Origin of the sequence: Moritella sp. (assembly GCF_013215705.1) — a bacterium.
Classification (GTDB): Bacteria; Pseudomonadota; Gammaproteobacteria; order Enterobacterales; family Moritellaceae; genus Moritella.
Genome location: NZ_JABSQR010000030.1, coordinates 1 through 57,671, shown reverse-complemented (window position 1 = coordinate 57,671; position 57,671 = coordinate 1). Strand labels below are relative to the sequence as shown.

Here is a 57,671-nt window from a genome sequence, read left to right as displayed (position 1 = left end):
TCAAGTACGAAATCAACGTCAATGCCGTTTTCTTTCATAGCGTCAGCTTGTGGGATAGTACGTGGGAAACCGTCTAGTAGGAAACCTTTTGCACAATCTTCTTTCTTAACGCGATCTTTAACTAATTCAATAATTAGTTCGTCAGATACTAGTTGGCCACTATCCATAACAGCTTTAACTTTTTGACCTAACTCAGAACCTTCTTTAATAGCAGCTCGTAGCATATCACCAGTAGAGATTTGCGGAACACCATAATTTTCCATGATGAACTGTGCTTGAGTTCCCTTTCCTGCACCTGGTGCACCTAATAAAATAATACGCATAAATTGCCCTTAAATTGATTTTAACTTGTTTAAATTACTTAAACTGCTTAAATTTTAGAAGCGCTAGACTACACGTGAAATACGATGTGTTCAAGTCTAGCCCAACTTTGTTGCTTTTTCGTATACAGCTTTGTGACTAATACGTTAAAAACGTATCCACACTGCTAAACGCTGTAAAGTGTACTTAACCGATAAGGCGATTCATACGTGCAATAAATGCCGCAGGATCATCTAAGCTACCACGTTCAGTCAATTGTGCTTGTTCTAACAGTAGCTGAACCCAGTCTGCAAATACGGTTTCATCTGTTTCATCAGCAACACGTTTAATCATTTCGTGATCAGGATTTAGCTCAAAAATGTACTTCTGTGGTGGTACAGCTTGGCCAGCAGATTCCATTAACTTGATCATTTGACTGCTCATGCCATCTTCATTTGTAACAATACAAGACGGTGTTTCTGTTAGACGATGAGTTAAACGAACATCGGCTACTTTGTCACCTAGTGTTGACTTCGCACGCTCAAGGAAACTTGCAAATTCTTCTGTCGCTTCTTCTTTTTCTTTTTTCGCATCTTCATCATCTAGCGCGCCAAGGTCAAGATCACCTTTAGTTACAGATACCAGTTGTTTACCATCAAAATCTGTTAGATGTGATAATAACCACTCATCAATACGGTCAGTTAATAGTAAAACTTCAATGCCTTTTTTCTTGAAGATCTCAAGATAAGCACTCTTCACAGCAGTTGTGTAGTTATCAGCGGTGATGTAATAAATCTTGTCTTGGCCTTCTTGCATGTTTTCGATGTATTTACCGAAACCAACTTCTTGTGCAGCGCCGTCAACAGACGTTGAAGAGAAACGTAATAAAGAAGCAATCTTCTCTTTATTCGCCATGTCTTCAGCTGGACCTTCTTTAAGCACTTGACCGAATTCATTCCAGAATTTCAAGTATTTCTCGTCATCATTTTTCGCCATGCGTTCTAGCATAGTTAGTACACGCTTAGTACAAGCAGTACGTAATGACGTTGTGATCTTATTATCTTGTAATATTTCACGAGATACGTTTAGTGGTAAATCGTTTGAATCTAACACACCCTTCACGAAACGCAGGTAAGTTGGCATAAACTGCTCTGCGTCATCCATAATGAATACACGTTGCACATACAGTTTTAGACCGTGTTCTTTTTCACGGTTCCACATATCAAATGGTGCGCGCGCCGGGATATAAAGTAGGCTAGTGTATTCTTGCTTACCTTCTACACGGTTATGGCTCCATGTTAGTGGATCTTCAAAGTCGTGGGCAATGTGCTTATAGAACTCATTATATTCTTCATCTTTCAGCTCATTTTTCGATAATGTCCACAATGCGCTGGCACGTGTTACCGATTCCCATTCGCCTGGTACTGCAGGTGTTTTTTCACCGTCAGGACCATCAAATTCAGGTTGTTCTTCTTTCCACATTTCAACTGGGATACTGATGTGATCAGAGTATTTGTTTACGATTTGACGCAGTTTCCATGCATCCAATAAATCATCTTCGCCTTCACGCAAGTGTAAGATAATTTCAGTACCGCGGCTTTCTTTGGTGATATTAGTTAGACGGTAGTCGCCTTCACCTTCTGATTCCCACTGTACCGCTTGGTCCGCTGCTGCGCCCGCTGCACGGGTATTCACTGTTATCATGTCTGCAACAATGAAACCAGAATAGAAACCAACACCAAACTGACCGATTAATTGCGAATCTTTCGCTTGATCGCCAGATAGGTTGCCAAAGAATTCAGAGGTACCAGAACGTGCTATCGTACCTAGGTGTGAGATAACGTCTTCACGTGACATGCCGATACCGTTATCATCAATCGTGATTGTACGGGCCGTTTTGTCTAACGAAATGCGTACGCGTAACTCACCATCATCGCCATATAAACTATTATCAGATAATGCTTTAAAACGAAGTTTATCGGCTGCATCTGCCGCATTAGAGACGAGTTCACGTAAAAAGATTTCTTTATTTGAGTATAAAGAATGGATCATTAATTTAAGCAGTTGCTTAACTTCAGCTTGAAAGCCGTGAGTCTCAGTATTAACTGTATCAGTCATTACTTGTTCCTTTGTTCTAATGGGGTGATTCATATTCAGATAACAAACTACCTGAATATATTTGTTAATAGATAGATGGGTTTGTTATCAGTGTTTTCAAGGGCAGTTTATAATTTTTATCTGTGACCGCTAACGCAACAACTATAAAATACACTACAAAATAACATTTAACATATGAAAACCCTTGCATATTAGTATACTAACAATCAATATATTGCGCACAACTTAAATTAAGTATCACACATTAGCACTCGTGCTTATTCTATTATTAAGGAACTTAAAATGACTAAGCTTTATGATTTCGAAGTAACGACGATCACAGGTGAACAAAAAAAACTCAGTGATTATAAAGGTCAAGCAGTGTTGATTGTAAATACAGCGAGTAAATGTGGATTTACTAATCAATATGCAGAATTAGAAGAGTTACAGCAAACCTATGCCAGTAAAGGATTGGCTATTTTAGGCTTCCCTTGCAACCAATTTAAGCAACAAGAAAAAGGTTCAGATGCTGATATCAACTCATTCTGTCAGCTTAATTTTGGTGTCACTTTTGATATGTTTAGCAAAATAGATGTGAATGGCGATAATGCAGCCCCACTTTATAAATGGCTTAAGTCAGAAGCCACTGGCCTATTAGGTAGTAAAGGCATCAAGTGGAACTTCACTAAATTTTTGGTTAACCGTGACGGCAATGTTGTCGATCGCTTTGCTCCGACACTCTCGCCAAAAGGCATGGTAAAAGATATTGAGAAACTGCTGTAAGCCCTCCGCAGGGCTAGCACTTAGCCCTGCTCTGTCGTATAGTATGCGCAATTCATTATAGGAAGGCTTTACATGTTTCGCGACAATCCACTACTATCTCAATTAAAACAAAATATGCGCCAAAACACGCCGAGTGTAGAAGGCACAGTTAAAGGCACTGAACGTGGTTTTGGCTTCCTTGAAGCGGATGATGGCGAAAGCTATTTCATTGCCCCGCCTCACATGAAAAAAATCATGCATGGCGATAGAATTAAGGCATATATCGAAACTAACGGCGATAAAACATCTGCAGAACCAGATACCTTAGTTGAAGCTAAACTAACGCGTTTTATTGCCCGTATTAGTATGACTAAAAATAAGCTAACTGTGCTTGCAGACAGTCCCGTAATCAACATGCCAATTAGAGCTAAATTAGTTGGTCTGGGTAAGCAAAAAGTTAACGACGGTGATTGGGTTGTAGCACAACTAAAATCTCACGCATTAAAAGATGGTAGCTTTGCAGCTGAAGTAACGGGTTTTGTTGCAACAGCAACCGATCCAAATGCACCATGGTGGGTAACACTAGCACGTCAAGATCTAGCTAAAGATGTACCTGCGATGCCTGACTCTGTTGAATTTAAAGATGATACAACCCGTATTGATCTAACAGATAAGCCATTCTTTACTATCGATTCAGCGTCAACACAAGATATGGATGATGCACTGCTTGTTGAGAACACAGCAGAAGGCAATCTTAAAGTAACGGTAGCAATCGCCGATCCAACGTCATATATCCCTGCCGATTCAGAATTAAACAAAATTGCAGCAGAACGCGCATTTACCGTATATCTACCGGGTCGTAACATCCCGATGATGCCACGTGAACTCAGTGATAGCGTTTGTTCATTAGTTGCTGGCGAAAAACGCCCGACGTTATGCTGTACTTATACCATCAATGAAGATGGTGCATTAGCAGAAGAATTTGAATTCTTCACTGCATGGATCACGTCACAGCACAAACTGTCTTACACCCAAGTATCTAATTGGATTGAAGAAGTATCAACTGAATGGCAACCTGAAGCACAACTGGCAGAACAGCTACAGTCATTGGCTACGTTTGCTCGTCATCGTCAACAATGGCGTAAAAACAATGCCATCGTATTCCCTGACCAACCAGATTACAGCTTTGAGCTAGACGACAGCGGTAATGTACTGGCTATTCACGTCGAGCACCGCCGTATTGCCAATCAAATGATCGAAGAAACGATGGTTGCAGCGAACATTACAGCGGCACGTTTATTCCGTCAAAATGGTGATGTTGGTGTATTTAATACCCACGCAGGTTTCGATCCAGAGAAAATTGATTTGGTTGTCGAATTATTAACTGAGCATGGTATTGAATGTACCAAAGAGCACATCCAGTCACTACCTGGTTATGTTGAATTACAACGTACGTTAGCTGAAAAAGCCAATCCAGCTTTAGACAGTCGTTTACGTCGTATGCAAAGCTACAGCATAATCAGTGCCAGTGCAGAACGCCACTTCGCGATGGGCTTAGACGGTTATGCAACATGGACGTCACCTATTCGTAAATATGGAGACATCATTAACCACCGTCTAATCAAAGCAACATTGACCAATGGTTCTGCACCTTCTGCAACTGAAGATGAAGTGATCTTAATGTCAGAACGTCGTCGTCAACACAGAATGGCTGAACGTGATATCTCATCGTGGTTATACGTGGATTACCTAACACCTGCAGTAGAGAGCAAACAAGCATTCGAAGCAAGTATTATGGATGTTAACCGTGGTGGTTTACGCGTGCGTTTACTTGAAAATGGCGCGGTTGCATTTGTCCCTGCTAGCTTATTACATGATAATAAGAAAGAAGTTAAATGCTTAGTTGAAACTGGCCAAATCAGTATTAAAGATCAAGTTGAATACAGCCTAGGTGACGTGATTTACGTTAACATTGCTGAAATAAACAAAGAAAAACGTAACATTGTTGCTAAACCAGTTGAAAAAATAGCCAGTTAATCGCTACAACGCTGTTAACGAGGGCAAGGTCATTTGCCCTCGTTAAATAATAAACCCCATCTCACCCCAATGTCGTTGTCGTTCGGTGTTCAATTGCACAATTAATTTAAGCGCATTATTTGGATCTATCTGCCAGCTGGCACTAATATCCGGATTTAACGCCGTAAACTCCGCCAGCATGTTTTTTAAATGCGTCAACATTACCGTCGTGACTTGCTCACGCTTCGGCAGTTCAATCACAAACTTAAAGGCTTGTAACTCCATCATTTGGTATTGCTGTAATACAAACTCTAAATCTGCTAATTTTTCTTCAAATTTAAGCTGTTCGTACTTTACCTGCTCCTTCACCAGCGAAAGATCCACACTCGCTTGCTGGTCAAGACTTATCGCATCCGCATAAATACCATCAACATTCACCAAGCCTTGCGTTGCGCTATCATCATACATTGACAGAATAGCCATTTCTTTCGCATAAGAACTATTGGCATTGGTAAAGATCAAACTGATTGTTGCCGTCAAACAAACAACAAAGCATAAAAATAATAGCTGCTGGGCTAATACCTGTTGGTCGTAGCGACATTTCCATAATGTGTTTAGTTTTAATATCAAGTTCATTTCCGCTGCTCATTAATCATCAATGAAGCTATTAAAACAAACAAGTGTGGCGATTAAATTTCACTAAAATGGCAAGAAAAGATGAATTATGACGAAATGTGGCAATCACATTATCAAAAGGCTTAGGAAGTGATCTAACGATAAAAACAAGGCGATTAAAACAAAGAGTGGCACATCAAATAAGGCGTGGTAATTTAGTATTATGAAAAGTACCCAAACTACAGAGTGGCCGCACTCGAAAATGCTAGTTCAGGTTAACTTAATAAGTTGCTCAACAGCGAATCGTCAACTAGCGACAATGCAAAAATTCAGCTCTTGTTTCTGGACGTGATTTAAAAATACCACCCAGAGATGTGGTTGTTGTTTCGCTGGTTGCATCCATTACACCTCGTGCTTTCACACAATAATGCGTCGCGGTAATGCTCACGGCAACATCTTGCGAATCAAGCAAGGTTTGCAACGCAACTAAGATTTGTTGCGTTAAACGTTCTTGCACTTGTGGACGGCGTGAGAAAAACTGCACGATACGGTTAATCTTTGATAAGCCAATTATTTTACTGCGAGGAATATACGCAATTGTCGCTTTACCATCGATAGTAATAAAGTGATGTTCACAAGTACTTGTTAAAGTAATATTACTTACCTTAACCATTTCATCCACTTGCATTTTATTATCGATTAAAGTGATTTTAGGAAATGACGCATAATCCAAACCTGAGAATATTTCATTCACGTACATTTTTGCAATACGATGCGGCGTTTCAGCCAAACTATCATCACTTAAATCGAGCTCTAATAGTTTCAGGATCTCGGTAAAATGCGATTCAATGCGTTCTTTCTTCTCTGTGCTTGATAGCCCAGTTCCGATCATCGGAGTTTCTAACCCTCGCTCTTCCAAAACTGAACGAACTAATAAAGCTTCTTTACTTAGGCAGGTCATTAATTACTCCACAAACGGATCGACTTAAGAAATATGGGCGCATAATAACACCTAACAATTAATAAGATAAACAAATTAGCTGAAATAGCGTTAATTAAGCTTTTATTGTTATAGATCCTATCGCCAACCTGCCGAGTTTGTCATAATTAACGATATAACAAAAAATAACCAACAAGGGTATGTAATGGGATGTTGTGATGTACAAGGGCTAAAACCACTGGATTTAGCGATGCAAGAGATGTTAGCCAATATTGATGCAGTAACAGAAACACTGACATTAGATTTAGCGGATGCTCTCGATTATATTCTCGCTGAAGACATTTCCTCTCCAATGAATGTCCCGCCTTTTGATAATTCAGCAATGGATGGTTATGCAGTTCGGATCTCAGACCTTACTCAATCAATGACCCTACCACTTGTAGGTAAAGCATTTGCTGGTCAACCATTTGATGGTGATTGGCCACTCGGTACTTGTATCCGCATTATGACAGGAGCTCCGGTGCCGAAAGGTTGCGAAGCCGTTATTATGCAAGAAAGAACACAAGTGGACGGTGAGCAAATCACCTTCGAAAGTATACCGCCAATGCATGACAATATTCGTAATGCCGCTGAAGATATCGCTATCGGCCAAGCCGTACTAACCAAAGGTCGTCGCCTTACCCCACGTGACATTCCCATGCTAGCAACTATCGGCATTGATAAAGTGACCGTATATCGCCGTTTAAAAGTCGCTATATTCTCAACGGGTGATGAGCTAAAAAGCTTAGGCCAACCGCTTGCAGCTGGTGAGATTTACGACAGTAACCGTTATAGCATCAACGCCATGTTATCTCGTTTAAATTTAGACATTATCGATTATGGCATCATTCCTGATAACGAAGACCTACTACGCGAAACTTTTATCAAAGCCGATGCGGCAGCAGATGCCGTGATCACATCCGGTGGTGTCTCTGTTGGTGAAGCTGACTACACTAAAATTTTACTCGAAGAATTGGGTGAAATTGGTTTTTGGAAACTCGCAATTAAACCTGGTAAACCGTTCGCATTTGGTACGCTGCCAAACAGCAAATTCTTTGGTTTACCCGGCAATCCAGTATCTGCCACGGTGACGTTTCATCAACTTGTGGTGCCCGCGTTAGCTAAGATGACCAACCAAGTTTATACGCCGACACCACGTTTTAATGCGATTGCGGCAACAAAACTGAAAAAAACACCGGGTCGTATGGACTTCCAGCGCGCGATTTATAGTGTCAATGCACAAGGTCAACTTGAAGTCGTATCAACAGGTAGCCAAGGGTCTGGTGTTTTCAGTAGCTTGAGCCATTCAAACTGCTATGCCATCATCGAGCAAGAGCGCGGTAATGTTGAAATTGGTGAAATTGTCACTATCGAACCCTTTAACGAGATCCTAAATTAATGACCAACCCAGCTATTGGTGGCAGCTTACCTTCCGATGACATTTTATCTTCGGAAGAAGAGTTACGCTATAACCGTCAGATTGTCTTACGCCACTTTGATTTTGATGGTCAAGAAGCCTTAAAACAAGCCAAAGTCTTGATTATTGGCGCTGGCGGTCTTGGTTGTGCGAGTAGTCAATACTTAGCATCTGCTGGTATGGGCCAGATGACATTAGTCGACTTTGATCATATTGAATTATCCAATTTACAGCGTCAATTACTGCATCGTGATAGTCGGATTGGTGAATTTAAAGCAATTTCAGCGAAATATGAACTTGAGCAAATAAACCCGCATTGTAAAGTCCAGGCTATCACCAAAAAACTGTCTGAAGATGAATTAGCTCATTTAATCAGACAGCATGATATCGTGCTTGATTGTACTGATAATGTTGAAACTCGCGAACAAATTAACCGCGCTTGTTTTGCATTAAAAACCCCTTTAGTGTCCGGTGCTGCGATCCGTATGGAAGGGCAAATAAGCGTCTTTACCTATGCCGATGATGAACCTTGCTATCAATGTTTAAGTCAATTATTTGGAAGTGGTACGCTAAGTTGTGTTGAATCTGGCATCATGGCACCTATGGTGGGTATTATTGGTGCCATACAAGCGATGGAAGCCATTAAGGTCGTCGCTAATTTTGGGTCGCCAATGATAGGAAAAATCTTACTTGTCGATGGTCTTACACTGTCATTTCAACAGATGAAATTACCAAAACTACCAACTTGTTCTGTATGTCATGTCCCACGCACAAAATAAATGTGATCAGTTAGCGCGATTATTTAGCTTAATCGCGCTACACACCGATTAAAAATTACCTACTAAAAAGTGCTATAAGAAAATATGGGCAAGATAAGAAACTAATAAGCAATACACAAGGTTGGCAATTAAGCTCGCTTCCAATCCTACAAACCAATATAACAAGCCTAAAGTTGAAGACGTTATAATGGTTATGATAACGATAAAGATGAACAGGTTTATCGATAAAGTAGCCGTGATCACGGCCACCAATAAAGCCATAAACAATGCCAGGATAATTGATGAAATAACAATGCTACCTATGGTTAATTTAACCTGTGACGGTGTTGTTTCAAAGACCATTAACCTTGAAAGTACTATTGATAGCGGTAACATTAATACTGACAAATATAATGTACTAGAAAATATAGCCGTCAGTACAATTAACACAACATCTAACGAGCCAAATATTTGATGATACTCAAGGAACGCCTGCGGTAAATAGGGCTCTGCGATCACAAAAATCAAACTACATAAAATAGCTGTCAACAAACCAAAACAAGCACCAAATACAAGAGTCATTCGTAATTCAGATAAGAATCTATTGCCGTTTGCCTGTTGTGACGACGGAGAAGCGTTAGACACGCAAATAATGCCAAAATATGCAGAACAAGAGAGCGTTAAAAATCCTACAGCCACTAACGGCGCAATAAAATTACTTGTTAACCCAATGCCCATTGGTAAACCAGAAAACAAAAATGATGCTATGTTCGCTCTTTCAGCAAACACAAACCCACTAACCACTAAAAAAGCGCAAGTAAACATCAAGCAGCGTTGTAATGTAGAGTAGTTATTCAATACGGCCTCGAATAATGTTATCTGTCTCTTCGATTGTTGTTCGATCATATCTTACTTACAAAAAATGAATTTAATGTTACCTATCCCCGGCGTTAATTTTACTAACACCCCAAAGGTCGTAACTACAAATGGGTAATGATATATACAATTCCATATATTACAAGTCCAATGGCAGATTTTATCTGGCAAACCTCTGCATTCATGTTCCACATCAATACAACATAGTGTAACGTTTGGATATGATCAAAATATCTATATACATATATCCAAGTTACTTCCAGATGCTATATCAACGATGAGCTTAGGGATAAAACGTCGTTATCGCCGCTATACTGAATGTTGGAATTAGAAATATCAACCTTATTAGTTTGAATCGTAAGGTTTTTTTGTTATTTAATTTCATACCTAAAATCAAAATAAAATGATGTATTATTTCAAAAATAAAGGTAATATTCGAGTTATGACTAAACTACTCATTAGTAGGTGCATTACAAAGTTTCAAGTTGTAATAATATTTAAGTACTTATAGATTCAATCATTAGATAAAGGAATATAACATGACGGACCTACACGCTAAATTTGACGCTACAGTAGACCAAGTTCAAAACGGCACGGCCAAAAAAAAGCCTTCACAAGAAGTGAAATTAGAATTTTACTCATTATTCAAACAAGCAACGGAAGGTGATGTTGCAACTAAGAAGCCATCTATCTTTGATATGGTTGCTTTTGCTAAATGGACTGCATGGAATAAGTTACGTGGTTTATCTTCTGATCAAGCAATGGAAAAATATATTGCACTAGTAGAAGAAGAAAACCCGGCTTAACTATTTACAAGGTATTTAGCTAATTACAAGATATAGCTAAATAACACCTTGTCTGTGACCTGGTGTCAGTAAATCGTACTATTTACTGACACTTTTTAGAATAGAGTATCTACTCATGATTAAATACACTTTAAACCTCACTCACACTATTTCTTAATACTCACTCACGCTATTCCTTAAATAGAAGCGCTTTACTACTTTTTGGTGAAAAAACCACTGTCGACGAACACGCTTACTCATCACCACTCCTTAATCTTATCGTTAACACATGCCTCAGCACTGCCATCCCGTACTAGCCTATATTTATAAATTACCTCTTATACCTTTTATATCAAATTCTTACATATATTACATGGTGGTCTGCACACGACTAAACTAGTAATAAAGAATAACGGCTCAACCATGACGGTCGACCTTAATTCAAAAATTAGATCGTGATAGAGATTGACTGTTATATGAACTGATATTGAATAAAATAACAGTTACAGCGGCTTAAAATACATCAAACAGCCTCTAAAAATAATAATTTTGTTAATAAAAACAACAATTTCATAAAAATAACGAACGAGTGTATTGCTATGAGACTTTAACCATGTATAATTCGTCTTAAGAAATTAGGCTAGTTTATATCGGTAGAATGAGCTTTAGTTGATACTTGTATCTATTATTGTTTTGTATTGTTTATATAAGTTACACCCTGGTTTTTTAACAAATTTTTTAATAACGTATATACAGGGTTTTTTAATATGTCTAATACAGTAATCGGTAAAGTAAAATTCTTCAACGAAGCTAAAGGTTTCGGTTTCATCGAGCAAGAAAATGGCCCAGATGTATTCGTACATTTCAGCTCTATCTTAGTTGATGGCTTTAAAGTACTTACTGACGGTCAAAAAGTTGAGTTCACTGTAGGCCAAGGCCAAAAAGGTCCTCAAGCTGAGAACGTTAAACCTCTTTAATAGTTTACTATTAATCGGTTAAACAGATATCAAAAAAGGTGAACTTAGTTCACCTTTTTTATTACCTAAAATTTATGACATGTAATGTGGCATTAGGTTTAGGTAATAAAAAGCCAATGAGACATCTCATTGGCTTTTTTTTTACTTATGACTCGTGCTTAAATACTTGGACTACTTAACAATTACTTCTAGCTGCTTCTCTCTCGAATTAATACTTTCAGTTAAGCTTTTCAATACCCCATTACTAATATTAAAAATCCAACCGTGAATAGTTAAATCTCCACCCTTACGCCAAGCTCGCTTCACAATAGTGGTATTACAGACATTTCTAACCTGCTCTACAACATTTAATTCACACATGCGGTCAATTTTATCTTCTTCGCTAACCTCTTTTAACTCGTCCATGTGGAAGCGTTCTACATCTTTTATGTGACGTAGCCAATTATCAATTAAACCATGCTGATCATCGCCCATCGCCGCCTTAACGCCACCACAACCATAATGCCCACAGACAATAATATGCTTAACTTTAAGCACCTCGACGGCGTACTGGATCACTGATAAACAATTTAAGTCAGTGTGCACAACAACATTAGCAATGTTACGGTGAACAAAAACTTCCCCCGGAGGCAGGGCCATGATCTGGTTTGCAGGTACGCGACTATCGGAACAACCGATCCATAGATAATCAGGTGATTGTTGTTTAGAAAGTTGCTCAAAAAAGTCAGGGAACTGTTCATTAATCTGTTCTGACCATGCGCGATTACGTTCAAATATCGATTTAATAGTACTCAAGACTACGCTCTCTGATTATGATAACTACATTTTGAATCTTTAAATTAGCTTGTTTAATCAATATATTCAACTGATAAATAAGTAATCATCGTATATAAGCAGATATAAAAAAGCACCCAATCAAGGATGCTTCAAGTTAAATAATAAGGTAAGCGCTAAGTTATTTAGCGACGTCCGCTTGCTTGGGTAGACATGATTTCAGCATGAAGAAACCAATGATACCGGACAGTAATGAACCTAAGATAATACCAAGACGCTCATCAAATAATAAGTTTGTACCCGTCTCTTCAAAGGCTAATGAACCAATAAATAAGCTCATGGTGAAACCAACACCACATAAGATGGCGGTACTATATAAAGAACACCAGCCCATACCTTTTGGCATTTGTGCAATCTTACATTTAATTGCTAACCAACATAGGCCAAAGATACCAACTTGCTTACCAATAAATAAGCCTAACGCAATACCCATAGGCACAGGGTGTAAAATTTGATCTAGACCAACACCCGATAAATTAATCCCGGCATTCGCAAATGCAAAAACAGGTAAGATAACAAAGGCAACGACGAAGTGTAAACCATGTTCCATCGACTTCAGTGGTGAATGTGATTTATCTTTTGACTGCATCGGAATAAACAGAGCAAGGATAACACCTGACAATGTAGCATGAACGCCAGATTTCAACATTGCCACCCACATCACAATACCGACGATAATATACAATGCTTTCGAATCAACATTACGCTTATTGAAATAGGCCAACACTGGAATACAGCAGGCTGTGACAATAAGTGCAGGAATAGACAGGTTCGCTGTATAGAAGAATGCAATAATCAGGATCGCACCAATATCATCAAAAATAGCTAACGATGTTAAGAATATTTTCAAACTAACAGGCACACGAGAACCTAATAGACTCAAGATACCTAACGCAAATGCAATATCTGTTGCCGCAGGAATAGCCCAACCACTTAATGCAGCGGGATCATCCATATTAAAGTAAACATAAATAAGCGCTGGGAATAACATACCACCTATAGCACCAATGCCCGGTAGGATAATATTACGAGGATCAGATAACTCCCCTTCGACTAATTCTCTTTTTAACTCAAGTCCAACTAAAAAGAAGAATACAGCCATTAAACCATCATTAATCCAAAGTAATAATGGTTTCGCGATCTCTAAACCACCAAGCTTGATCTCTACTGGAATTTCCAGAAATAATGCATATAAATCTTGTGCAGGGCTATTAGCTAAAACCATAGCTAATACAGCTGAGAACATTAAGATAATGCCACCCGCTGATTCTAGTTTAAAGAAACTAGTTAAAAATGAATCTTGTGTGTTGTTCATGCTTGTCCTTATACTTACATATTCATCTATAAATGGTCGCTAAATACAATACAACGCTAACCCATTGCACCAGTATAGAATGAAGATATTTCAGTATTATCAAATACTATTAATTAAAGAGTAATTATACTTAATGCTATTAAGGTGCTTTGTCACCATTTCGTTTAACTCGACATAATATGACACATAAAATATCTAAATTACACATAAAAATATCAGATACAGTGCTTTAAAATAGCCATAAATAGCTAAATTACATTGCTAAAACAGCTGTAAAAACCTATAAAGACAATAATAAACACAGAATGGAAATAAAATAACAACCATAAGACGTCAAACAGGCAAGCTAAGCAACGATCTTAGTTCAACCCAAACTAATGTCAGCTGAATTTTTGCTAATGCTTTAAAAAGGCTTCTAGGGTAATTTAATGAGGAATTAAATATTTAAGATAAGTATGAAAAACAAACAAACGCACGAAAAAAGACCTGTTAGCATAAACTAACAGGTCTTTGACGCTAAGCTCATTGAGCTATCGTTATTACTTATGCGGATTAACCGTTAATTAACTTAGCTGCATCCGCATCTAAAAACCACTCAGTTTTACCCTGACTTGCTTTTACTTGTGCTGCTGGGTAAGCAAGTGCGGCATCATCATTATCATGAATTTGCTTGATCACTTGTGCTTTACCTTCACCCATCACTAAATAACTAATACGTGTTGCATTCGCTAACAGACGTGCTGTTTTAGAAATACGATATTGTCCTGATTCTGGGTGCTGCGCAATAATTGCAATATTTTTCTCATTATAATCAGTTTGACCTGGGAATAATGAAGCAGTATGCCCATCGCCGCCCATACCAAGCAAGATCCAATCAAAACACGGCAGGCCATTATCAGCCGGAATACAATCTTGCATCTCTTGTGCAAAACGAACAACTTCTTGCTCTGGCACATCTTCACCTAAAATGCGGTGAATATTCTCAGCAGGTAATGCTACTTGTGAAAATAATAACGCTTGCGCTTCACCAAAGTTACTTTCAGCATCATCCGGGGCTACGCAACGTTCGTCACCCCACCAGAAGTGCAAGTTGCCCCATTCAATACTTGTTGAAAATGGTGCCTTCGCTAATACTTTGAACAGAAGTTTCGGTGTACTGCCACCTGATAACGAGATATGCACAGGCTTATCTTGCTTACTGTATTCAACAAGCGAGTTAGCTAATGATTCAACAACTTGTTGAGGTGTTTCAAAAATACGATAATCCATCATGATCCCACGCTACTATATTATTTACTGAGTTACTTAGTTAATGACTTCTTCGCTAGAAAAGCGCCATTCACGGCCGTCTTTTTCTAACATCTCATCTGCTCGGTTCGGACCCCAAGTACCACACTTATAACCAAATAAAGATTTCACTTCTTTTTTGTAATCTAAGATTGGTTGCACGTATTCCCAACACGCTTTGACAGCATCGGAACGCGCAAATAAAGTCGCATCGCCTTTCATACAATCCAGTAGCAATCGCTCATAAGCCGTTAATAAATTATTTTCTTCTAGGCTATTATAATTAAAGCTCATCGATACCTGTTGCGCAGTAAAACCGGCACCCGGTTTTTTCAAACCAAAATCCATCTGAATCGATTCATTTGGTTGAATACGTAAGATCAGCTTATTCTCTGGGGCATTTTGACCGAACACTGGATGTGGGGTTTTCTTAAAGTGAACCACAATTTCTGTTAGACGTTCTGGCATACGTTTACCGGTACGTACATAGAAAGGTACACCGTTCCAACGCCAGTTATCAATCATCATCTTCATGCCTACATACGTAGGTGTACGTGAATCTTCATCAACGTCTTTTTCACTACGGTAACCTGGCAATTCTTCGCCATTTACAACACTCTTGGTATATTGACCAAGAACAAGATTCTCTTTTAAATCTTGTTCTTCAAGTGGACGTAAGCTTTGGATCACTTTAACCACTTCGTTACGCATAGCATCAGCGTTAATAACCGCAGGCGGTTCCATCGCAACTAAAGCAAGTACCTGTAACAGATGGTTCTGCAGCATGTCTCGAACCGCGCCAGAATGATCATAATAACCACCTCGCTCTTCAACACCTAAACTCTCTGCGGCAGTAATTTCCACGTAATCAATAAAACTACGGTTCCAAAGTGGTTCAAAGAAACCATTTGAAAAGCGGAATACTAATAGATTCTGTACTGTTTCTTTACCTAGGTAATGATCGATACGGTAAACCTGACGTTCACGGAAACAAGTATGTAGATGTTCATCTAACTTGTTGGCTGACTCAAGATCATAACCAAACGGCTTCTCAACAATTAATCGTTTCCAACCGTTACGGTCTTTATTCAATTTATGTTTAGCTAAATTAGTTGAGATTGATGCATATAGGCTTGGTGGCGTTGCCATGTAATAAATAGCATTGCCAACCGTATTATGCTTCTCAGATAATATTTCTAAGCGTTCTTTAAAGGCAACATAACTATCAGCATCTGTCATATTCATCGATATATAATACAAATGTTGACAGAATTCTTCAGCTTGTTGCTGAGAGACGCCTTCACTTTTGATTAAATCATTAGTTACTTTCTCACGAAATGAATCATCCGTGAATGCTGTTTTACTCGCACCCAAAATAGAAAAATCTTCAGGTAACAGTTCATTGACATAAAGGTGATAAAGCGCGGGGAGTAACTTTCGTTTTGTTAAATCACCCGAAGCACCAAAAATGACGATACTGTTATTCTCAGGTTTTACCATGGTTTAATTCCCTAAAGATTTTATCGAAAAGATTAGAATATATAGCGATAGTCTGTTTATGTGATGCATAGATAACGGACTAGGCGCGGCATTATCACTCAAAATGACCAAAAACTAAAATGGTTTCAGCGATATATCCATCAAATACCTGTAAATAGGTACCTAATGGAAGGTTTATCTCTAATCAAACGTAAAACAACTTTCGAATGAAATTAAAAAACGAAAGTTTAGAAAGTTTAAAGGGTTAAATTCATGTTAAATGTGTGCGATTTTTCAACGCCAAATAAAGCATGTTATTGCTTTAGGCAATCGCCTACCAGCTTAATATCAACCGCGGTAATGATGCTATTACTATAACTCGCAGCATAAGATAATGCGCAGTCTGTGGACTCAAGCTTATTCATCTTAATCCAACTAGTATTGACGTTTTCGTATTTACAAGTATACATCCCGTCAATCGAGGTTACAGCTACACCTTCGGCAAGTTGTGCTGTGGTAAGCCCTAAAATATGACATATTTCACTCGGATGAAGTAATTTACCAGCAACCAGGTAGTACTGTCGAGCATCGTATTGAACATAGCTCTGACCATCAATCGTCTGTTTTCGCGATTCAATATTTGATGCTGTTTTCAAGGTATCAACGGCGCTAGTCAACTTACCGCGTAAATCATTAAGTACTGCCACTTTAGCTTCGCGATGTGTTTTTGTATATTCCGGAACAGCAAACATAGCTAAAATAGAAAGCACAACAATAACAAATGTTAGTTCCAGTAATGAAAAACCCATTTTTTCATTCATTAAAATCTAATACCTTACAATTTCCAATTCATTCGGACAAATATTAACACAGCCAAAGGATATAAAAGACTAATAATACAATCATTTTAATGTATATATACTGTTGATTTGATACAGTGAAATAATGTTAGATAATTTAACCTCAATACCTTAATGTTGGAGTTTATAAATGCGACCTATACGCCCTGCAATTGTTTATTCGTTTCGACGCTGTCCCTATGCAATGAGAGCACGACTTGCTATTTGTTATAGCCAAGTTGAAGTTGAATTGAGAGAAGTGGTATTAAAAGATAAACCAACAAGCTTATTAGCTTATTCGCCTAAAGGCACTGTGCCCGTGCTGGTTACTCAGGATAAAAAGATCATTGATCAGAGCCGCGATATTATGCAGTGGGCGCTGTCACAACATGATAGTGATGATTGGCTCCGTAAAAATCAGCCACATTTACAAAAACAGATCAGCTCACTGATCGATGAAAACGATAACGAATTTAAAGCCATTTTAGACAAATATAAATACGCCGATCGCCATCCAGAATATACTGAAACGGAATACCGTGAACAAGGTAGCCATTTTCTCAACCAACTAGAACTGTTGCTCACCTTACATAGCAACCTTATTGGTGAAGATGTTAGTCTCGCGGATATTGCAATATTTCCTTTTATCCGTCAATTTGCAAGTGTTGATAAAGCTTGGTTCGAGCAATGCCCCTACCCTAAATTACGGGTTTGGTTAAACCGCCACACAAGCTCAGCATTATTTACTGATATTATGTATAAATACCCGCAATGGTCAGCTGGTGACAAAGCGGTTTATTTTGCATCAACATAAACACAAAAAAGCCAGACCTATACTTTAGTCTGGCTTTTTTTCATCAACTAGAAATTGTAATCAATGTCTCGATTATGCCATTAGCATGCGGCGCGCACTATCAACAACAACCTTGATTGATGACATTTCAACCGCTTTCATTGCTGCTTGATCAGGGATCTCTTTTTGGGTACGGTTAATGATCACACCGGCTACACAACCTGCTTTAAGTCCTTGGCTTGCACACATAGTAAATAATGTAGCGGATTCCATTTCAAAGTTTAATACACCCATGTCTTGCCATTCTTGCATTGAACCTTGGAAACGACGAGTAACACGACCCGAGAATGTATCGTAGCGTTCCTGGCCTGGATAAAAAGTATCGCTCGATGCTGTTACGCCCATGTGTACTTTAATTCCTGCAGCATCAACAGCCGCTTTCATTTCTGTTGCGACAGTAAAATCAGCTACAGCTGGAAATTCCATTGGCGCAAAATGCAAACTGGCACCATCAAGACGCACTGATGCTGTAGTAACAATCATGTCACCAACATTAATGTTTTCTTGGATTGCACCAGTAGTACCAACACGTAAGAAGGTGTTCACGCCAAGCTGCGCAAGCTCTTCAACTGCAATCGACGTTGATGGACCACCAATACCCGTTGAACATACAACAACTTTCTTGCCTTCTAGCTCGGCTAAATAAACTGTGTATTCACGATGACTTGCTAAAAATTGCGGGTTTTCCATTTGCGCTGCGATCTTTTCGACACGAGCAGGATCACCCGGAATAATAGCCAATTCGGCACCTTTTAAATCAGATTTATTAATACCAAGGTGAAAAACATTTGCAGTAGTCATAGCGTATTCCTTAAATTCGGAGAGTTCAGTTATAATTAAGCATTATATAATGATATTAAAATAACTGGCAATATTAAGAAATAATCATAATTCAGCACGTGCCTCTATAAAGTGATAGTAATCACATATCTCATACATGCTACCTTTATATAACGACATCGCTTCATTTATGAACAATACACAAATGCATTTCAAGTGAAACAGGTTTGAAATGCACCACTAAAGCGGTGTTACTGCTTCAAACCGCTTCAGGTATTTAAACTTACTTGCTCCATCCTGCTAAGCTTGTTATAACCATTACAGTTCTTCTCTATTTCTGGTATTTCTTATCCTATGCTAAAAATTGCCACCTTTAATCTTTTCAATTACATTGAACCACCGTTTGCCTGTTATGATTTTGATCGTATCTATGACGAGCAACAATGGCAAAAAAAGCAGAAGTGGATCCGAGATTATCTTGCCGAACATCAGCCTGATGTCATCGGTTTTCAAGAAGTGTTTAGCCCTGACTCTTTAAAAGCATTAGTCGCTGAATGTCATTATCCATATTTTGAAGTCGTTGATAGTGCAGATGTTATCGAAGACTACATTTTCCGCAGTCCGGTGGTGGCGATAGCATCACGCTACCCGATAACCGCTATCGCGGCAGTCATACCAGATAGCGACCTTGCCGAGAGCATGGGTTTATCATCGGAATACCAATTTAGTCGTAAACCCCTGCGCGCCAGTATAGAATTACCACACCTTGGTACAACCGATTGTTATGTGGTGCACTTTAAATCTAAGCGACCAATGTTAGAAAGTGAAGATGAGGAACTAGCCACAACCAAAGCCGTACTTGATGCTTTTAGCAAACAAATGTGCGGTAGTTGGGGCTCATCAATGCAACGGGGCTCAGAAGCGGCATTATTGTTTCAGCAAATGATCCAACGTCGATTAGCGACCAATAATCCAATGATGTTGATGGGTGACTTCAACGATGTATTAGATCATGACCGAGATGGGGTATTATCGCACCTGACTATGAATACATTACGCTTCAATTCAGACCCGCAAGCACAAGACATTGTAAAACAATTCAGTCTGCAAGATAGCTGGCACTTATACCAACATGCCACAAATGGCTCGGTCGCCAGTTGCACGCCAGTCCCCCGTCCCGCTACCCATTACTTTTATAACAAAGGCTCGGTATTAGATTACATCTTATTATCGTGTGAGTTTAATGCAGAATATCAGCGTAGCCTTTTTGAGGTCAGTGATTACCATACTTATGATCGCCACTTGATTAATCCTATCTATGCGCGTGATAGCGAAAGCACCGATCATGCGGTTGTGCAAATCAATTTACAATTGAGAACTTAGCACTTAACACTTAACACTTATATTGAAGTAGCTTGGGTATACTTAATTCATGGTGTAATTAAATTACACAATCTACTTGCGTTAGTTCGGTTCTGTCTTATAATGCGCCAATCTATTCGAGGGAGTAGTCGCTTCACCCACGTGAAGGAATGCATCAACATAACTGACCCACAGGTCATGGTGTATTCAACCTAGTTCGAGGTTAACAACCCGAGACTACGTTTGATGAGACTTGAACAAGTAAACACCTACTTTCGAGGGCGGGGTGTCGCTTGTTTATGTCAAAATGCCCTCGTACGAGAATCCTATGTCTTTATTATTACCCATCATTGCAGTGTTAGTCGGCTTTATCTTACTGACCGTAAGTGCCGACCGTCTTATCTTAGTATCATCAACATTAGCCAAACAGTTTGGTGTTTCAGTGATGTTTATTGGTATGACTGTCATTGCCTTCGGTACTTCGTTCCCAGAATTAGTCGTCAGCGCAATTGCGTCATTTAATGGTGCAGAAGGTCTCGCGGTCGGTAATGCTATCGGCTCTAATATCATCAACTGTGGTTTAGTATTGGCGCTTTGTGCCCTGTTTATGCCGTTAGTAATTAAAGTACGTTTCATTAAACGTGAATTGCCTATTTTGGTACTCGCGCTTATTGCAACTATCGCGTTAATGTCAAACGGTTCAATTACGATGTGGGATAGTCTTATCCTGATCTTATTACTTGCACTTTACTGTGTATACCTCGCTAAATCATCGTCTACTGATGATATTGAAAACGAGCTAGAGTTTTTAGATGTAAGCCAAAATAGAGCATTAGTTGAAACTATCGCCATGCTGATCATGTTATTAATCAGCTCACAAATTATGGTTTGGGGCAGTGTGCAACTTGCGAAAGCGATGGGCGTTAGCGACTTGTTGATTGGTCTAACGATTGTTGCATTTGGTACCAGTTTACCAGAACTAGCCGCTGCTATCGCTGGTGTTCGCCGTGGTATGCCTGAAATTGCATTTGCAACTGTGATTGGTTCTAACACCTTCAACCTATTAGGTGTGTTAGCATTCCCAGGGTTAATTGGTGATGGATTACAACTGCCAGCAGAAGTATTGACGCGTGATTTACCCATGTTATCTATCATGACGGCATTTATGGTTATTTCATTCACAATGACTTATGTTGCTGTGACTAAACGTCGTGCAGCTTTAACACCAGAACAACAAACAGATGAATTAATTGTAGCAGACAGTAAACTAAACTATCGTTTTGGTCGTCTTTCTGGCGCAATACTGTTAGCTATGTTTATTGGTTATAGCTGGGTATTGTTTACATCATAAGTTTTACAGCTTAAAACTATCTAACGCATCAGGTATTGGCTTGATGCGTTACGTACTTTATTAGTTATGGTAATAGTAGCGCCTCATCAATAGCCTTAGCCTTGCCACGATAACGACTACTCACACTGACCATCAAAAATAATAAGTATCCAAACTGTCCCATAATCGCTAACGATAATAACCAGTAATTCGCGGGATTATATAACGTGATAATCAACGTAAACAAACTAAAAACATGGCTATATAATAAGTACTGCATACGCGATTTACTTAATAGTTCGTGCATATTAGGCAACAGTGAGAACGCCTGCATATGAAATCCACATTGACGTTGCAAATGCAGGTATGCCAAAAAAGGAATGATCTTGATAATCATCGCCATGATCACACTGATTATCCAACCATAGATAAATACCGAAGCCAGTGTCAGCGGTGACCAGCCTAAACTTAATAACAAGCTCTCTGATCCGGTCATAGTATTCGTCATTAAGCTCATAACTAAACTAATCACACAGCAAATAAATAAGCAACATAATGCAATAAACCAACAGGTTACACTAACATCGTTAATTTTTCGCTTACGTCGGTTTAAACAATGAATCGCCGTTATTGCATATACCATCAAGCCTAACTTTAATAACGTCGTACAAATGGATTGAATCATTTGCCATGCTGGAATATTAATCAACGCAAGTTGTGTCATCCCCAACGTCACTAATGTATGGGTCAACAAGACGATGAATAGAAAACTGGGCAGAAAACGAGAGCACCACAATGGAAATGCAGGTGCAACATGAAACATAGGTAATACTTGAAAACTAACACCCATAATCACTAAACTGATCCAGCCAATCAATCCCCAACTGGCATGGTTATCAGTCAGTTTTTTAGTGATATTAAATTGGCTCGCGAATAAATAATCCGCCAAGAGTAAACTGGCAATAATGCCAACTACCAACATCGCAATAAAGCCTAAGCGCATGGTATTAATGGATACACTAGCCCGATTTCGTTGCCTAATTAGCCATAATATGGCGCCGATAAAACCGCCTAAGCCAAGGGTAAACGACACGCCTGCAACAGCGAAAAAGAGAGCCTGATTAAGCCCAAACATACTCGCTAAAAATGCCGTAATTAACGACAGCGTGCCTAATGACATCGTCACTAATGTTAACGTTGAAATAAGTTTCACATGAGGCAGTGACTTGCCTGCCAGTACCGGTAATAACTGTAAAATTGCGCCACACATGATCATCGAAATAATACCCAGCACCATAGCATGAGTCAGCGCGAGCGTGGCAGGATGCCAGCGTGTTAACCACATAGACTCCCCTGTAAAAGCAATAATCAATGCGCTGATGAATGCAAATACAGGCGCAGCCAAAAAGAACCGCATCGGCACTGAAAATGCCGGTATATTGTCAAAATCCAATCCAGCAAGATTCATGCTAATTCCATCTCAGAAAATGAGGCTAATGCCGATTCATCAGTTTTAAAAGCAACCTTGATGACAACCGCGAGATCTTCGCAACTGCCGTTACTACGCAACTGTTTATTGCTTTGGTGATCAGATAAAACCGTCGAATCATTTAGGCTATACTCAACATCGACTCTATAGGCAAAACCTAATTCGATTAATTTAGGGTATAACGGCACGGGATTTTTACGATGATAAATAACCAGACACTGACCAGGGGATAGTGCCGCTAACGCCAGCAAAATTTGACGCATCGGTTCCGGAGCGGGTAATTCGCTTACATCAAGATCGATTGCTTGCAAGTAATTGGTCCCCATCAACTAGTATGCTTTAACTTGCTGTAACACGGCAGTGGCATCCGGAAGATGAGCTTGCGTCATTGGATATAACATCTGCTCTTCTTTCATGTTGTGTTGCTGCATTAAGATCATTAACGTTTCAGATAACCCTAAGAATTGATCTTTATTCTGCGCAGACAATGCCTGCGTCATCTCAGCGACCAATTGACGCATCTGCGCATGTTCAGCACGCATAACTTGCGTTGGTCCCATCGTCATACCCGTCGCCTGTTCAAACGCTGGAAACAAAATCGTTTCTTCTTGCTGTAAATGGCTGTCAAGATCGGTTGTAAATACAGACCATTGGCTATCTGCTTGTATCCAATTGCTTGCCGATACAGCCGACTCAGTGGCAATAAAAGAATCATCACAATGGCGATGCTGTGCGGTCATAAAACTGGGAATAGTATCCATAAGTGCCTCAAAAAATAACAAACTGTAATAATATGGTCGTGTGCCCAAGCTACTTGGGTATACCACCATATTACGGAACCACTACTTGCTTGTAATTGATATATGTCTATTCCAAGAATAACTTTATTTTGCAACAAAGCATCACAGCGAGACTTGGCAATGTCATTTTTATCATCTTTGACGTAAAACCCCGTCATTTATGTCGGGAATGTAAGTCGTTATTGCGAAGCAATAGGCGCCCTGGCCTTTATTCTGTTGACATACAAAGTGACAAGGTCTAAATTTAGAACTTGACACTGGAATTACATACAGTTAACTAGGGTGTTATGTTGAAGTTAATCGCGTACAAATACAGATTTTACCCGAATAACGAGCAAGCAGTCATGCTTTCTCAGACATTTGGTTGTGTGCGTGTCGCTTATAATTCAGCATTGGCGTTTTCTAAAGCGCAGTATGAACTAGGCAATAAAACCAATTATAACGATTGGAGTAAGAACCTCACTCAGCTTAAAAAGAACCCCGACCTTTTGTGGCTGAAAGACGTATCAAGCGTGCCTTTACAACAGGCGTTAAAACACCTTAACAACGGTTTTCAGTCCTTTTTTAAGTCAGGTTTTGGTTACCCTAAATTTAAATCAAAGCATAATTATCAATCAGCCAGTTACATGAGTAACGGGTTCAAATGGGATGCAGATAAACAATCATTGTTACTCGCTAAAATGAAGCAACCGCTTAAAATAAAGTGGTCGCGCTACTTCACTGGAAAACCAAGTTCACTTACCGTATCCAAGACTAAATCAGGTAAGTATTTTGTTTCAATACTAGTAAAAGAAGCTATAAAACAGCTGCCGATTGTTAATAAAACGATCGGTGTCGATGTTGGCATTAAAGATTTAGCGATCTGCTCGGATGGCGTTAAATTTAACAACCCGCGCTTAACAAATCGATATGCCAAAAAACTCGCTAAGGCTTCACGAAAATTAGCGAAAAGAAAAAAAGGCTCTCGCAATTTCAAAAAGCAAAAGCTTGTTATTGCTAAGATCCACGAAAAGATAGCGAATTCCCGTAGAGACTTTACGCATAAAATGACGTCGACACTTATAAACGAAAACCAAGTGATAGGGATCGAGTCATTGAAAGTCAAAAACATGGTGAAAAATCGCAAGCTGGCAAAGCATCTCCATGATGCTAATTTCGGTGAAATAGCAAGACAGTTAGAATATAAGGCTGATTGGTACGGGCGTAAATTATCAACTATTAGCCAGTGGTTTCCTTCGTCTAAAATGTGCAGCGAGTGTGGAGCGTTATACGCTGGGCAGTGGTCATTAGCGATCAGGAAGTGGACTTGCGCATGCGGCGCTGTTCACGATAGAGATCATAATGCTGCTATCAATATCCATAAAGAGGGATTAAGACTAGCAGCTTAAACAATTTTGTGGCGGTAGGTAGTACCGACACGTTAAATGCTTGTAAGAGGTTTTAGAAGACTAACGCAATTACGGTTAATGTTAACATAGTTGCAATGCCTAAACCGTAGACGACAAGAATCCCCTTGCTTCAGCTAGGGGTACTTCAACCAGCACAATACGCTTAACAGAAATACAGCAGGTAAAAGAGATGAACGACTGGTTTATCGTTAACAGCAATGCACTGCGACTTGGTGCATTTATTGGTTTGTTTATATTATTAGCCGTATGGGAACACTATCAACCCAAACGACCACTAACCGTTGCAAAAATACAGCGGTGGGGCAATAACATCGCGATGGTGATGCTTAATAATCTTACGTTAAAATTACTAATGCCGTTTGTTGCTATCGATGCTGCCCTGTATGTGCAACAACAATGGGGGTTAGGTGCTGTAATAGCTGAAAATAACATAATGAGTAATACGTTAATCGTAGTCTTGTCTATCATGTTGCTTGATGCGGCGATTTATTTTCAGCACCGAATATTTCATAAAATTCCAGTACTATGGCGTTTACACCGGATGCACCACAGCGATCTTGATATTGATGTGACGACAGCAATCCGTTTTCATCCCATTGAAATTGGGTTATCTATGCTGATCAAAATTGCGGTCATTATCACACTGGGGGTGCCAGTGATTGCCGTAGTGTTATTTGAAATGTTATTGAATCTGACCGCGATGTTTAATCACAGCAACATCCGATTACCAAGTAAAATAGATCATTATCTTCGCTACTTGTTAGTTACACCTGATATGCACCGCGTGCATCACTCGATCAATGGCCGTGAAACCAATCATAATTTCGGCTTCTGCTTACCTTGGTGGGATCGTTTATTTGGTAGTTACCAAGCGCAACCGGCATTAGGTCATCAAAAAATGCAGATTGGTTTGCCTTATTTTCGTGACGCCAAAGAATGTCAGGTGCAGCGAATGCTTACCCAACCATTCAGAGATAAGTAACGAGTCATAAAAATAACGTTAAAACGTCATTGCTTATTTTAAGCCTGTTCTAGCAATTGTTCCTCGGCGATTAAAGCAACCACCCCTTGATATAAATCTTGTACACATTCCACTTCAGTAACCCCTAAACGACGGCGGTTACTGATATCATAAACATGCCCTTCACTTTCAGAGTGTTCACCGTGGATGCCGCGGATCTGCAAATGATGCGCTTCGGTAATAGCTTTAAATTTAGCCATGTTGTTACCTAAGCAAGGCAGTTTAATATGCACACTGGCTCGCATTGCCGTGCCCAGGTTTGTCGGACAACTACTGATGTAACCGAGGTGATCAGTAAACGCAAAATCCAAATGCTGCCCAAGCTCAGCCAGTGCAGTGGTCAGACGTACAAACACCTGCTGGATATTACCGCCCGCTTGCATCGAAATAACACGCAATTGGTCTTCTTCATTCACCCAGACTAAAAAGGTTTTATCAATGTTATGATAAATGCCTCGTCCAGCAGGCCAATCACGGTTTAAACCCGCAGCTTCAAAAAAACGATCGCCCGCTTTAAACAAGAAGTGATCATTAACCAGTTGGGTTTTCACCGTTTCAGGAATGTCAGATAAGGTATAATAATTACCCGATAATTCACCTGACATATTTGTCAATGCGGCTGCTGCCCGGGTTTCAACTTCATTACGTTGTGATCTAGTTATCGCAGGCCCGAGTGGCATATCAGCGAGGTTTCGCCCTACCCGAATCCGGGTAGATACTATGTATTTATTAGTCGGATCTGGATCATTCGCATCTATATCAGCAGGGTTTAAATTAGTTGTGTGTAAAGTATTTTCGTCAAAGCCATGATATTGACTAATAATCGGATTGAACAAGGGCGCGAAACATTGGTATGACTCAGTGTCACCCGCATAGACGCCAATACCGCTATCAGGATTTATTAACCCTGAATTAATCACATCGTGTAATGTAAAACCATTTTTAGTCACTACATCCTGCAATTGAGTGAACAAATCTGGAGTTAGATTTTTTGCCATAAGTGATTCATGTTTATCGGTAAAGTCTGGGTATTTCATAGCGTCCTGCTCGTTAACGGTACAATAAGTAAATATTGGCATAGCTTGGGTATAGTATAGTTTGGAGATGGCTACAAAATACAACTAAATACGACTGAATACCATGAACAATAGTGCATTTCGATAATGAGAGGTAGAAAATAAGAACCTAAAATCGATTATTTTCAGGGTTATGTTATTCTGGTTAATAATAAATATTAAGCACTAACAAGGTATCATTTCAGTGACTCAAGCTAACATTATTTCTACAACACCAATCATGTCTAATGATGAGGCCCGTAAACTCAGCCGTAAAGTCACTGCTGATATTGCCACCAAACAACTCGATGAAATATTTAGCGACAATAACGTGTCTCTAGATATACAGATCGCAGTAACAGAATACCAAGGCATGGCGCCAGGCGCGTACTTGGAAATATTAACAGCCCATCTACGCCCGAGTTATTTACGCGTGATTACTGAATCACTGCAAACACAAAATTTAACGGCGCTCGATGCTAATAGCCATTACTTAAAACTCAGTAAAACCCACAAAAACATGCTTGAAGCCCTTAAACAACAAGACAAATATAAGCAATTAAATGATACCCAACTGATTGAAATGGCATTACTCGCTTTACTAAAAAGTTAAGACATTAACGCATAAATAGAACCATTACTTAAATAATAGTCTTAACGAGGCATAGTTATAGTGGGTACTAACTATGTATTTTACGTACTTGTTGTAAATACTTAAGCCAGCCTTTTGCACTCGCCGAGGGCGAAAGATACTGAGCTAACTTTGCATGGGTGATCGCACGGTCAAATTGCTCAAGTTTATAGTAAGATCGAACTTTGGCTAACTCGATTGCTGCTTGCTCCTTGTTACTTTTACCTTGCTTAATTTGATGATGATTCAACTCCAGCAGAGCCAACTCATAATGTCCCTGCTGTAACAATAGTTGTGCGAGCAGCCAGCGATATTCCGCTGCATCACCTGTAGACAAGGCAATAACATCGCGCCATGTGTCAATCGCCTTATTCCACTCTTTCGCCATCTGCCAATATTGCGCTTGTTCCGCTAATAGTTTCTGACGCTCATCATTGTCCGTAATATTGGCCGCTAATAAGCCTAACTCACGAGCAGCTTGTTCAGGTATACCTTGTTGTGCATATAACTGTGCCAACGTACGATACTCTTGTACACTTAACTCAAGCCCTTGACGTTGCGCTAAAATTAAAGTGGTTAATGCCGCTTGTGGCTGTGAAACTCGTAATTGTAAACCAGCAAGTTGCTGCCACCATAATAGCTTATCGGGCTCTACGGCAATGATGCGGTCTAAGGTATCAATAGCAGCAGGCCAGCGTTGCAGTTGTGATTGTGCCGTCAATTGTAGATTTAGCGCCTGAACTTGGTCACCTTGCGTATTTATCCCTTCATATGAACGCACAGCAATGAGTACCTTGTCCCATTCACGAAGCTGATAATGGGTTTGCGCGATACGTAGCCACAGTTCCGTAAATTCTTTTAACTTAATACTCGATATTTTTTTGTTCACAAGAACATAGTAATGCGGCAAGGCTTGTTGGTACTTTTGCTGACTAAGTAAGATATCCGCCACCATTCGTTGCGTCATCCAAGTCTGTTCTGTCGGTAATAACTGACTTTCAACGGCCAGTGTTAAGTACTTTACCGCTTGGTCGGTATTTTCTTGCTGCCAATGAAATATACCTAACACGCGTTGTACAAAAGCTTGGTCGTACGCTTGTCTCGGGGTGAGTTCAGTTAACAACTCAATCGCATCCCCATAGCGTTCTTGCTGTTGTAAAGCCTGTGCGGCTTGGATCTTACCGGCAATAAACTGCGTTAACTGTGGCGGATTCGCATAGGCTGATGAGGTAAACCAACACAACAAAGCGAACAGCAACGCACTTTTTAGTTTGCTGACATTGGCTTTGTATATGGTTAGCTTGGCTTTATACACAATTAGCTTTGTCTTATAAACAGTTAGCTTGGTATTATAAATAGTTAAATAGTCTAACTTCATCGTTCTAATTTAAACTCCAAGGTAACAGTCTGGTTAACTTGCATGGTCGCTTTCCCCTCAGTCAATTTGGGTTGGTACTTCCATTTTCGTAATGCTTTCACCGCTGCCTTCTCAAATAAACGTCTTGGCTTTGCTGCCAATATTTTGATATCAACCGGACGACCCAGAGTATCAATGGTGAATGACAGTTTAACCCAGCCCTGGGCACCTTGTTTCAATGCGCTTGATGGATAGCGCGGTTCAACACGATACAAGGGCATCGCTTGTTGATTTGCGCTAAACTCACCAATCACTGGCAAGCCGATTTCAACGCCGATGACTGCCATATCGATACCGACTACAGACATATCGGGTAATACCAAGGCTTTTACCTTTGAACTTGCGACAGGTACGCGGTCTGTGGGTGGCGGCGACTTTTTTGGCAGTTCCGGCAAATCCCGCTGACGACGATTAATATCACGCTCTTGCTCGACCATAACAATATCAAACGCTTGCGCAGCCGATGCTTCCGGCTTGCCAGTGTTGCCGTTATCCACCATCCACGCCATTAACGTAAACAAAGCTAATGTCATCGCCAAAGCCAGCGGTACAGCCAGTAAAAAACGTAACATTAAGACTTCTCCACCGCCAATGCGATACCTTTAACACCCGCACCGTTTGCTGCATCCATGACTTTAACCACGGTGCCATTAAACGCATGTTCATCTGCTTGAATAACCAAAGAGGCATCAGGTTGAGACAATAACAAGTGCTCTAATGTTGCTTGAACACGCTCTACATCAACCATGCGTTTATCAATATAAATATCATTGTTAGCGGTAATGCCAATAAAGATACCCGCACCCGCTTGGCTAACCACATTGCTGGCCTGCGGGCGATTAACTTCCACCCCCGATTCACGCACAAATGAACTCGTCACAATAAAAAATATCAGCATGATAAACACGATATCTAACATCGAGGTCATATCAATTTGTGCATCTTCACGCGCGGCTGAACGATGATTAAATCTCATATGTATTCCTTCATAAAAAGTCTTATTAAATAGATGGTCTTAATAATTTTTCTAATCTGCTATAGCGTGTATCACAAGCCTTGGTTAAACGTGCATGCGCAAACATACCTGCAAGTGCTGCAACCATGCCTGCCATTGTAGGCAAGGTTGCTAACGAAATCCCTGCAGCCATTAACTTAGGTTCACTACTGCCGAGTGTTGCCATTACATCAAACACACTGATCATGCCTGTTACTGTGCCTAACAAGCCTAACATAGGGCAAATAGCCACCAGCACTTTCAGAAAACTGAGGTTTTGCTGTAATGCTTGCTGTGCCTGTAACAACCAACCTCCACGAATCGCTTGAGCATGCCATGAGCCTTGCTCTGAACGTGCTTGCCAACGTGCTAACAAGTCACGTTGCAGGGCAGGAAAATAGCAATACAAATACAACAACCGTTCCATCACGCAAAACCAACACAACATAACAACAGCGGCAAGCCAATACAGTATTGGTCCCCCCTGTTGCATAAATTGATTGACGCTGACAAGCCAATCAACTGACGTTATATCAAAATGCATCGCTTAGCCTACTTGCTGTGTAAGAGGAGTCACGTTAGTATCATTAACGGCTGCAATAGCTAGTTTTTCAGCTTCCTGCGCAACTAAGCTAATGCCTTGTTTTTCTAAAATATCGCGAATATTATCGGCTTGCGTACTCAGTATGTTATGCGCAAGTAACAACGGCATTGCAGCAACTAAGCCTAATACCGTGGTGATCAACGCCATTGAAATGCCACCAGCCATTACTTTTGGATCGCCATTACCAAACTGCGTGATCACTTGGAAGGTTTCAATCATGCCGGTTACCGTTCCCAGTAGCCCCAGCATAGGTGCAAGCGCAGCCAGTAATTTCAGCATCGACAAACCTTTCTCTAAACCTTGCTGCTCATCAATAACAACTTCCATCAAGCGCAGCTCTAACGCTTCAGTACTGTTATGCAATGCCGACTTTATATGACTGTCTACGTATACTTGTAAAATGCGACCTAATGGGTTGTCACCAATGTGACTTGGGTTGGCTAGTTGTTGTTTTATTTGACGACGTGTAATGACTAATTTCATGCCTTGTATCAGTGCAATCAATAAACCAACCACCAGCAAGGAAATAATCACATAACCGACAGTGCCGCCATTCTCTAAACGGTCTTTTAGCGTTGGGGTATTTTCCAATTGTGCTAGCATCACACCACGTGATGGGTCGAGTACCACAACATTACCTGCAGCATCAGGGTTAACTAGATTAGCCGCTATTGGTCCATTTTCTGGTTGCTTTCGATATGCTGTCGCCGTTTGCTTTTGTCCATCCCAAACTAAATAACCGTGTTCATCCACAAGACCAATACTGCCTAATCGTACGGCTTGCTTATCTGCTAATTGCCCTGCGCCATCAATCACAGCAACATTCACCGTTTTGACTTCACCACTGGCTTTAATTTGCTCTGCTAATGCTGACCATAACCCGGTTAGTTGCACCATTGACGGTAACGTTCTTGCTGCGACCACATCGCTCACAATCGGTGCAAACGTCGCACTATCAATAGCCGTAACTGAGGTCTTAATTTCACTACTTAACTGTTTCGCCGATTGACGCACAACACCAAACAATTCACCTAAACTACCTGTTTCTAAACGTAGCCGTGTTTCTAACTTCGTTAACGCTTCTTCGTTGCGCGTAAACTGTTGGCTTAACGTTGCAGTTTCATGTTGCAGTTGACGTTGTTTCGTTAATAACGCCCGACGCTGCTGTTTAATTTCTTTTTCTGTTAATTGAAAGCCTGCCTCACGCTGTTTTAACGCTGTTGTCAGCTGTTTATTATCTTGCTTGGTGTCGTAGAGTAATTTTTCACTTACAACTTGTGCGTCATTGTCAGGCGCACCGGCAGCCTGTGCATCATTAGCCGACAGTGGAAATGCACTAAGGGTGAGCGCGCTTAATAGCAATGTTTTTGTTAAAAATGGTTTCATTGAGTATTACCTACACGTTGCGCAGTGGTCACAGGAAGAGATATTAAACTGGGTGCAATTTGTTTATTAGCCATTTTGAAGGCTTTATCGATATCATTTGTTTGTTCAGAAATCGTTACCCATAGCTGACGTTGGTCATGCCACTGCCAATAATTTTGGCTATCTAAACTACGCGCAACAAATGCAATACGGCCAAGGTGTAACAAGTCTACCGTGATAGATTGACCCAATGACGCCAATGCAATCTCGCTTTGGTACACGCCCAACTTAGTGCCGTAATCAATCTCGATTTGATAGGCTTCTAAAATACGGCGGTACTTTTCAGCATCGCTGACATTCGCCAGGCCCATCATGACGTTTAATTTTTCTAGGCGTGCTAGGCGCAGCTGTTTTTTAATCGGTTTACCGGTATTAATAATCTCATCTAACCCAGCCAGCATTTTGTACATGAGTGGTACTATGCCTTGGCGGGTAGTTTGAATACCTTGTAATTGTTCGTCCAAGCTATCTAACTCTTGGTTTTGATTGTTAACTAATTTAGCAAGATGGTCGCGATATACCGCTAAGTTGTCGACTTCTTCCTGCAGGCGTTCTATTTCTGCTTGCATGCTTAAAGTACGATCTGCACTCTTATCAATTTTCTGCTGACTGTTGGCTGCAGTATTATTCATTTTTTGCGTCAGGGCTTGGGCGTTATTCATTGCTTGGGCACTGTTATTAGCTTGTGCACTATCATTAGCTTGCGCAGACACGACATGGCTAAACGTGATACAGCTAAGTGCAGCAACGAGTATCAGAGAGTAAGATTTATTTAAAAGCATAATTAATCAACATTCGAGTTAAATTTAAAAGGAATAAAACCACAAAAAGCAATAACCGACATCTATGGAATAAAGAGTCGATTATTGCTGTTTATGAAGGCTTAGATTATGTTATTAATAACGTAATTGGATTGAAGCCATGTAATTACGACCTTCACCTAATACAGTATTTTTGTCACCACCACCGGCCAAGTAATCCGTATCAAACAAGTTTTCGATGTTGAAACGTAATACTAGGTCCATGTCTTTATCGTAATTAATGGTGTGCGCAATACCGGTATCAAAACGTGTGTAAGCATCTTTCTTATAAGTATTTTCTACATTACCGAAACGTTCGCCAACATAGATAGCACCTAAGTTTACATCGGTGTTGTTAGCAAAAGAGTAACGAGTCCAAACACTTGCAGAGAACTCAGCTACGTCAGCTGGACGATTACCATCACGTTCAGGTTTGAATTCATCATGAATCGTCGCATCTAAGTAAGTCATAGAACCGCTTAGCGAGAATGCTTCAGTTACATAACCCATCGCATTAAATTCAACACCACGGTGAACTTGCTTACCTGCTTGTGTTGTTTCAGTTTCGTCCGGATTACCAGGATTATTATCAGTATCTTGAGAGATAACGATGTTCTCTTGAGTAATATCGAAGATTGCACCCGATACAAACAGCTGGTTATCCATTAGTTCCCATTTCGAACCAATCTCATATAGCTTACCCTTAACAGGGTCTAACTCCGTACCATTGTTAATATCGTCTACATCATTAATAGGATCTTTCGGCTCAAAGCTTTCTGAGTAAGTCGCATAAATCGAACCATTTTCTTTCGGATGATAAATCAGTCCTAATTTTGGAAGTACATTGTTATGTGTATTATCTTTATTTACTTCACGGTCAAAGCGTAATCCAGCAAGCACTTGCCATTGGTCGTTAACAGTCACCATATCTTGAACATAAATACCGTAAGAGTCACGTTCAGTTAAACTAATACGAAGAGCTTTTGAATAATTAATATCCTTTTTAAACGGGTCACCAATAACACCAATCGTTGAATTGCCACTGTAAGTAACTCCCGAATAGTAATAACCTAACCAGTTTGCACCGACCAATGTTTGATGCTGCATACCTAGCGCATCAAATTCACCAACAAGGTCGATGAATGCGGTATTAAATACCCAGTGATCTCGACGATCGAACCCCTTGTAAGTAACAGTGCCATTTGTAGAATTATAACTTCTAGCTGTTGTGCGAGTTTCAACATCATTACGTCTGAAATCTTGGTGGTTATAACCTACCTTAAGAGCCCAGTTGTCAGATAATTGTGCCGCAATATCGAAACCAGCATTTTCAACGTCATTTTCAATCGTTGACCATTGTGCATCCCAGATGTGCTCTTCACCCAAAACTGGCTTACCATCAACAATATACGCACCTGAATCAACACTACCGTTATCATTAGTCTTATCGTAATGTAATGATAAAGTTACTTTGTCATTTAAGTCATAATCAACAAATAGACCACCAACAAAACGTTCAGTCGACGGTGTACTACCATCGCTGTATGTACGCCATGAGTCGTAGCTCTGCTTAGACACAATCGCACGGGCACGTAAAGTTTGGTCATCATTTAATGAACCACTGATATCCGCAGTGGTACGTGAATCATTGTTAGAGCCTAAATCTTGGCTAATATTAATTTGGGTTTCGTAAGTTGGTTTTTTAGCCACCATGTTTACGAGGCCACCAGGCGCTGATTTACCGTAAAGTAGACCTGCAGGGCCTTTAAGTATTTCAACGCGCTCGAGTAGTTCAATTGGTTGACGGTAGTGCGACCAATGCTGCTTACCATCACGTAGGAAACCACTGCTACTTTGTAAATCAAAACCACGTAGCTTGAATGATTCACGGTTACGATCAGTCTTACCAGAAGAAATACTTGAATCATTTTTAAGTACATTACCGAGTGTGCTTGCTCTTTGCTCATCAATTAGCTGTTCGTCAATAACCGTGACTTGTCCCGGTGTTTCAAGCTGTGTTGCTTCAACACGCATTGCAGTACTATTAGTATCAACTTTAAAACCATAATCACGACCTACAACTTCCATGTGCTCATCTGTTTCTACCGTTTCAGTAGAATAAGCACCAGGCGCTGCAAGTACCGTCGCGATCACGACAGCTAATCGAGTTTTACAAAACATATTCCGTTATCTCCGATTCATTTTTTCATTAAATTAAACGTTAGCCTACTGCTGTAGGTCGACTTGATGAACAGAAGATTAATTGATAATCATTACCATTTGCATCAAATTTACATTCTTTGCATTTGTAGCAAATGTAAATTTTAATGAAACACATAGATAGGATGCTTATTAAGCAGTCGCGCACATAAAAACGGCTCATTTCAATATGAAATAAGCCGTATTCATAAAACTTTAGTGATTAATCGCTATTATTGAATAGGGAATCGTAGTTTTACCGTGACGCCATTATTTACATTAAGTTCCGCAACCGCTTCACCACGCATGATCAGCATCGCTTCCTTTACAATGGCAAGCCCCAGTCCGTAACCACCAGACTGTTTATTTCTCGCTTGCTCAATACGTACAAACGGATCAAAGACACGCTCTAACTGCTGTGTAGGAATACCGATGCCATCATCAGCAATAGTTACTTCAACATATTGGTCTTGTTGGCTAACAGTTAATACGATAGCGGCATTCTCCCCCGCATACTTAATGGCATTATCAAACACATTTTTAATCGATCTTAAACATAAGCGATTATCAGCAAGTACCATAGGCGTCGCATTATCCAGCTCGACTCGCAGTGATTGTTGCGGTTTTAAATCTATTTCATTTTGCATCACTTGGATCTGACACAAGGATTCAAGCTGTGTCGGCACTAAGTTAACCGATAAACTTTCATGCTCTAAACGACTAAATTCAAGGATCTCACTCACTAGGTTATTCATTTCGGCTGATTCATTATCAAGTTTATCTAATAAATCACTGACGTCATCAGGACAACGTTTGCGTAATAAATGTAGGATCAAACTATGCCTTGCTAACGGTGTTCTTAGCTCATGCGATACATCCGTGATCAATTTTTCTGCTTCGCAATTAAATCATGAATGCGTTCTGCCATATAATCTAGATCTTGTGCCAGCTGATTAAACTCAGTCACACTATTACCGACTTTATGAGATACCCGAATACTAAAATTACCTTCAGCCAAACCGCGACTCGCAGCTTGTAAACGATGCAAGGGCTGCTGTAAATGCCGCGCAAGCAGTAATGAAAAAATGGCGAGTAATATACTAGTGATCACAAATTGGATCGCAGCAAAATAATAAGGGAAATTATGGGCAGGATGCTGCTTATCAGAAAACTGTACGATTAACTGATAACCAGGCCGTAGCGGTAATGCAATGACGGGCTTATTCACTTTATTCTCTAAAATGGTATTAAGCGGACGAATATAGCGTAATTTAAACTTAAAGTGTGGGTGCATAACACGCGTACTCACTTCTTCAAGGTTATCGTTAAGTACAAATAAATAGCTAGATTGCGTCATCTCCCATTCTGCCAGTTTAGGTCGGTCGACATTCCCTTCACTGTCTTTACTGTCAAGTAACCGATTAGCCTGTTCGGCAAGATCTAACATTTCCGTTTTAACGGTGGCGGGTAGCTGTAACAGTACCCGTACTAACGCCATTTCAGCAATACTTTGTAAGCTAAGGATCAATACCAACGTAATGGCAAAATAACTGAATAAACGAAATGCCAGTCCTTGACGATCACCTAAAAAAAACAACTGCCTTGCCGCTTTTACACAAGCTAGATTCATACAGCCATGCTTCCTACGTGCTCAAAAAAGCTATAACCTTTACCGCGTACCGTTTTGATATGTAATTTAGACAGACCAGATTGCACCATTTTGCGGCGAATATTACTAATATGCATATCTAAATTACGATCAAATGGACATAAATCTTTCTTTAATACTTGTTTCTGCAATTCAGCTTTCGATACCACAATTTCATGGCGTGAAACCAGGTACTCAAGTAATTCAGCTTCGGTTCCAGTCAATGACAAGCGCGATAACTGCATAAGAATAGAACTATCGCCACCCAAGTTTTGTCTTTGCTTTTCTAGACCAACACGACGTAACATCACTTGAATACGGGTTAATAATTCCGGCACGCTGTACGGTTTAGCAATATACTGATCAGCCCCAGCCTGCAAACAATCCAGCATCGCACTTTCATCCGCGAGTGCCGTTAGCATTAAAATCGGCGTCGCAAAACGTTGACAGATACGCCTAGCCACTTGCAAACCATTAATATTGGGCAACATCACATCAAGCAATACCAAATCAACAGGTTTAGCCTGCATATAATCGAGCGCACTTTCACCGCAGTGTACGCTATGCACCTGGTAGCCATCTTCGACTAATACTTCAGTTAATAATTCACATAGTGGTATATCATCATCGACGATGAGAATTTGTGACACAGTTAAAAACACCTTAATAGTAACAATTCGTATTAGTATTAGTATTAGTATTTTAATGAAGAACAGCATTAAGTACAACAAACATTCTGCCTCACTTGATTAAGATCAATGACGAAAACCAGAAAAGCTTATTTTTACAATCTGTTAATTAGGATAATTTATGCGTTTAAGCTATATTGGATAAATCTAGAACACCCAATTTGCGTTTTTGCAAATATATACGGATATAGCATGTTCAGCGTAACCAAAGATCTATCATTCAAGCTAAATCGTGACCACACGCGCTATAATTATTGGGCCCCGTATCCGCTATTATATGTAGATAAACTCGGTTTATTTGATTTTTTCAAAATCCCTGTTCAAGTAATAAATATCTCAAAATCAGGGATGTTAGCGAAAGTTCAAACCGAAAGTCAATTTAGCATTGGTGAACACATCATCATTAAGTTTGACAATTATTTTACCGATGTGATACCGACAACAGTAATGCGTTGGGAAGCTGATACACAATTACTTGCAGTGCAATTTAGTCGTGACATAAAGTTAATCGAGCGCATAGCGCTTAATATAGCCTAGCAATCTTACAGGTAAGGTCCGCTAAGCACTAAATGATCTAGTCCCAGTCCTCAGCGACAAACTGGATCAACAATTCATCATTTTGATACATATTCAAAAATGGCCACTCTACCTGCAAAGCATTCACCATACCAAGTGTTTGATGTAGTTTTTGCTCTACCGCATTGGCCTTTGGATCTGCACAGGCCATTAGCGTTGAACCAATAGGACCTAATTTGAGTAATGAATTATTCAAATCTGTTGCTTCAAACAAATGCTTGATCTGGCCAAACATATTATTACAGCCAGCAAAGCCCGAGAAACCATCTCCAGCAATGGTAATATTGGCCGGTTGTGGGAACGCTTGCGGGTTAATACCTTTCAGACCAGTAAGTTGCTTTAAATTCCACTTGCGGCTCTCGGTTAACATGGTGTTATCTAAATAATGTCGCGGCGCTTTATCTATTTCGTCAATCAGCTTGTACGATATTCTTGAGGCATCCGCCGCCGGATTCTTAACTTCAGCCGTCTCTACCGATAATTTATAAAACGAACCCGGCACATATTCAAAACCGGCAATATTATTATAAAAGAACTGCCATTCACTGGTTTTACCATCCACCACTTTATTCACCACCAAGCACTGCATCGGCGCGATACCCTGACAAGCAACACGTTCAGGCGCAATCCAATATGTTTCCATTTTAACGGCAACAGTGTTAGCACTTTCATCATAATGAGTACTAGTATCATTCGTTTCAGCTGCACTTTGGCTTGTGCTGGTACAGCCGATGAGTAGCCCGCTTAACAACCCAGTTAACAATAAAGATGCTGGTAATTTAAACTTCATATTAATAAACCTTTTTCCGTTTTCCACTAAACTAATAAGCTAATAACAATATATACCCAAGTTACTTCAAGAGGCTATATCAGAGACGAGCAGGGCAAGCCGAACGAAGGCATCTTGAAGTATACATCTGACCTTTGACAGAGTTTAACACTGCGCTTTTGACCAAACATTAAGGATTGTTATGCCGCCACTTTTACGCTCACTCATAAAACTGTGTGTATTTTGTTATTTATACAGTATGGCATCGTATAGCTATAGTAGTTCCCTTGTTAATATAAGCAGTTCAGTTAATAACCTCAGCAGAACCGTCATTAACGTCGGCAGTTATCATTGTCCGCCTTTTGTAATGAGTATACAAGACAATGGCCGACCACAACCCACCAGCACAGGACTGAGTATTTTATTGTGGGAACGCATCGCCGACAGTATCGATCTACAATATGAGATGCAAGATTACACGTTACAGGGCTTATTAGAAGCGGTTGAGAATGGCAGTATAGAAGTGGGTATATCCTGTATTACGATCACACCTGAACGTGAATTACGCATGGATTTTTCACACTCATTTTATGAGACACATCTGGCCATTGCAGTAAAACAAAAAGGTTACCTCGCTGCTTTTATCAATATCATCACCAATACTACATTATTACTTGTTGTTGGCATTATTCTTATCTGTGCTGGGCTTATCGGCTGGATATTTTACCTGCTCGAACATAAGGTTAATCATAAACTGTATTCAATGCCATCCACCGGGGCCCAGTTATTAGAAGCCTTTATTCTTGGTCTGTTATTCATCACCAAAGGTCCCTTCAACTATTTTGAATTTAAAACCTTGAGTGGACGGGTATTGACGGTATTTTTAGCCATTGCATCCACCTTATTTATTGCCAGTATTACCGCGATGTTAGCCAGTACCTTTACCTTGGGATTGCTCAATACGGATATAAAAAGTCCTTATGATCTGATCAAGCTTAATGTCGGCACCAAAGTCTCAACCACATCGTCTATTTATCTGGAGAGTTTAGGTATAATACATCAGACGTTTACCAGCCTTGATGATATGCTCAGCGCGCTTAATGACGGGGAAATTGACGCGATTGTTGATGATGATGCGGTTTTAAAGTACAAGCTGAAACTTGCAAAACAGCAAGGACGTTATCAGCAAATATCAGTATTACCTTATCAATTTGAAAAACAAAATTATGGTTTAGCGATTAAAGATAATAGCCCTTACACCGAGCAGTTAAACCGTGCTCTGCTGAATATTCGTCAAAGTTCAGAATGGCAACAGGCACTCAACCAATATTTTGCCGAAAAGTATTAGCGATAAAGCTAACGTTTTCGGCCAACAAGGTTACGATTTTAATCGGCCAACTGTAACATTTCACTACCCGCTAACATAGATAAATTAGCACCAGAAATAACCTTGACATTTCGGTCTCCGACCATTTCCGCGACGGCTCTATTACACGGCGTACCACCAGGTAAATCAGTGAGTATTCATCCCCCTATTTTAAAAGTACTAATCCGTTAAATTACTCAATAATGCTTCACAACTGGCTTTCATCATCAATAATTCATCTTTTGGCAAACCCGCCTGACAAAACATCGTTATTGGTATATCTTTCGCCTGAATTTTCAATGCCATTCCTGCGTCCGTTAAACATAATATGCGCGCACGCTCGTCCTCTTTACTGCGCTCACGACGAATCAAACCTTTCAATTCCAAGCGTTTTAACAAGGGCGTTAACGTACCGGAATCTAGGTGTAATTGTTCCCCTAATACTTTCACGCTAATTTCATCTTGCTGCCAAAATACCAGCATAGCTAAGTATTGCGGGTAAGTAAGATCAAGCGCTGTTAACATTGGGCGGTATGCTCGTACCATTGCATTCGTTGCACTGTATAAAGCAAAACAGACCTGATTATCTAAGTGTAACATCGTCTCTTCATTAAATTCTGACATCAGGGTAACCTCTCTTAATTGACTTGTGCACAATATACTTAACTTTTTATAAATGTCGATAGCTTTGCACAAATATCCATACGACATCACGGTTAATATTATAACGGCTGAACCACATATCATTAAACACGTAGCACCTTATCTCTAAACAAATAGCGCTAAACAAATAGCGCAGGCTGCCGATAATATCTACAGCAATACTTGTTCCACTCTTTACCGATACTATTTACCTATTCGGTGGTAATCAATGTGACACCCTGATTCGTCATTAAACGGTAACAACAAAAAATAACTGTATAATTAATAACAAAAATATTATATTTTTAATATTACGGTCTAATTATTGCTTAACAGTATTCAGCGGAAGCAAAATTTGCCGCTACAAATTATAAACGACCAGAATAAGGCAGATTTAAGCTATGTTTAACTTTTTCAACTCAAATAAAGTCCCTCTCGGACAAGTTCTCATCTCAGAAACAAACTTAGCAGCACTGCAAAGTAAAGCCAATATGTTAGAACAATTACAGAGCAGTGGCGCACTGTCTATTGCTCAAGAAATCACTAAAAATGCACAACAGGTAAATACCTCATCGGCGAAAAGATTAGGTAACATTGAACAAAGTTTTGATTTAGTTCAGGGCTTTATGGAACAATCAAAAGGCATTGAAAGTCTTTCTAATGACTCTTTCAGCTCTGCGCAAAACACAGCAAGTATCTCTCAGACAGGTATTCAACAACTTCAAGAACTAACAGGCAACATTACCGACTCTGCTAAATTCATTGCTGAGTTCACCATTTTGCTGGCGAACCTAGACGAGAACAATAAGAACATTGGTCAATTAGTTGACTCAATCAAAGGCATTGCCGATCAAACTAACCTATTGGCGTTAAATGCCGCGATTGAAGCGGCACGTGCGGGTGAACATGGCCGTGGTTTTGCCGTGGTTGCCGATGAAGTACGTGCACTTGCCAATACCGCAAACCAATCAGCCGATCAGATCCAAGGTGAAATGAAAAAAATCATGGATATTTCGGCCGCGATCATCAATAAACAAAAACAAGTAACCAGTATTATTGATGACAGTGTGGATATTGCGACGGTGACAATGCAGAGTTTACAAGAGTTAGTATCACAAGCTAATTCAAGCTCAAGTTTAGTTGAACAAACAATCAGTCAGGTTCAACAGCAATTAAGCCATTCACACACGATCCAAAGCGGTATGGAAGCCTTGATTAGTGATACACGTGAAGCATTAACTGGTTCTGCAAATAACGTCCAGTTAGGTGAGCAACTGGTGACTAAACTGCGTTTTTAATGTGAATAATTTTGCTCAGCAAGTTTTTGCTTTGGTGTATCAAGTACCAGCAGGTAAGGTTGCCACCTATGGTGATATCGCTAAGTTAGCGGGAATGCCAAGCCATGCTCGTCAGGTTGGTAAAGTGCTCAGTCGCTTACCAGCCGATACTAAGTTGCCTTGGTATCGTATTGTAAATAGCCAAGGCAAAATATCGCTACAAGATGATCGTGGTGATTATCAAAGGCAGCGGCTCGCCGCAGAAGGTATTCTACTCTCTCCACACGGCACTATTTCGCTAAAAACATACCGAATGTTCACTAAAGACAGTTAGAATGTGATCAACTAACCCTGGGTAAAGCTTGATAGCATTTTATAATCCAGGACGCTAATCTCTAACGCATCAACCTGCGCAGTATCAGGGCCTTCTCTTAACCAGATAATTAACTTATCCAGCTCAGTTTTATCACCAAAAACCTGCACTTCTACATCACCATTTTTCAGATTAATTGCATGCCCTGTTAAGCCAAGTTGCTGTGCTTGCTGCGCTGTCGCATATCGAAAGCCAACCATTTGCACTCGACCATGCACAATAATCTGATTACCTTGTTGTGACATAAACCCATTTCCTTTATCAAATTTGGTCACTATCGATTAAGTATATGTCTGCTTTTGCTATTTCGGCCACATTAATTCATTCAACAAACTGATATGGCTCACAAAAGTTTGTTAATACGAATTTCAGATATGAAAAAACCCGTAAATCCTGTTTTCAAAACAGCACAACTCACGGGCTTTGTGTCATTACTTATTAGCAGCTAAAACGCGCTACCAATTAACGTAGGTCGTCAACCACGGCTAGCATGGCCACTAATGATGCTTCACCAAGTTTAATAGAGCGCTCTGGTGACCAACCCATCATCGGATCTGGTAAGTTATCATTGTCTTTAAATGGCATTTCCATGGTATTAGCTAAACAATCAAATGTTTCAGCAACCCAGTGTGTGGCTACTGTCATGTTCGCTGTACCTGGTGCATCGACGTCATAACCAAATTCAGATTGGAAATCTGCACTTGCTAGTTTGAACACATCAGAGAAACGATCACGTAGTTTCGCTAATCTGTCATTATAACTTGGCGTGCCTTGTGAACCCGCAAGGAATACAAAAGGCAGTGCTTCATCACCGTGTACGTCATAGAATAAATCAACGCCAGTTTCTTTCATCTTATTGATGGTGTGGAATACTTCTGGGCTTTTTTCTAAGCTTGGGTTTAACCATTCACGGTTAAGGTTTACACCTAGTGCGTTGGTACGTAAATGACCACGTGCGCTGCCGTCTGGGTTCATGTTTGGTACGATGTAGAAGTTAGCTTTGTCTAATAATGCTTTACCCGTTGGGTTATCACTATCAAGTAAGCTGTGCATTAGGCCGTCAACTAACCATTCAGCCATTGTTTCGCCCGGATGCTGACGCGCAGTGATCCAGATGTTACGTTTGCCTTCAGCGCCATCGCCGATCTTAACCAAGGTTAAGTCACGTTTATCAATCGTTTCACCTAGGTGCTCTAGGCTAACTAATGGATGCATTTGCACTGCCGCTAGCAGATCTTGATGACGTTCGTAACTGTACGGGGCAAAGTAAGCAATTTGCATTGACTCACAATCCATATCAGCAATGATCGTTAATTTGCCATCTTTATAGAAAGTCGGAATACGGAACCAGTGCTGGCGATCATATGATGCTACTGCTTGGTAGTTATCCCAACCTTCTAGGTAAGCCGCTTCACCAGCATTAAGGATATTCAGTGTGTATTGCTCACCGACTACACCTTCAATCCGGAAGTTAAACCATTGGAAAAACTCTTCACCCACATCCGGGCGGATTGCAAGTTGTACATCATTTTTATCATCTAAATTAATAACTTCAATATTACCAGCATCAAAATTGGCGGTGATCCGCATACGACTTCCTTAATTCATATTTGAAATTGACTTAAGCATAAACGATCCCGTTGTAACTGGGTAGAGGAGATGTTTGTTAAAACTTCAAAATTCCTTATTTAATTTCTAAAGTTTTAACAAACATCAGCACAAAAGTAACAAAAATCACGATTAATTAATCATTCACACCTACCTCGTAGGTTATAATTCAAACTATACGAAGCAAGACACTGGCATTAAAAGAACGGTCGTGCTAAAACATCATTAGTACTCAGAATGAAATAGATTAATTCAAAATAATAACCAATTCACCGCACCAAAACGATAAAAGTGATGCTTATGAGTAAAGGCCGTATAACCCGAGAACATATTTTAAATATCGCCTTCACCATTGCCAGTGAAACAGGATTAGAGAGTTTAACAATTGGTGTACTTGCCAAAGCGTGTGGCATGTCAAAAAGTGGCTTATTTTCGCATTTTAATTCCAAAGAAAACCTGCAAGTAGCGGTGATCGAATATGCCGGAGAATGCTTTATCGAACGTGTAATAGTGCCCGTTAGACGCAAGCAACATACCGACGTAACGACGCGCTTACAATCATTGTTACAGCACTGGTTAGACTGGAACCATTCGTTCCAAGGCAGCTGCATGTTTATGGATGCTTGGAAAGAAAGCAATAGTAACCAAGATGTATTACAGCAAACATTACGTAAGCAACTACATAATTGGATCAGCTATTTAGAAATACAGATTAGCAAAGGCCAACAACACGGTTTATTTCGCCAAGACTTAGTGCCAAGACAAGCCGTATTTCAATTTTATGGCCTGTATTTAAGTAGTCACCTGTTCCATTCACTTGAACTTGAAAACAATGAACGAACGTTATTTTGGCAAGGCGTAACACAACTTTATAAGCAGTGGCAAAACACCGACACAATAAACTAACTTAGATTTAATAAATAAAGGGCGGAGACGCCTTTTAAACACAATGAAAATAGCACGACCGTTCGCTTAGAGGTGCTATTTTAAGGAATTTATCATGAGCAGTAATATTTATTTTAATACCCGCAACCAATTTACTATCCGCCGTAGCATGATCAATATTGGTACTCGATTACACCACAGCATTGCACCCGCTCATGCGTTAAAAACAGCGCAAAATTTACTGCTAACGCCAGTACGCAGCGCCTCTAAGAATGACGATCCTGAGGGGCTATTACGCTCGACACTCCTTACATCAGAAGGTCGTCTAAATACCTATCAAATGGGTAAGGGTCCAGTTTGGATCTTAAGCCATGGTTGGTCTGGTAGTGCAAGTCAATTCTTCCCGTTAATGGAACACATCGCCAACCAAGGTTTTACCGCTCTGGCTTATGATCACCCCGCACACGGGCAAAGCGAAGGTCGCCATGCTCACTTGCCTGCATTTGTGCAAGCCTTTGATGAACTTCTTGATAACGTCGATAATGTCGCGGGTATTATTGCTCACAGTATGGGGTCGGCATCGGTACTCGAAAGCCGTCATCCGAAAGTAGATGCGCTGCCACTGTTATTAATTGCTCCGGTACTGAATTACGTGGATAACTTGTATGACATGGTGGGTAAATCAGGCTATTCAATGAAATTGTTTGGCGCTATGGTTAAGGATATTGAAGATAAATATCAATACAGCTTAGAGACCATTAACCCTTACCAAAAATTAATATCTCGCCAGCATAAAACCATTATTGTGCATGATAAGCGGGATAGATTTGCTGATTTCGCCACCTCAGAATCAGCGGCGGATGATGCCAGCAATATCAATCTAATACCAACTAAAGGACAAGGTCATGGCCGTGTGATCCAATGTGATTCGACGATGGCTGCGTTTGATAGTTTAGTTTAATCTTCAATAATTGCTTGCTAACCCCCTCGCCTAAAAAACAAAAAACGCATCATAATTGATGCGCTAGCTCTGTTTAAACAAAGAGTTATTGACGAGCTTTAAGCGCCAATGGTCACCTTACGTGGTTGTAATGCTGCTGGCACCTGACGTTGGAGATTAATCGTCAGTAATCCTTGCACCATCTCAGCACCCAATACCTGCACATGCTCGGCGAGTGCAAATTTGCGGCTAAAATCAGCTTGATTAATACCTTGATGTAACCATGTTGATGTAACTTCGACTGGCTGTCTCTTACCGGTAATGACAAGTTCATCGGCGGTCACGGTAATATCTATCTCTTCAAGTGAGAAGCCTGCTAGCGCCAGCGTGATCTGATAATCTAACTCTCCCACGTGTGTAATGTTATAACGTGGGTAGTTAGTATCAACCTGTGTGTTCACCACAGGAGCGGTGGCTCTGCAGCTAGCACCTGCATTTTTTACTTTCACACTGTTAATTTTTTCGTTGTTAACCATCGATTTTTTAGCCTTGCACGCAACAGACATACGCTGCGTAACTAGTTGCTGTTCAACTATTTTTTGCGCCATATTAGCAAAACGATCAAAACCAACAGCGTGGCGATATAGGGGAGCGAAATCAAATGTTGTCGTTGTAGTCATCTCTATTTTCCTCAAACAATAGATAGCGATAAGCCTGCTGAGCAGCACTTATACCCAAGCCTTCAGGTACTTGGATGTAACGAGCTTAGCGAGAGTATCCCCACTAAGACGAATATAATTTATAAGGGTTAATGACACCGTTAATCTATAAACAGTGTTTACAGTATTACTCTGCAGACAAGGTTTTAGCGCCGTTAATCACAACTTTACGTGGTTTCATTGCTTCTGGTAGTTGGCGTTCTAAATCGATATACAACAAGCCATTTTTCATGTCTGCCCCGTTGACAAAAACATGATCGGCTAGCTCGAATTTACGTTCAAAGTTACGCTCGGCAATACCACGGTGTAAGAAAGTACGTTGATCGTCTTCTTTAGCCACAGTTGCTTTGGTGCCTTTTATTAATAATTCATTATTTTGGGTTGAGATATCAATTTCCGCTTCATCAAAGCCTGCAACAGCCATGGTAATACGGTAGTTATTGTCATCGATCTGTTCGATGTTATACGGAGGAAAGTTATTGCCAGACTGGCGATTTGATGCAGCCGTTTCAGCAAGTGCTGCTAAACGTTCAAAACCAATTGCACTGCGGTATAGGGGAGTAAAGTCAAAAGTACGCATAAGTATATTCTCCATTGAGCAATATCATCATTGTCACTAAGCCAAATTAGTTTGCACCTAGTCATGATGTATTTCTTTTCTGTGTATTTTATTAAGCACAACTAACTCCGTTAGGCAGTTGCTGTTACTTTAGTTTTTCGGTTAGGCCTCGAAAGCGCCTAAATAATAGATGTGGATGCTGAGGTTAATTTTCAAGTAAATAATCGCGATATTTTTAAATCAACCTTTAACACGTTGAAATATAATCGATTATATTTTACAGGATCACTTACTCTTTCACCAGGATGATCACCACACGTGCGTTTATGCGAATCATTAATCACAATTGTGACGTCTGATGACAAATAAATTTATCATTGTCATTAAACTGTCAACATCCGCCGTTACTTTAGAGACCAACTAAGTCTGTAGTTAAAAATTATAAAGAGTGAATATGACATTGCGGTAACAGCCTGATAATGCCAGCGCAGTGATAAACACGGATAATTTAACGAAAGGTAATCGATATGAGAAGCATGGGTATATTTTTAGATGAAGTGCATTTTCCACTTGGCTTTCAACAACAAAATGCATTTAATCTAGATGAATCACAGTTATTAGAAAATTACGGTTTAACAATGCTACGGCTACAAGAAGGCGAGATCTTACCCGCCACTGCTGACGAACATTTCTTTCTCGCAGAGCTTGATGGTGAATTCAAATTAACCTCTGATTTTGCCCGATGCTGGCGCAAATATAATCATAAGATCACCCACCCCAATACATTACGCAACTCAATCACTAAGCGCAGTGCAAAAAAGCCAAGTCGCGATTACTTTGTTGATGAACTATCCACTCAAGAAGATATTGATAACACTTATGATGAGTTAGATTTAGATTCATAAATTTCTTACCATATATATATTGAAGTAACTTGGGTATAGTTAGTTGACAGTAAACGCACCTTTTCCTTATTACTAAAATAAGGAAAGGTGCGTTTTCGTTTCTATTGAGCACAATCAGTATTGAAGTAGTTTGGCTATATGTATAAAATATAATAATAAACCATAATTAATTGTGCGTTACCGTTTCGTCAACTTGCCGCTATCTGTGTTCAATAAGGAATAACCATGGATTTTATACAAATACCTGTCACCGTATTCTTAGTCTTCGTCGCACCACTGTGGCTAGTTTTATACTACCGCAGTAGACGCCAAAGCAATCAAGGCTTGACCCCGAAAGACAAGGATAAGCTACAAACCTTAATTAGCCGTACCGAGCAATTGCAAGATCGCGTTATCTCACTGGAGCAGATTTTAGACCAAGAATCGCCAAAATGGAGAGACAGATGAGCACAAAACCACTATATCGAGACACTGAAAATGGCAAGTTAGGTGGTGTATGCGCAGGCATAGCGGTGACCTTAGGCGCTGAAGTCTGGCTGGTCCGATTGATCTTTGTTTCCTTGTTTTTCTTCACTGGCTTTTTCCTTGCCATATTAATCTATATCATTGCCTGTTTACTGCTCGAGAAGATGCCAATTAAAAAGCAGCAGCAACAAAGTATTTATGCCAATCACTCGATGAAAACCAAGCCATGGCAACAAGGTCATTCTGCCGAGAAGCTGCTCGAGAACATAGCCACCGAGCTTGATGATATTGATAATGGCCTACAGAAAATGGAAAATTATGTTATTTCTTTTTCCTATAAAATGGATCGTGAATTTAAGCAAAAATAAAAACAGAGGACGCTCATGATTAAACAATTTATGACTTTTATTTTGGTGTTCATTTTAGCTGGCTGCACCACTACTGAATATAACAACAGCAACCGAATAACCAAAGTTGTCACCGGTGATTTGACTCACTACCCCCAGCAAAATAGTACCTTTGCTTGGTATCCGAGTCACAGCAAAACTTTCCTACCTGACAGTGCGAATAAAACATTATTCACACGTTACACCACCAGCGCTATAACCCGTATTATGCAAGATAAAGGTTACACTTTAGTTGACGATATTCAACAAGCTGATTTTCTCGTTGGTTATGGATTAGCGATCGAATCAGAACTGTCTGACGACGAGATCTTTGATAAGGTCGGCACAACCGTTGGATTATCCCTTAATCACCTAGACCCAGAGCAATTTCAAAAAGGCAGTGCATTCATTGCGTTTTATCAACCGTTAACCCTTCAACCAGAGTGGCAAGTATTAGCACAAGGTATTACCGAAAATAATAAATCAGAGCAAGTCCGTAAAAACACTATTTACGCGGTCATGTTATCGATACTTAATCAGGTCCCCTCACGCGTGGCCAAATAACAACTATTAAATCAGTTTAATCTCCTACTCGTTGATAAAAACTCACCCGCAATCAATAAAAATAAGTGATAAAACAAGCGATTATTGACAATTAAGCACCAAGTGCAGTGCATTTATGCTACCTTGGCGTTTTCTGTATCTACTTCTATTTAATTTGGAGAAAATCATGTCGTTATCTATCAAGCCAGTGGCCATCGCAGTACTCGGCGGGCTACTTACCATGGCTGGTCCTGCTTATGCCGAAACCATCAAATTACGAATTCTAGAAACGACGGATATTCATACCAACGTAATGGATTATGACTATTACAAAAACAAGCCAACCGAGAAAACTGGCCTGGTACGCACTGCAACACTGGTAAGAGAAGCCCGTGCAGAAGTAAAGAATAGTGTACTGGTTGATAACGGTGATTTATTACAAGGTAGTCCAATGGGCGACTACATGGCAGATAAAGGCCTGCAACCTGGTGATGTACACCCAGTTTACAAAGCAATGAATCAGCTTGGTTATGACGTCGGTAATTTAGGTAATCACGAATTTAACTACGGGTTAGATTTCTTAAAAGAAGCAACGAATGACGCGAACTTCCCCTATATTAATGCGAACGTTATCGATCTTAAGACCGGTAAAAATATGTTCACTCCCTACATTATCAAAACAAACACGTTTAAAGATACAGACGGCGTAGAGCATCAAGTTAAGATTGGTTACATCGGTTTTGTACCTCCGCAAATCTTAATCTGGGATAAGAAAAACCTAGAGGGTAAAGTTGAAGCGTTAGACATTAAACAAACAGCAGAAAAATTTGTGCCGCAAATGAAAGCAGAAGGCGCAGACATTATTCTGGCGATCCCACATTCAGGCGTATCAGCTGACCCGTATAAAGTCATGGCTGAAAACTCAGTGTACTATCTAACACAAGTACCGGGTATTGATGCCATTGCATTTGGTCATTCACACGCTGTATTCCCAAGTAAAACATTTGCTAAAATACCGGGTGTCGATATCAACAAAGGCACCATCAACGGTATCCCAGCGGTTATGCCTGGTCGCTGGGGCGATCACGTAGGTATCATGGATTTAGTATTAGACAAGCAAGGTGATACTTGGAAAGTAATCGATGCACAAACAGAAGCGCGTCCTATTTTTGACAAGTTAACCAAAAAGCCATTAGTTGCCGCTGATGAAAAAATGCTGGCCGTATTGCAAGATGATCACAAGGCAACGCGTAATTTTGTAAACCAACCTATCGGTAAAGCCAGTGATGTGATGTACAGTTTCCTAGCGCTAGTACAAGACGATCCAACCATTCAGATTGTTAACCTGGCACAACAAGATTATGTAGAACGCTTTATTCAAGGCGACCCAGATCTAGATGGTATTCCAGTGCTGTCTGCCGCGGCACCGTTTAAAGCCGGCGGCCGTGGTAACGATCCAACTAACTTTACTGAAGTTGAATCAGGTCAGTTAACCTTCCGTAACGCTGCCGATCTTTACCTTTACCCGAATACCCTAGTGGCAATGAAAGTAACAGGTAAAGAAGTAAAAGAATGGCTGGAATGCTCTGCCGGACAATTTAATCAAATCGACCTAAACAGCACAGCTCCACAGGGGTTAATTAACTGGGAAGGTTTCCGCACTTATAACTATGATGTGATTGACGGTGTTAATTACGGCATCGATTTATCGCAACCTGCACGTTATGACGGTAACTGTAAACTGATCAACCCAGATTCAAATCGTATTACCGACTTAACCTTTGATGGTAAAGCAGTAGACCCAGCACAGCCGTTCATTGTGGCAACCAATAACTACCGTGCTTACAGTGCTAAATTTGCCGGTACCGGTGAAGCATTTGTCGCCTTTGCTGCACCAGATGAAAACCGCACTGTGCTTGCTAATTACATTAGCCGAGTAAGTAAAGAACAAGGTCAAGTGACACCCAGTGCCGATAATAACTGGTACTTCACGCCATTACAAAGCGATAAGAAACTGACCATCACCTTCGAAACAGCACCAGGTAAAAAAGCCGCGCAGTTCATCAAGGACAAAGGCCAATACCCGATGCAGTTTATTAAAGAAGACAAACTTGGCTTCGCTGTCTACAGCTTAGACCTACAAAACAAAAAGTAACGTTTAATTCAATTTAACTAAACGTAAACGTGTAATACCGCAGCCAGTCTGCGGTATTTTTATAGCTGGCGACAATCACATATATTATTAGCCTCTTCAATCGACATCGTGCTTATTTCTCTATTCTCTAATTCTTTTTGACCGCCCCCTTCTTGTTGTAAAAACATCAATCCACCGATACTTGAAAAAGAAACCATCAACAATACGAATAGTTTTCTCATTATATATTCCCTTATTTAATTTGATGTTTATTACTGTAATCACTTGATTAAGTTAAAACAAACGCATAGTTTTGATAGCACACATTCGATTTATTGATGTATTAAAGGGATTTAATCAATGGACATTGATGCACTACGTAGCTTTATCGCATTTGTTGACACGGGCAGTTTTACACGGGCGGCGAAGCAAATTTGTCGAACCCAGAGTGCGATCAGCATGCAAATGAAAAAGCTGGAACAAGAAGCGAATCAACGCTTATTTATCAAAAAAGGTCGAAACTTATCACTCACAACCGAAGGGCAAGTACTGGTAAGTTACGCTCGGCGAATTTTAGCATTACACGATGATGTGCTTACCGAATTTGCGACAGTTAAGAATAATAGGCCGCTGATAATAGGTTGCCCAGATGATTACGTTGTCAGTGTGTTGCCTACAATTATTCAATTAATACAAGACAAAACGCCCAATCAAAAGTTTCGTATACATTGCGACAACACAGTAAAATTACGCATAATGCTCGATAATGGCGAGATCGACTTAGCGATTATTACACGAGCACCAGAAAGCCAAGAAGGTTACTTATTACAACCGGATAAAGCCGTCTGGGTATATTACGGGCATAAGGAATTACTGACTCGGCCAACATTACCACTCATTCTCTTCGAAGAAGATTGCAAGGTGCATTCTGCAGCGGTCGATGGCCTTGATAAAATTAACCGTAAATACAGTATTGTTTGTATTTCACCCAGTGCCACCGCTATCAAAGCCATCATTAAAAATGGCACAGGGATAGGTGCAATGGTTGCTTCCACCGTGCCGGACGATTTCACCATCATCAATGATCCAAGTTTGCCACCACTCGCTGCTATTGATATTGTCCTAGCGCTAACATCAACTCCTCACCCACACTACACAGCAACTGAAGTGGCGCAATTAAGCGCATTATATAGACGTGGTATTCATGCATCAAACAAGATTAAAATAGATAAGCTTGAAAAGGCTACGCTTAACTGTATTTTTTAATTTTCTCTCTAAATATCTCTTTTTTGAAAGGCTTAGGCAAATAATCATCCATACCAGAATCAAAACAACGCTGAATATCATCTTCTAAAATACTGGCGGTTAACGCGACAATGGGAATGCGAGACAAAGAATAAGCCTCTTCATATTCCCGAATACCGATAGTCGCATCAAAGCCATCCATCACTGGCATCATGCAATCCATCAACACTAAGTTAATGTTTTGATGGTTTTCGGCATAAATATCGATCGCCTCTTGGCCATTCTTTGCGACCAAGACGTCCAACCCTAATTTGTTAATATTAATCGAGGCGACTTTCTGATTAATTAAATTATCTTCCACTAACAACACAGCACGGCTGGTCTTGTGCGTTGTCTCATCGGTTTCAGCTATGACGCTCAGGTCCAGATCATTAATCATATTTATCAACCTGAGGCCTAACAATGGTTGATGAATATAGCCATCAACTAAGTGGGCATAATTAAACTGTTCATGATGATTACTACGCGACACTAAAATCGGTGTTTTACCGACCTTTTGACGCAGTGTTTGCAGCTCTATTTTAGCCAGTTCGACCTCTTGCTGATTATAAATAATAATCGAATTGGCTTTCACACTGGCAGCAACGCAGTTAATGTCGCGACATTCGGTTGTCGATATCCCCAGTTTATTAAGTTCAAATTGTAAAAACTGGGTATTTTTAGCATTAATGATAATGGCTTGATACGGGGATAGCGGTTGTTTCGGCTGAACTTTCTCGACGCCAACAGTAATGGTAAAATGAAAATCACTGCCTTCCCCCTTAGTCGATGTGATCGTAATGTATCCGCCCATCAAACTGACAATCTTAGCACTAATAGAAAGTCCTAAACCGGTACCACCAAAATGGCGCGTGGTGTTATTGTCTTCTTGCTGAAACGCTTCAAATATTTTGTCATGCTTGTCTGGCTCAATACCGATGCCGGTATCTTTGACCGAGAACGACAAAGCAATATTGTCAGCATCCACCACTTTAGATTGCAATGTCAGCGTAATTTTCCCTTTCGCTGTAAACTTAACTGCATTAGAGGCCAGGTTCATCAGCACTTGCCTCAACTTGTGCTCATCTAATTTCACCAATTCAGGTAATTCGGGGTCGATTTGAATATCGAGTTCAATATTTTTCTCTTGTGCCTTAACTGCAATTAATGACGTCGTATCAAACAGCACTTCTTTAACGTTAGATGTATGCGGCGAAATAACCAAGTTACCCGATTCAATTTTTGATAAATCGAGCACATCATTAATCAACATCAGCAGGGTTTGTGATGATGAATCAATCGTCATCAGATAGTCTTTTTGGATGGGAGACAACGGCGAGTCTTTCAAGATCTCAGCCATACCAATAATGCCATTAAGCGGCGTACGGATCTCATGGGACATATTGGCTAAAAAAGTACTCTTGGCACGGTTGGCTTTATTAGCGTTATCTTTCTCTTGAGTGATTGTGGCAATATTTTGCTTTAACTGGCTTTGTAATGCCGCAAGATGCGCAAAAGATTCACTCATTTCATCATCGGTATGATTAATCATGCGATTGTTGTTAATAAAAGTGTCGTAATCGCCAGTAGCAATACAACTTATGTTGCGATTCAAATCATTTAGGCGGGCAATAATACTGTGTTTAATCAGACCATAAATACAAATAATGGATACTAACAAGATCGTAAATACCATCAACAGCCAGGTAAACTCCTTAAATAGATGAAGGTGAAAATCATTGACTGCTTGCTCTGATTTTGCATTAATTTGATCGTATTCTTGGTCAAGGCGCTGTCTTAATACCTGAAACTCTTGACTGATAGCCCAGTGAATGATGGTCTTTTCTTCCTCATCATTACTGTCGATGTAATCTTTGGTTAATTGACGCCACTGTGCCATCAACGACAGTATATTATAACTATCGGTGGTCGCGCCCAACTCAATATACTTGCCGTAACGGGTTTTAATTTGATCTAAATTGTCATTTATCACTGTGAACGCAGTAACGTCACCATCAATAATGTATTGCTGAAAAGCAGAATAAGCCTGATACGCATCTCGGTCTGCGTTAAGAATAAGCGTGCTAGCATGCCGGTAAACATTTGATTGCTGATCAACCGCAGTTTTACCATAATCAATCAGGCGAGAGCCCTCATAAATAGAAAACAGCAAACAAAAAATAAAAATGCCCATCAGCAAATTCAACTTCGCGCGTATAGATGTAAACATCATAGCCCTTATTCTTTTCATTCAACCACCCTGTCAAAATCAAATGCCACAATTTAACCATCGTAAAAAATAGGCATAAGAAGGACTACTACCAATAGCATTAAATAAGTGATCATCTATTTATTGTGATTGGTATAATACTAAAGCATGAAAATTAGTGTATCACCTTCGCCATAAATGAACATGAATAAAGCTTTAATTACCGCGGCTTTGTGACAGGCTGGCCTATTACGTCCTCTCCAGTATCAACCGCCTTGCGGCAAATTGTGATGCGCTAACAAACCGCTATACTGTGTCATATCGCTCAATTTTATAACTCGACAGTCTTGTGTTATTTCCTTTTTGGCATGATTAATAGATAATTATCATCAACCTATCATTCAAGGCCAATAACTATGTCAAATATCCTCTTACTTGCGAACCTCAACTGTGACCGGGTATTACAACTGGATCGCCCGTTATCAACGGGTGGCCGCCATTATTATGCCGATAATGGGCGACGTTTAGGTGGCGGAGGGGCCAATACCGGGTTAGGTTTGATTTATGCGGGTCACAAAGTGGCCTTAGTCAGCCAAGTTGGTAATGATAAGACCGCCGATTGGTTATTGGCAGAAGCCAGTATTCAGGGGCTAGATTGTAGTTTGCTACAGCGCAATGATCTGGATACACCAGAATTATTATTAGTCATGACACCGGATGGTGAGCGCACCATTATTCGTCCACAGCGCCCTATTTTTACTTTAGGTCCAGCCCCCGACTTTAGCCAATGGCAGGTGTTATATATTAACTCTTCAGCAGTCGGCTGCGAACTCTGGGCGCAAGCAGCACTTGCACATACCTTAGTGATAGCTCAGTTAGCCAAAGACAGCCGTCCACGTCCATGCCATGTCTTGATCTCGTCAAAATCTGATATGAAAAACCATGGCGTAGATGTCAATAACAGAGACAAACTATGGCAGTATGGTCAGCAGATCGCCAGTCACAGCTTACGTTATTTTATCATTACCGATGGCGATCAAGGCGCTGTCGCTTACAGTAACAAAGGTGCCGTGAGCGTGCCTTCCATTGCAGCACAAGTTATCGATACCACAGGGGCTGGGGATGCATTTGCGTCGGGATTAATTGATGGCCTACTCGCCGAGCAAGAGATAGCACAGGCCATGAACACAGGCGCAGAATGGGCCGCGATTGCAGTCACAACGGCCAGTTCAATCCCAGGCTCAGAGTTACAACAGCATCTAGCCAAATAACCCCTCTCACCTGAATTACATAATCAAACTACGAGTGTAAATGATAATTATTATTATTTATACTTGCTTCTTTATTGATGATTCATTATCATCCTCCGCCTCACATAACAAACAAACTAAAAAAAATGAAAAAAACAGCATTATCTATCGCTTTCATGGGTGTGTTCATCAGTGCATGTAACGATTCCAATTCAACTCCGGCACAAATAACTACACCACAAATTGCTACGATAACAGCACATATCAAAACCAGTGATATAAAGCCAGTATCAACGTAAGCGGTTGGTTAAGCGGTCAAGCCTGATATCATCAGGCTTCTAGGCCTGCATTCCAGGGTAATAAATCACTTAAATCAGCAAATTCATCCCGTTGTGGCAGTTCTGTGAAGAGTTTTTGGAAATATAAATACGGATTTATATCGTTTGCACGGCAAGTCATCACAATACTGTAAAGTACTGCGCTTGCATCTGCACCATCCACTGATTGGCTGAACATCCAATTTTTCCGACCTGTGGTAAATGGCCTGATGTCTCGTTCGGTGACGTTATTATCAATCCCTAATTCACCCGAATAAAGATAACGCCTCAGTTTTTCCCATTGATTTAAGGTATAGCTAATGGCCACGCCTATTTTACTTTTCGGGGTGACTGTTTTTGCACTTTTGCTTAGCCACTCATGAAGTTGCTGCAAGACTGGTTCTGCTTTTTTCACTCGTAAGTGTTGCCGTTCTTCGGGGGTTAACGATTTGGCTTTTTTCTCAATCGCATAAAGCGATTGAATGTAATTTAATGCCACTGTGGCTTTGCCTGTTTTTTTGGGTTGCGCGGTTAAGGCATCGTGAAACTTACGTCTTGCATGAGCCCAGCAACCAACAGGAATAATATTGTCGATATTTTCATAAACACTGTAACCATCGCA

The 57,671-nt window shown here is 40.2% G+C and carries 60 protein-coding genes and 1 riboswitch (1 of these 61 running past the window's edge); of the genes, 25 read left to right on the top strand and 35 right to left on the bottom strand.

Annotated elements, in window-relative coordinates; all coding sequences use genetic code 11:
• Both adk and htpG read right to left on the bottom strand, forming a co-directional pair.
• On the bottom strand, positions 1–323 hold the 5' portion of the coding sequence (gene adk / locus HRT96_RS17870; protein ID WP_293159425.1) for an adenylate kinase. It extends 322 nt beyond the left edge of the window; the window shows 323 of its 645 coding nt (coding positions 1–323); its start codon is at positions 321–323; its stop codon lies off the left edge, out of view.
• 184 nt (positions 324–507) lie between these two features.
• Positions 508–2,418, bottom strand: coding sequence for a molecular chaperone HtpG (htpG, locus tag HRT96_RS17865; protein ID WP_293159423.1), 1,911 nt, complete (start codon positions 2,416–2,418; stop codon positions 508–510).
• A gap of 282 nt (positions 2,419–2,700) precedes the next feature.
• On the opposite strand from htpG, the gene HRT96_RS17860 reads away from it, so the two are divergent.
• Together HRT96_RS17860 and HRT96_RS17855 are read left to right on the top strand one after the other, a co-directional pair.
• The gene (locus HRT96_RS17860) at positions 2,701–3,180 is read left to right on the top strand and encodes a glutathione peroxidase (RefSeq protein WP_293159421.1); all 480 of its coding nucleotides are present in this window, start codon (positions 2,701–2,703) and stop codon (positions 3,178–3,180) included.
• A 72-nt stretch (positions 3,181–3,252) separates the two neighbouring features.
• Positions 3,253–5,196, top strand: coding sequence for an exoribonuclease II (locus tag HRT96_RS17855; protein ID WP_293159419.1), 1,944 nt, complete (start codon positions 3,253–3,255; stop codon positions 5,194–5,196).
• 42 nt (positions 5,197–5,238) lie between these two features.
• Here the strand turns inward: HRT96_RS17855 and HRT96_RS17850 are convergent, their stop codons facing one another.
• Positions 5,239–5,811 carry a GTP cyclohydrolase gene (locus tag HRT96_RS17850; RefSeq protein WP_293159417.1) on the bottom strand — a complete coding sequence of 191 codons (573 nt, stop codon included), beginning with the start codon at positions 5,809–5,811 and terminating at the stop codon, positions 5,239–5,241.
• A gap of 289 nt (positions 5,812–6,100) precedes the next feature.
• Positions 6,101–6,751 (bottom strand): GTP cyclohydrolase I FolE, encoded by a 651-nt coding sequence (folE, locus tag HRT96_RS17845; protein WP_006030491.1) that lies wholly within the window; start codon positions 6,749–6,751, stop codon positions 6,101–6,103.
• Positions 6,752–6,935: 184 nt separating this feature from the next.
• Here folE and moeA point away from each other — a divergent pair, with 184 nt between their 5' ends.
• Complete coding sequence (moeA, locus tag HRT96_RS17840; RefSeq protein WP_293159415.1) at positions 6,936–8,168, top strand: molybdopterin molybdotransferase MoeA; 1,233 nt, start codon at positions 6,936–6,938, stop codon at positions 8,166–8,168.
• Positions 8,168–8,965, top strand: coding sequence for a molybdopterin-synthase adenylyltransferase MoeB (moeB, locus tag HRT96_RS17835; RefSeq protein WP_293159413.1), 798 nt, complete (start codon positions 8,168–8,170; stop codon positions 8,963–8,965). The genes moeA and moeB overlap by 1 nt, the downstream gene beginning before the upstream one ends.
• Positions 8,966–9,037: 72 nt before the next feature.
• Here the strand turns inward: moeB and HRT96_RS17830 are convergent, their stop codons facing one another.
• The gene (locus tag HRT96_RS17830; protein ID WP_293159411.1) at positions 9,038–9,850 is read right to left on the bottom strand and encodes a hypothetical protein; all 813 of its coding nucleotides are present in this window, start codon (positions 9,848–9,850) and stop codon (positions 9,038–9,040) included.
• 509 nt (positions 9,851–10,359) lie between these two features.
• On the opposite strand from HRT96_RS17830, the gene HRT96_RS17825 reads away from it, so the two are divergent.
• Positions 10,360–10,626: an acyl-CoA-binding protein gene (locus HRT96_RS17825; protein ID WP_293159409.1), complete on the top strand. Its 267-nt coding sequence runs from the start codon at positions 10,360–10,362 to the stop codon at positions 10,624–10,626.
• Between the two features lie 746 nt (positions 10,627–11,372).
• Entirely contained in the window at positions 11,373–11,582 is a 210-nt protein-coding gene (locus HRT96_RS17820; RefSeq protein WP_006030497.1) for a cold-shock protein, read from the top strand.
• A 171-nt stretch (positions 11,583–11,753) separates the two neighbouring features.
• On the opposite strand, the gene can is transcribed toward HRT96_RS17820, so the two are convergent.
• The 5 genes from can to HRT96_RS17795 all read right to left on the bottom strand — a co-directional run bounded on the left by can (position 11,754) and on the right by HRT96_RS17795 (position 17,318).
• Complete coding sequence (gene can / locus HRT96_RS17815) at positions 11,754–12,377, bottom strand: carbonate dehydratase (RefSeq protein WP_293159407.1); 624 nt, start codon at positions 12,375–12,377, stop codon at positions 11,754–11,756.
• Between the two features lie 160 nt (positions 12,378–12,537).
• Entirely contained in the window at positions 12,538–13,731 is a 1,194-nt protein-coding gene (gene nhaA, locus HRT96_RS17810) for a Na+/H+ antiporter NhaA (RefSeq protein WP_293159405.1), read from the bottom strand.
• 552 nt (positions 13,732–14,283) lie between these two features.
• Positions 14,284–15,000: a 6-phosphogluconolactonase gene (gene pgl / locus HRT96_RS17805; RefSeq protein WP_293159403.1), complete on the bottom strand. Its 717-nt coding sequence runs from the start codon at positions 14,998–15,000 to the stop codon at positions 14,284–14,286.
• 36 nt (positions 15,001–15,036) lie between these two features.
• Positions 15,037–16,518 carry a glucose-6-phosphate dehydrogenase gene (gene zwf / locus HRT96_RS17800; protein ID WP_293159401.1) on the bottom strand — a complete coding sequence of 494 codons (1,482 nt, stop codon included), beginning with the start codon at positions 16,516–16,518 and terminating at the stop codon, positions 15,037–15,039.
• A gap of 293 nt (positions 16,519–16,811) precedes the next feature.
• Positions 16,812–17,318, bottom strand: a complete 507-nt coding sequence (locus HRT96_RS17795) for a Tfp pilus assembly protein FimT/FimU (protein WP_293159400.1) — start codon at positions 17,316–17,318, stop codon at positions 16,812–16,814.
• 169 nt (positions 17,319–17,487) lie between these two features.
• Here HRT96_RS17795 and HRT96_RS17790 point away from each other — a divergent pair, with 169 nt between their 5' ends.
• Positions 17,488–18,150 (top strand): glutathione S-transferase, encoded by a 663-nt coding sequence (locus HRT96_RS17790; protein WP_293159398.1) that lies wholly within the window; start codon positions 17,488–17,490, stop codon positions 18,148–18,150.
• Positions 18,151–18,222: 72 nt separating this feature from the next.
• Here HRT96_RS17790 and udp read toward each other — a convergent pair whose 3' ends face one another.
• Positions 18,223–18,990, bottom strand: coding sequence for a uridine phosphorylase (gene udp / locus HRT96_RS17785; protein WP_293137283.1), 768 nt, complete (start codon positions 18,988–18,990; stop codon positions 18,223–18,225).
• A 333-nt stretch (positions 18,991–19,323) separates the two neighbouring features.
• Between udp and HRT96_RS17780 the strand changes: the two genes are divergently transcribed.
• Complete coding sequence (locus HRT96_RS17780) at positions 19,324–20,352, top strand: endonuclease/exonuclease/phosphatase family protein (protein ID WP_293159396.1); 1,029 nt, start codon at positions 19,324–19,326, stop codon at positions 20,350–20,352.
• Positions 20,353–20,472: 120 nt separating this feature from the next.
• Positions 20,473–20,647: riboswitch (yybP-ykoY riboswitch) on the top strand.
• A 12-nt stretch (positions 20,648–20,659) separates the two neighbouring features.
• Positions 20,660–21,682: a calcium/sodium antiporter gene (locus HRT96_RS17775; RefSeq protein WP_293159394.1), complete on the top strand. Its 1,023-nt coding sequence runs from the start codon at positions 20,660–20,662 to the stop codon at positions 21,680–21,682.
• Positions 21,683–21,746: 64 nt separating this feature from the next.
• Here HRT96_RS17775 and HRT96_RS17770 read toward each other — a convergent pair whose 3' ends face one another.
• The 3 genes from HRT96_RS17770 to HRT96_RS17760 are packed head-to-tail and all read right to left on the bottom strand — an operon-like array spanning position 21,747 to position 23,911.
• Positions 21,747–23,129, bottom strand: a complete 1,383-nt coding sequence (locus tag HRT96_RS17770) for a hypothetical protein (RefSeq protein WP_293159392.1) — start codon at positions 23,127–23,129, stop codon at positions 21,747–21,749.
• Positions 23,126–23,476, bottom strand: coding sequence for a DUF2249 domain-containing protein (locus HRT96_RS17765; protein WP_293159390.1), 351 nt, complete (start codon positions 23,474–23,476; stop codon positions 23,126–23,128). The genes HRT96_RS17770 and HRT96_RS17765 overlap by 4 nt, the downstream gene beginning before the upstream one ends.
• A 3-nt stretch (positions 23,477–23,479) precedes the next feature.
• Positions 23,480–23,911, bottom strand: coding sequence for a hemerythrin domain-containing protein (locus HRT96_RS17760; protein ID WP_293159388.1), 432 nt, complete (start codon positions 23,909–23,911; stop codon positions 23,480–23,482).
• Positions 23,912–24,237: 326 nt separating this feature from the next.
• Here HRT96_RS17760 and HRT96_RS17755 point away from each other — a divergent pair, with 326 nt between their 5' ends.
• Complete coding sequence (locus HRT96_RS17755; RefSeq protein WP_293159386.1) at positions 24,238–25,338, top strand: RNA-guided endonuclease TnpB family protein; 1,101 nt, start codon at positions 24,238–24,240, stop codon at positions 25,336–25,338.
• Between the two features lie 190 nt (positions 25,339–25,528).
• Positions 25,529–26,341: a sterol desaturase family protein gene (locus HRT96_RS17750; protein ID WP_293159384.1), complete on the top strand. Its 813-nt coding sequence runs from the start codon at positions 25,529–25,531 to the stop codon at positions 26,339–26,341.
• A 38-nt stretch (positions 26,342–26,379) separates the two neighbouring features.
• Here the strand turns inward: HRT96_RS17750 and HRT96_RS17745 are convergent, their stop codons facing one another.
• A complete protein-coding gene (locus HRT96_RS17745; RefSeq protein ID WP_293159382.1) occupies positions 26,380–27,417 on the bottom strand; it encodes a phosphagen kinase in 1,038 nt (345 codons plus the stop codon).
• A gap of 223 nt (positions 27,418–27,640) precedes the next feature.
• Here HRT96_RS17745 and HRT96_RS17740 point away from each other — a divergent pair, with 223 nt between their 5' ends.
• On the top strand, positions 27,641–28,048 hold the full coding sequence (locus HRT96_RS17740; protein ID WP_293159380.1) for a hypothetical protein: 408 nt from the start codon (positions 27,641–27,643) through the stop codon (positions 28,046–28,048).
• A gap of 67 nt (positions 28,049–28,115) precedes the next feature.
• On the opposite strand, the gene HRT96_RS17735 is transcribed toward HRT96_RS17740, so the two are convergent.
• The 10 genes from HRT96_RS17735 to HRT96_RS17690 form a co-directional block, all read right to left on the bottom strand.
• A complete protein-coding gene (locus HRT96_RS17735) occupies positions 28,116–29,444 on the bottom strand; it encodes a tetratricopeptide repeat protein (RefSeq protein WP_293159378.1) in 1,329 nt (442 codons plus the stop codon).
• Complete coding sequence (locus HRT96_RS17730; RefSeq protein ID WP_293159376.1) at positions 29,441–30,055, bottom strand: energy transducer TonB; 615 nt, start codon at positions 30,053–30,055, stop codon at positions 29,441–29,443. The genes HRT96_RS17735 and HRT96_RS17730 overlap by 4 nt, the downstream gene beginning before the upstream one ends.
• Positions 30,055–30,459, bottom strand: a complete 405-nt coding sequence (locus HRT96_RS17725; RefSeq protein WP_293159374.1) for a biopolymer transporter ExbD — start codon at positions 30,457–30,459, stop codon at positions 30,055–30,057. The genes HRT96_RS17730 and HRT96_RS17725 overlap by 1 nt, the downstream gene beginning before the upstream one ends.
• A 25-nt stretch (positions 30,460–30,484) precedes the next feature.
• The gene (locus HRT96_RS17720; protein WP_293159372.1) at positions 30,485–31,021 is read right to left on the bottom strand and encodes a MotA/TolQ/ExbB proton channel family protein; all 537 of its coding nucleotides are present in this window, start codon (positions 31,019–31,021) and stop codon (positions 30,485–30,487) included.
• 3 nt (positions 31,022–31,024) lie between these two features.
• Positions 31,025–32,467, bottom strand: coding sequence for a MotA/TolQ/ExbB proton channel family protein (locus HRT96_RS17715; RefSeq protein ID WP_293159370.1), 1,443 nt, complete (start codon positions 32,465–32,467; stop codon positions 31,025–31,027).
• The gene (locus HRT96_RS17710) at positions 32,464–33,288 is read right to left on the bottom strand and encodes a DUF3450 domain-containing protein (RefSeq protein ID WP_293159368.1); all 825 of its coding nucleotides are present in this window, start codon (positions 33,286–33,288) and stop codon (positions 32,464–32,466) included. Before HRT96_RS17710 ends, HRT96_RS17715 begins: the two co-directional genes overlap by 4 nt.
• A gap of 114 nt (positions 33,289–33,402) precedes the next feature.
• Entirely contained in the window at positions 33,403–35,487 is a 2,085-nt protein-coding gene (locus HRT96_RS17705; RefSeq protein ID WP_293159366.1) for a TonB-dependent siderophore receptor, read from the bottom strand.
• A 251-nt stretch (positions 35,488–35,738) separates the two neighbouring features.
• Entirely contained in the window at positions 35,739–36,392 is a 654-nt protein-coding gene (locus tag HRT96_RS17700) for a HAMP domain-containing sensor histidine kinase (RefSeq protein ID WP_293159364.1), read from the bottom strand.
• The gene (locus HRT96_RS17695) at positions 36,389–37,135 is read right to left on the bottom strand and encodes a histidine kinase sensor domain-containing protein (RefSeq protein WP_293159362.1); all 747 of its coding nucleotides are present in this window, start codon (positions 37,133–37,135) and stop codon (positions 36,389–36,391) included. Before HRT96_RS17695 ends, HRT96_RS17700 begins: the two co-directional genes overlap by 4 nt.
• On the bottom strand, positions 37,132–37,803 hold the full coding sequence (locus tag HRT96_RS17690; RefSeq protein WP_293159360.1) for a response regulator transcription factor: 672 nt from the start codon (positions 37,801–37,803) through the stop codon (positions 37,132–37,134). The genes HRT96_RS17695 and HRT96_RS17690 overlap by 4 nt, the downstream gene beginning before the upstream one ends.
• Positions 37,804–38,034: 231 nt before the next feature.
• On the opposite strand from HRT96_RS17690, the gene HRT96_RS17685 reads away from it, so the two are divergent.
• The gene (locus HRT96_RS17685; RefSeq protein WP_293159358.1) at positions 38,035–38,379 is read left to right on the top strand and encodes a PilZ domain-containing protein; all 345 of its coding nucleotides are present in this window, start codon (positions 38,035–38,037) and stop codon (positions 38,377–38,379) included.
• 37 nt (positions 38,380–38,416) lie between these two features.
• Here HRT96_RS17685 and HRT96_RS17680 read toward each other — a convergent pair whose 3' ends face one another.
• Positions 38,417–39,208 carry a DUF4377 domain-containing protein gene (locus HRT96_RS17680; RefSeq protein ID WP_293159356.1) on the bottom strand — a complete coding sequence of 264 codons (792 nt, stop codon included), beginning with the start codon at positions 39,206–39,208 and terminating at the stop codon, positions 38,417–38,419.
• A 181-nt stretch (positions 39,209–39,389) separates the two neighbouring features.
• On the opposite strand from HRT96_RS17680, the gene HRT96_RS17675 reads away from it, so the two are divergent.
• On the top strand, positions 39,390–40,535 hold the full coding sequence (locus HRT96_RS17675) for a transporter substrate-binding domain-containing protein (protein ID WP_293159354.1): 1,146 nt from the start codon (positions 39,390–39,392) through the stop codon (positions 40,533–40,535).
• A gap of 38 nt (positions 40,536–40,573) precedes the next feature.
• On the opposite strand, the gene HRT96_RS22010 is transcribed toward HRT96_RS17675, so the two are convergent.
• Positions 40,574–40,711 (bottom strand): hypothetical protein, encoded by a 138-nt coding sequence (locus tag HRT96_RS22010; RefSeq protein ID WP_366052165.1) that lies wholly within the window; start codon positions 40,709–40,711, stop codon positions 40,574–40,576.
• 22 nt (positions 40,712–40,733) lie between these two features.
• Positions 40,734–41,177: a MarR family transcriptional regulator gene (locus HRT96_RS17670; RefSeq protein ID WP_293159352.1), complete on the bottom strand. Its 444-nt coding sequence runs from the start codon at positions 41,175–41,177 to the stop codon at positions 40,734–40,736.
• A gap of 419 nt (positions 41,178–41,596) precedes the next feature.
• Here HRT96_RS17670 and HRT96_RS17665 point away from each other — a divergent pair, with 419 nt between their 5' ends.
• Together HRT96_RS17665 and HRT96_RS17660 are read left to right on the top strand one after the other, a co-directional pair.
• Positions 41,597–42,493 (top strand): methyl-accepting chemotaxis protein, encoded by an 897-nt coding sequence (locus HRT96_RS17665; RefSeq protein ID WP_293159350.1) that lies wholly within the window; start codon positions 41,597–41,599, stop codon positions 42,491–42,493.
• A 1-nt stretch (position 42,494) separates the two neighbouring features.
• Complete coding sequence (locus HRT96_RS17660) at positions 42,495–42,806, top strand: MGMT family protein (RefSeq protein ID WP_293159348.1); 312 nt, start codon at positions 42,495–42,497, stop codon at positions 42,804–42,806.
• An 11-nt stretch (positions 42,807–42,817) separates the two neighbouring features.
• Here the strand turns inward: HRT96_RS17660 and yccX are convergent, their stop codons facing one another.
• Both yccX and HRT96_RS17650 read right to left on the bottom strand, forming a co-directional pair.
• Positions 42,818–43,090, bottom strand: a complete 273-nt coding sequence (gene yccX, locus HRT96_RS17655) for an acylphosphatase (RefSeq protein WP_293159346.1) — start codon at positions 43,088–43,090, stop codon at positions 42,818–42,820.
• Positions 43,091–43,307: 217 nt separating this feature from the next.
• On the bottom strand, positions 43,308–44,435 hold the full coding sequence (locus HRT96_RS17650; protein ID WP_293159344.1) for a M14-type cytosolic carboxypeptidase: 1,128 nt from the start codon (positions 44,433–44,435) through the stop codon (positions 43,308–43,310).
• 318 nt (positions 44,436–44,753) lie between these two features.
• Between HRT96_RS17650 and HRT96_RS17645 the strand changes: the two genes are divergently transcribed.
• Positions 44,754–45,359 carry a TetR/AcrR family transcriptional regulator gene (locus HRT96_RS17645; protein ID WP_293159342.1) on the top strand — a complete coding sequence of 202 codons (606 nt, stop codon included), beginning with the start codon at positions 44,754–44,756 and terminating at the stop codon, positions 45,357–45,359.
• Positions 45,360–45,453: 94 nt separating this feature from the next.
• Positions 45,454–46,299 (top strand): alpha/beta fold hydrolase, encoded by an 846-nt coding sequence (locus HRT96_RS17640; protein ID WP_293159340.1) that lies wholly within the window; start codon positions 45,454–45,456, stop codon positions 46,297–46,299.
• A gap of 98 nt (positions 46,300–46,397) precedes the next feature.
• Here the strand turns inward: HRT96_RS17640 and HRT96_RS17635 are convergent, their stop codons facing one another.
• Both HRT96_RS17635 and HRT96_RS17630 read right to left on the bottom strand, forming a co-directional pair.
• The gene (locus tag HRT96_RS17635; protein WP_293159338.1) at positions 46,398–46,958 is read right to left on the bottom strand and encodes an Hsp20 family protein; all 561 of its coding nucleotides are present in this window, start codon (positions 46,956–46,958) and stop codon (positions 46,398–46,400) included.
• 166 nt (positions 46,959–47,124) lie between these two features.
• A complete protein-coding gene (locus HRT96_RS17630; protein WP_006030541.1) occupies positions 47,125–47,577 on the bottom strand; it encodes an Hsp20 family protein in 453 nt (150 codons plus the stop codon).
• Between the two features lie 506 nt (positions 47,578–48,083).
• Here HRT96_RS17630 and maoP point away from each other — a divergent pair.
• From maoP to HRT96_RS17605, 5 genes are all read left to right on the top strand, one after another.
• The gene (gene maoP / locus HRT96_RS17625) at positions 48,084–48,461 is read left to right on the top strand and encodes a DUF413 domain-containing protein (protein ID WP_293159335.1); all 378 of its coding nucleotides are present in this window, start codon (positions 48,084–48,086) and stop codon (positions 48,459–48,461) included.
• A gap of 225 nt (positions 48,462–48,686) precedes the next feature.
• Positions 48,687–48,908 carry an envelope stress response membrane protein PspB gene (gene pspB, locus HRT96_RS17620; RefSeq protein WP_293159333.1) on the top strand — a complete coding sequence of 74 codons (222 nt, stop codon included), beginning with the start codon at positions 48,687–48,689 and terminating at the stop codon, positions 48,906–48,908.
• Positions 48,905–49,294, top strand: a complete 390-nt coding sequence (gene pspC, locus HRT96_RS17615; RefSeq protein ID WP_293159331.1) for an envelope stress response membrane protein PspC — start codon at positions 48,905–48,907, stop codon at positions 49,292–49,294. Before pspB ends, pspC begins: the two co-directional genes overlap by 4 nt.
• Positions 49,295–49,309: 15 nt before the next feature.
• The gene (locus HRT96_RS17610) at positions 49,310–49,876 is read left to right on the top strand and encodes a DUF4136 domain-containing protein (protein WP_293159329.1); all 567 of its coding nucleotides are present in this window, start codon (positions 49,310–49,312) and stop codon (positions 49,874–49,876) included.
• A gap of 166 nt (positions 49,877–50,042) precedes the next feature.
• Positions 50,043–52,010 (top strand): bifunctional 2',3'-cyclic-nucleotide 2'-phosphodiesterase/3'-nucleotidase, encoded by a 1,968-nt coding sequence (locus tag HRT96_RS17605; RefSeq protein ID WP_293159327.1) that lies wholly within the window; start codon positions 50,043–50,045, stop codon positions 52,008–52,010.
• A 59-nt stretch (positions 52,011–52,069) separates the two neighbouring features.
• Here the strand turns inward: HRT96_RS17605 and HRT96_RS17600 are convergent, their stop codons facing one another.
• On the bottom strand, positions 52,070–52,231 hold the full coding sequence (locus tag HRT96_RS17600; RefSeq protein ID WP_293159325.1) for a hypothetical protein: 162 nt from the start codon (positions 52,229–52,231) through the stop codon (positions 52,070–52,072).
• A 118-nt stretch (positions 52,232–52,349) separates the two neighbouring features.
• On the opposite strand from HRT96_RS17600, the gene HRT96_RS17595 reads away from it, so the two are divergent.
• On the top strand, positions 52,350–53,255 hold the full coding sequence (locus tag HRT96_RS17595; RefSeq protein WP_293159323.1) for a LysR family transcriptional regulator: 906 nt from the start codon (positions 52,350–52,352) through the stop codon (positions 53,253–53,255).
• On the opposite strand, the gene HRT96_RS17590 is transcribed toward HRT96_RS17595, so the two are convergent.
• Positions 53,239–55,524, bottom strand: coding sequence for an ATP-binding protein (locus HRT96_RS17590; protein WP_293159321.1), 2,286 nt, complete (start codon positions 55,522–55,524; stop codon positions 53,239–53,241). The genes HRT96_RS17595 and HRT96_RS17590 overlap by 17 nt on opposite strands.
• Before the next feature lie 374 nt (positions 55,525–55,898).
• On the opposite strand from HRT96_RS17590, the gene HRT96_RS17585 reads away from it, so the two are divergent.
• Positions 55,899–56,753 carry a PfkB family carbohydrate kinase gene (locus tag HRT96_RS17585; RefSeq protein WP_293159319.1) on the top strand — a complete coding sequence of 285 codons (855 nt, stop codon included), beginning with the start codon at positions 55,899–55,901 and terminating at the stop codon, positions 56,751–56,753.
• Positions 56,754–57,062: 309 nt separating this feature from the next.
• Here HRT96_RS17585 and HRT96_RS17580 read toward each other — a convergent pair.
• The coding region (locus HRT96_RS17580; protein ID WP_293159317.1) for an IS66 family transposase at positions 57,063–57,671 on the bottom strand (609 nt) is incomplete at its 5' end.

Excerpts from the sequence above, each read along its gene's own strand:
- HRT96_RS17720 (WP_293159372.1), bottom strand. The coding sequence starts at position 31,021 with ATGCATTTTGATATAACGTCAGTTGATTGGCTTGTCAGCGTCAATCAA.
- HRT96_RS17795 (WP_293159400.1), bottom strand. The coding sequence starts at position 17,318 with ATGAATGAAAAAATGGGTTTTTCATTACTGGAACTAACATTTGTTATT.
- HRT96_RS17710 (WP_293159368.1), bottom strand. The coding sequence starts at position 33,288 with ATGCTTTTAAATAAATCTTACTCTCTGATACTCGTTGCTGCACTTAGC.
- HRT96_RS17750 (WP_293159384.1), top strand. The coding sequence starts at position 25,529 with ATGAACGACTGGTTTATCGTTAACAGCAATGCACTGCGACTTGGTGCA.
- HRT96_RS17745 (WP_293159382.1), bottom strand. The coding sequence starts at position 27,417 with ATGAAATACCCAGACTTTACCGATAAACATGAATCACTTATGGCAAAA.
- HRT96_RS17780 (WP_293159396.1), top strand. The coding sequence starts at position 19,324 with ATGCTAAAAATTGCCACCTTTAATCTTTTCAATTACATTGAACCACCG.
- HRT96_RS17680 (WP_293159356.1), bottom strand. The coding sequence starts at position 39,208 with ATGAAGTTTAAATTACCAGCATCTTTATTGTTAACTGGGTTGTTAAGC.
- HRT96_RS17595 (WP_293159323.1), top strand. The coding sequence starts at position 52,350 with ATGGACATTGATGCACTACGTAGCTTTATCGCATTTGTTGACACGGGC.
- HRT96_RS17730 (WP_293159376.1), bottom strand. The coding sequence starts at position 30,055 with ATGTTACGTTTTTTACTGGCTGTACCGCTGGCTTTGGCGATGACATTA.
- HRT96_RS17585 (WP_293159319.1), top strand. The coding sequence starts at position 55,899 with ATGTCAAATATCCTCTTACTTGCGAACCTCAACTGTGACCGGGTATTA.
- htpG (WP_293159423.1), bottom strand. The coding sequence starts at position 2,418 with ATGACTGATACAGTTAATACTGAGACTCACGGCTTTCAAGCTGAAGTT.
- HRT96_RS17670 (WP_293159352.1), bottom strand. The coding sequence starts at position 41,177 with ATGTCAGAATTTAATGAAGAGACGATGTTACACTTAGATAATCAGGTC.
- HRT96_RS17830 (WP_293159411.1), bottom strand. The coding sequence starts at position 9,850 with ATGATCGAACAACAATCGAAGAGACAGATAACATTATTCGAGGCCGTA.
- HRT96_RS17695 (WP_293159362.1), bottom strand. The coding sequence starts at position 37,135 with ATGAATCTAGCTTGTGTAAAAGCGGCAAGGCAGTTGTTTTTTTTAGGT.
- HRT96_RS17825 (WP_293159409.1), top strand. The coding sequence starts at position 10,360 with ATGACGGACCTACACGCTAAATTTGACGCTACAGTAGACCAAGTTCAA.
- yccX (WP_293159346.1), bottom strand. The coding sequence starts at position 43,090 with ATGTCACAACAAGGTAATCAGATTATTGTGCATGGTCGAGTGCAAATG.
- HRT96_RS17715 (WP_293159370.1), bottom strand. The coding sequence starts at position 32,467 with ATGAAACCATTTTTAACAAAAACATTGCTATTAAGCGCGCTCACCCTT.
- zwf (WP_293159401.1), bottom strand. The coding sequence starts at position 16,518 with ATGGTAAAACCTGAGAATAACAGTATCGTCATTTTTGGTGCTTCGGGT.
- maoP (WP_293159335.1), top strand. The coding sequence starts at position 48,084 with ATGAGAAGCATGGGTATATTTTTAGATGAAGTGCATTTTCCACTTGGC.
- HRT96_RS17640 (WP_293159340.1), top strand. The coding sequence starts at position 45,454 with ATGAGCAGTAATATTTATTTTAATACCCGCAACCAATTTACTATCCGC.
- HRT96_RS17760 (WP_293159388.1), bottom strand. The coding sequence starts at position 23,911 with ATGGATACTATTCCCAGTTTTATGACCGCACAGCATCGCCATTGTGAT.
- HRT96_RS17645 (WP_293159342.1), top strand. The coding sequence starts at position 44,754 with ATGAGTAAAGGCCGTATAACCCGAGAACATATTTTAAATATCGCCTTC.
- HRT96_RS17665 (WP_293159350.1), top strand. The coding sequence starts at position 41,597 with ATGTTTAACTTTTTCAACTCAAATAAAGTCCCTCTCGGACAAGTTCTC.
- pspC (WP_293159331.1), top strand. The coding sequence starts at position 48,905 with ATGAGCACAAAACCACTATATCGAGACACTGAAAATGGCAAGTTAGGT.
- HRT96_RS17610 (WP_293159329.1), top strand. The coding sequence starts at position 49,310 with ATGATTAAACAATTTATGACTTTTATTTTGGTGTTCATTTTAGCTGGC.
- nhaA (WP_293159405.1), bottom strand. The coding sequence starts at position 13,731 with ATGAACAACACACAAGATTCATTTTTAACTAGTTTCTTTAAACTAGAA.
- HRT96_RS17790 (WP_293159398.1), top strand. The coding sequence starts at position 17,488 with ATGCGACCTATACGCCCTGCAATTGTTTATTCGTTTCGACGCTGTCCC.
- moeB (WP_293159413.1), top strand. The coding sequence starts at position 8,168 with ATGACCAACCCAGCTATTGGTGGCAGCTTACCTTCCGATGACATTTTA.
- HRT96_RS17725 (WP_293159374.1), bottom strand. The coding sequence starts at position 30,459 with ATGAGATTTAATCATCGTTCAGCCGCGCGTGAAGATGCACAAATTGAT.
- HRT96_RS17685 (WP_293159358.1), top strand. The coding sequence starts at position 38,035 with ATGTTCAGCGTAACCAAAGATCTATCATTCAAGCTAAATCGTGACCAC.
- HRT96_RS17820 (WP_006030497.1), top strand. The coding sequence starts at position 11,373 with ATGTCTAATACAGTAATCGGTAAAGTAAAATTCTTCAACGAAGCTAAA.
- udp (WP_293137283.1), bottom strand. The coding sequence starts at position 18,990 with ATGACTACTGCAAATGTTTTTCACCTTGGTATTAATAAATCTGATTTA.
- HRT96_RS17590 (WP_293159321.1), bottom strand. The coding sequence starts at position 55,524 with ATGAAAAGAATAAGGGCTATGATGTTTACATCTATACGCGCGAAGTTG.
- HRT96_RS17770 (WP_293159392.1), bottom strand. The coding sequence starts at position 23,129 with ATGAATCTTGCTGGATTGGATTTTGACAATATACCGGCATTTTCAGTG.
- HRT96_RS17635 (WP_293159338.1), bottom strand. The coding sequence starts at position 46,958 with ATGACTACAACGACAACATTTGATTTCGCTCCCCTATATCGCCACGCT.
- moeA (WP_293159415.1), top strand. The coding sequence starts at position 6,936 with ATGGGATGTTGTGATGTACAAGGGCTAAAACCACTGGATTTAGCGATG.
- HRT96_RS17705 (WP_293159366.1), bottom strand. The coding sequence starts at position 35,487 with ATGTTTTGTAAAACTCGATTAGCTGTCGTGATCGCGACGGTACTTGCA.
- HRT96_RS17735 (WP_293159378.1), bottom strand. The coding sequence starts at position 29,444 with ATGAAGTTAGACTATTTAACTATTTATAATACCAAGCTAACTGTTTAT.
- HRT96_RS17650 (WP_293159344.1), bottom strand. The coding sequence starts at position 44,435 with ATGCGGATCACCGCCAATTTTGATGCTGGTAATATTGAAGTTATTAAT.
- HRT96_RS17850 (WP_293159417.1), bottom strand. The coding sequence starts at position 5,811 with ATGAACTTGATATTAAAACTAAACACATTATGGAAATGTCGCTACGAC.
- HRT96_RS17765 (WP_293159390.1), bottom strand. The coding sequence starts at position 23,476 with ATGGGGACCAATTACTTGCAAGCAATCGATCTTGATGTAAGCGAATTA.
- HRT96_RS17775 (WP_293159394.1), top strand. The coding sequence starts at position 20,660 with ATGTCTTTATTATTACCCATCATTGCAGTGTTAGTCGGCTTTATCTTA.
- HRT96_RS17860 (WP_293159421.1), top strand. The coding sequence starts at position 2,701 with ATGACTAAGCTTTATGATTTCGAAGTAACGACGATCACAGGTGAACAA.
- HRT96_RS17855 (WP_293159419.1), top strand. The coding sequence starts at position 3,253 with ATGTTTCGCGACAATCCACTACTATCTCAATTAAAACAAAATATGCGC.
- HRT96_RS17755 (WP_293159386.1), top strand. The coding sequence starts at position 24,238 with ATGTTGAAGTTAATCGCGTACAAATACAGATTTTACCCGAATAACGAG.
- HRT96_RS17600 (WP_293159325.1), bottom strand. The coding sequence starts at position 52,231 with ATGAGAAAACTATTCGTATTGTTGATGGTTTCTTTTTCAAGTATCGGT.
- HRT96_RS17630 (WP_006030541.1), bottom strand. The coding sequence starts at position 47,577 with ATGCGTACTTTTGACTTTACTCCCCTATACCGCAGTGCAATTGGTTTT.
- HRT96_RS17605 (WP_293159327.1), top strand. The coding sequence starts at position 50,043 with ATGTCGTTATCTATCAAGCCAGTGGCCATCGCAGTACTCGGCGGGCTA.
- pgl (WP_293159403.1), bottom strand. The coding sequence starts at position 15,000 with ATGGATTATCGTATTTTTGAAACACCTCAACAAGTTGTTGAATCATTA.
- folE (WP_006030491.1), bottom strand. The coding sequence starts at position 6,751 with ATGACCTGCCTAAGTAAAGAAGCTTTATTAGTTCGTTCAGTTTTGGAA.
- pspB (WP_293159333.1), top strand. The coding sequence starts at position 48,687 with ATGGATTTTATACAAATACCTGTCACCGTATTCTTAGTCTTCGTCGCA.
- HRT96_RS17675 (WP_293159354.1), top strand. The coding sequence starts at position 39,390 with ATGCCGCCACTTTTACGCTCACTCATAAAACTGTGTGTATTTTGTTAT.